At 70.3% G+C, this 50,738-nt stretch carries 55 protein-coding genes and 3 pseudogenes; 23 read left to right on the top strand and 35 right to left on the bottom strand.

Annotated elements, in window-relative coordinates; all coding sequences use genetic code 11:
• Positions 1–370, top strand: a pseudogene (locus AB0D04_RS26085) (hypothetical protein); the annotation flags it as partial.
• On the opposite strand, the gene AB0D04_RS26080 reads toward AB0D04_RS26085, so the two are convergent.
• Both AB0D04_RS26080 and AB0D04_RS26075 read right to left on the bottom strand, forming a co-directional pair.
• Complete coding sequence (locus AB0D04_RS26080; RefSeq protein WP_362707769.1) at positions 315–500, bottom strand: DUF397 domain-containing protein; 186 nt, start codon at positions 498–500, stop codon at positions 315–317. The pseudogene AB0D04_RS26085 and the gene AB0D04_RS26080 sit on opposite strands and share 56 nt — an antisense overlap.
• Positions 501–550: 50 nt before the next feature.
• Positions 551–1,149 (bottom strand): annotated as a pseudogene (locus AB0D04_RS26075) (DUF5753 domain-containing protein).
• On the opposite strand from AB0D04_RS26075, the gene AB0D04_RS26070 reads away from it, so the two are divergent.
• Complete coding sequence (locus AB0D04_RS26070; RefSeq protein ID WP_362707782.1) at positions 1,084–1,323, top strand: hypothetical protein; 240 nt, start codon at positions 1,084–1,086, stop codon at positions 1,321–1,323. The pseudogene AB0D04_RS26075 and the gene AB0D04_RS26070 overlap by 66 nt on opposite strands.
• On the opposite strand, the gene AB0D04_RS26065 is transcribed toward AB0D04_RS26070, so the two are convergent.
• Entirely contained in the window at positions 1,320–2,543 is a 1,224-nt protein-coding gene (locus tag AB0D04_RS26065) for an MFS transporter (RefSeq protein ID WP_362707766.1), read from the bottom strand. The two genes, AB0D04_RS26070 and AB0D04_RS26065, sit on opposite strands and share 4 nt — an antisense overlap.
• A 226-nt stretch (positions 2,544–2,769) precedes the next feature.
• On the opposite strand from AB0D04_RS26065, the gene AB0D04_RS26060 reads away from it, so the two are divergent.
• Together AB0D04_RS26060 and AB0D04_RS26055 are read left to right on the top strand one after the other, a co-directional pair.
• The gene (locus tag AB0D04_RS26060) at positions 2,770–3,042 is read left to right on the top strand and encodes a DUF1876 domain-containing protein (RefSeq protein WP_362707764.1); all 273 of its coding nucleotides are present in this window, start codon (positions 2,770–2,772) and stop codon (positions 3,040–3,042) included.
• Between the two features lie 84 nt (positions 3,043–3,126).
• Positions 3,127–3,645, top strand: a complete 519-nt coding sequence (locus AB0D04_RS26055; protein ID WP_362707761.1) for a VanZ family protein — start codon at positions 3,127–3,129, stop codon at positions 3,643–3,645.
• A 21-nt stretch (positions 3,646–3,666) separates the two neighbouring features.
• Here the strand turns inward: AB0D04_RS26055 and AB0D04_RS26050 are convergent, their stop codons facing one another.
• The 5 genes from AB0D04_RS26050 to AB0D04_RS26030 all read right to left on the bottom strand — a co-directional run bounded on the left by AB0D04_RS26050 (position 3,667) and on the right by AB0D04_RS26030 (position 7,567).
• The gene (locus AB0D04_RS26050) at positions 3,667–5,001 is read right to left on the bottom strand and encodes an LCP family protein (protein WP_362707777.1); all 1,335 of its coding nucleotides are present in this window, start codon (positions 4,999–5,001) and stop codon (positions 3,667–3,669) included.
• A 189-nt stretch (positions 5,002–5,190) separates the two neighbouring features.
• Entirely contained in the window at positions 5,191–5,439 is a 249-nt protein-coding gene (locus tag AB0D04_RS26045) for a hypothetical protein (protein WP_362707758.1), read from the bottom strand.
• 165 nt (positions 5,440–5,604) lie between these two features.
• Positions 5,605–6,552 (bottom strand): M56 family metallopeptidase, encoded by a 948-nt coding sequence (locus tag AB0D04_RS26040; RefSeq protein ID WP_362707755.1) that lies wholly within the window; start codon positions 6,550–6,552, stop codon positions 5,605–5,607.
• 3 nt (positions 6,553–6,555) lie between these two features.
• Entirely contained in the window at positions 6,556–6,984 is a 429-nt protein-coding gene (locus tag AB0D04_RS26035; protein ID WP_362707753.1) for a BlaI/MecI/CopY family transcriptional regulator, read from the bottom strand.
• Positions 6,985–7,111: 127 nt separating this feature from the next.
• Complete coding sequence (locus tag AB0D04_RS26030) at positions 7,112–7,567, bottom strand: tellurite resistance TerB family protein (RefSeq protein WP_362707751.1); 456 nt, start codon at positions 7,565–7,567, stop codon at positions 7,112–7,114.
• A 209-nt stretch (positions 7,568–7,776) separates the two neighbouring features.
• Here AB0D04_RS26030 and AB0D04_RS26025 point away from each other — a divergent pair, with 209 nt between their 5' ends.
• From AB0D04_RS26025 to AB0D04_RS26010, 4 genes are all read left to right on the top strand, one after another.
• Entirely contained in the window at positions 7,777–8,013 is a 237-nt protein-coding gene (locus AB0D04_RS26025; protein ID WP_362707749.1) for a hypothetical protein, read from the top strand.
• Complete coding sequence (locus AB0D04_RS26020) at positions 8,010–8,996, top strand: acyl-CoA desaturase (protein ID WP_362707747.1); 987 nt, start codon at positions 8,010–8,012, stop codon at positions 8,994–8,996. The genes AB0D04_RS26025 and AB0D04_RS26020 overlap by 4 nt, the downstream gene beginning before the upstream one ends.
• Positions 8,997–9,056: 60 nt before the next feature.
• Positions 9,057–9,482 carry a DUF5994 family protein gene (locus AB0D04_RS26015; protein ID WP_362707746.1) on the top strand — a complete coding sequence of 142 codons (426 nt, stop codon included), beginning with the start codon at positions 9,057–9,059 and terminating at the stop codon, positions 9,480–9,482.
• A 286-nt stretch (positions 9,483–9,768) separates the two neighbouring features.
• Positions 9,769–10,233: a DUF6344 domain-containing protein gene (locus AB0D04_RS26010; protein ID WP_362707743.1), complete on the top strand. Its 465-nt coding sequence runs from the start codon at positions 9,769–9,771 to the stop codon at positions 10,231–10,233.
• Between the two features lie 157 nt (positions 10,234–10,390).
• On the opposite strand, the gene AB0D04_RS26005 is transcribed toward AB0D04_RS26010, so the two are convergent.
• The 3 genes from AB0D04_RS26005 to AB0D04_RS25995 form a co-directional block, all read right to left on the bottom strand.
• A complete protein-coding gene (locus AB0D04_RS26005) occupies positions 10,391–10,993 on the bottom strand; it encodes a DUF1707 domain-containing protein (protein WP_362707740.1) in 603 nt (200 codons plus the stop codon).
• Between the two features lie 86 nt (positions 10,994–11,079).
• Complete coding sequence (locus AB0D04_RS26000; RefSeq protein ID WP_362707738.1) at positions 11,080–11,250, bottom strand: DUF5708 family protein; 171 nt, start codon at positions 11,248–11,250, stop codon at positions 11,080–11,082.
• 222 nt (positions 11,251–11,472) lie between these two features.
• Positions 11,473–12,177, bottom strand: coding sequence for a DUF4232 domain-containing protein (locus AB0D04_RS25995; protein ID WP_362707736.1), 705 nt, complete (start codon positions 12,175–12,177; stop codon positions 11,473–11,475).
• Between the two features lie 142 nt (positions 12,178–12,319).
• Here AB0D04_RS25995 and AB0D04_RS25990 point away from each other — a divergent pair, with 142 nt between their 5' ends.
• Positions 12,320–13,099 (top strand): aminotransferase class IV, encoded by a 780-nt coding sequence (locus AB0D04_RS25990; protein WP_362707734.1) that lies wholly within the window; start codon positions 12,320–12,322, stop codon positions 13,097–13,099.
• A gap of 87 nt (positions 13,100–13,186) precedes the next feature.
• On the opposite strand, the gene AB0D04_RS25985 is transcribed toward AB0D04_RS25990, so the two are convergent.
• On the bottom strand, positions 13,187–13,474 hold the full coding sequence (locus AB0D04_RS25985) for a hypothetical protein (RefSeq protein ID WP_362707731.1): 288 nt from the start codon (positions 13,472–13,474) through the stop codon (positions 13,187–13,189).
• 174 nt (positions 13,475–13,648) lie between these two features.
• Between AB0D04_RS25985 and AB0D04_RS25980 the strand changes: the two genes are divergently transcribed.
• Together AB0D04_RS25980 and AB0D04_RS25975 are read left to right on the top strand one after the other, a co-directional pair.
• Complete coding sequence (locus AB0D04_RS25980) at positions 13,649–14,782, top strand: site-2 protease family protein (RefSeq protein WP_362707776.1); 1,134 nt, start codon at positions 13,649–13,651, stop codon at positions 14,780–14,782.
• A 7-nt stretch (positions 14,783–14,789) separates the two neighbouring features.
• The gene (locus AB0D04_RS25975; RefSeq protein WP_362707728.1) at positions 14,790–15,536 is read left to right on the top strand and encodes a PP2C family serine/threonine-protein phosphatase; all 747 of its coding nucleotides are present in this window, start codon (positions 14,790–14,792) and stop codon (positions 15,534–15,536) included.
• A gap of 87 nt (positions 15,537–15,623) precedes the next feature.
• Here AB0D04_RS25975 and AB0D04_RS25970 read toward each other — a convergent pair whose 3' ends face one another.
• Positions 15,624–16,517 carry a D-alanyl-D-alanine carboxypeptidase gene (locus AB0D04_RS25970; protein ID WP_362707726.1) on the bottom strand — a complete coding sequence of 298 codons (894 nt, stop codon included), beginning with the start codon at positions 16,515–16,517 and terminating at the stop codon, positions 15,624–15,626.
• 202 nt (positions 16,518–16,719) lie between these two features.
• On the opposite strand from AB0D04_RS25970, the gene AB0D04_RS25965 reads away from it, so the two are divergent.
• Positions 16,720–18,198 carry a protein kinase gene (locus AB0D04_RS25965; protein ID WP_362707723.1) on the top strand — a complete coding sequence of 493 codons (1,479 nt, stop codon included), beginning with the start codon at positions 16,720–16,722 and terminating at the stop codon, positions 18,196–18,198.
• Positions 18,199–18,451: 253 nt separating this feature from the next.
• On the opposite strand, the gene AB0D04_RS25960 is transcribed toward AB0D04_RS25965, so the two are convergent.
• Complete coding sequence (locus AB0D04_RS25960) at positions 18,452–18,646, bottom strand: hypothetical protein (RefSeq protein ID WP_362707720.1); 195 nt, start codon at positions 18,644–18,646, stop codon at positions 18,452–18,454.
• Between the two features lie 84 nt (positions 18,647–18,730).
• Here AB0D04_RS25960 and AB0D04_RS25955 point away from each other — a divergent pair, with 84 nt between their 5' ends.
• Positions 18,731–20,737 (top strand): transposase, encoded by a 2,007-nt coding sequence (locus AB0D04_RS25955; RefSeq protein ID WP_362707717.1) that lies wholly within the window; start codon positions 18,731–18,733, stop codon positions 20,735–20,737.
• A 28-nt stretch (positions 20,738–20,765) separates the two neighbouring features.
• Positions 20,766–21,881, top strand: coding sequence for a CapA family protein (locus tag AB0D04_RS25950; protein WP_362707715.1), 1,116 nt, complete (start codon positions 20,766–20,768; stop codon positions 21,879–21,881).
• An 8-nt stretch (positions 21,882–21,889) separates the two neighbouring features.
• Here AB0D04_RS25950 and AB0D04_RS25945 read toward each other — a convergent pair whose 3' ends face one another.
• The 8 genes from AB0D04_RS25945 to AB0D04_RS25910 form a co-directional block, all read right to left on the bottom strand.
• Positions 21,890–22,762: a CoA ester lyase gene (locus AB0D04_RS25945; protein WP_362707712.1), complete on the bottom strand. Its 873-nt coding sequence runs from the start codon at positions 22,760–22,762 to the stop codon at positions 21,890–21,892.
• A gap of 5 nt (positions 22,763–22,767) precedes the next feature.
• A complete protein-coding gene (locus tag AB0D04_RS25940; protein ID WP_362707710.1) occupies positions 22,768–23,829 on the bottom strand; it encodes a CoA ester lyase in 1,062 nt (353 codons plus the stop codon).
• Between the two features lie 293 nt (positions 23,830–24,122).
• Positions 24,123–24,830 carry a 1,4-alpha-glucan branching protein gene (locus tag AB0D04_RS25935; protein WP_362707707.1) on the bottom strand — a complete coding sequence of 236 codons (708 nt, stop codon included), beginning with the start codon at positions 24,828–24,830 and terminating at the stop codon, positions 24,123–24,125.
• A gap of 69 nt (positions 24,831–24,899) precedes the next feature.
• Positions 24,900–26,393, bottom strand: coding sequence for a serine/threonine-protein kinase (locus tag AB0D04_RS25930; RefSeq protein ID WP_362707773.1), 1,494 nt, complete (start codon positions 26,391–26,393; stop codon positions 24,900–24,902).
• On the bottom strand, positions 26,302–27,354 hold the full coding sequence (locus AB0D04_RS25925; RefSeq protein ID WP_362707704.1) for a polysaccharide deacetylase family protein: 1,053 nt from the start codon (positions 27,352–27,354) through the stop codon (positions 26,302–26,304). Before AB0D04_RS25925 ends, AB0D04_RS25930 begins: the two co-directional genes overlap by 92 nt.
• Positions 27,355–27,447: 93 nt before the next feature.
• Complete coding sequence (locus AB0D04_RS25920) at positions 27,448–28,101, bottom strand: response regulator transcription factor (protein ID WP_362707702.1); 654 nt, start codon at positions 28,099–28,101, stop codon at positions 27,448–27,450.
• Positions 28,102–28,204: 103 nt separating this feature from the next.
• The gene (locus tag AB0D04_RS25915; RefSeq protein ID WP_362707771.1) at positions 28,205–29,911 is read right to left on the bottom strand and encodes a histidine kinase; all 1,707 of its coding nucleotides are present in this window, start codon (positions 29,909–29,911) and stop codon (positions 28,205–28,207) included.
• Positions 29,912–30,129: 218 nt separating this feature from the next.
• Complete coding sequence (locus tag AB0D04_RS25910; protein ID WP_362707699.1) at positions 30,130–30,786, bottom strand: response regulator transcription factor; 657 nt, start codon at positions 30,784–30,786, stop codon at positions 30,130–30,132.
• A gap of 267 nt (positions 30,787–31,053) precedes the next feature.
• Here AB0D04_RS25910 and AB0D04_RS25905 point away from each other — a divergent pair, with 267 nt between their 5' ends.
• From AB0D04_RS25905 to AB0D04_RS25895, 3 genes are all read left to right on the top strand, one after another.
• The gene (locus tag AB0D04_RS25905; protein ID WP_362707697.1) at positions 31,054–32,667 is read left to right on the top strand and encodes an alpha/beta hydrolase; all 1,614 of its coding nucleotides are present in this window, start codon (positions 31,054–31,056) and stop codon (positions 32,665–32,667) included.
• Positions 32,668–32,934: 267 nt separating this feature from the next.
• A complete protein-coding gene (locus tag AB0D04_RS25900; RefSeq protein ID WP_362707694.1) occupies positions 32,935–34,689 on the top strand; it encodes a hypothetical protein in 1,755 nt (584 codons plus the stop codon).
• A gap of 64 nt (positions 34,690–34,753) precedes the next feature.
• Complete coding sequence (locus AB0D04_RS25895; protein ID WP_362707692.1) at positions 34,754–36,727, top strand: HEAT repeat domain-containing protein; 1,974 nt, start codon at positions 34,754–34,756, stop codon at positions 36,725–36,727.
• A 145-nt stretch (positions 36,728–36,872) separates the two neighbouring features.
• On the opposite strand, the gene AB0D04_RS25890 is transcribed toward AB0D04_RS25895, so the two are convergent.
• From AB0D04_RS25890 to AB0D04_RS25875, 4 genes are all read right to left on the bottom strand, one after another.
• Positions 36,873–37,832 (bottom strand): LysR family transcriptional regulator, encoded by a 960-nt coding sequence (locus AB0D04_RS25890; RefSeq protein WP_362707689.1) that lies wholly within the window; start codon positions 37,830–37,832, stop codon positions 36,873–36,875.
• A gap of 242 nt (positions 37,833–38,074) precedes the next feature.
• The gene (locus tag AB0D04_RS25885; RefSeq protein WP_362707686.1) at positions 38,075–38,380 is read right to left on the bottom strand and encodes a hypothetical protein; all 306 of its coding nucleotides are present in this window, start codon (positions 38,378–38,380) and stop codon (positions 38,075–38,077) included.
• Between the two features lie 302 nt (positions 38,381–38,682).
• A complete protein-coding gene (locus AB0D04_RS25880) occupies positions 38,683–39,885 on the bottom strand; it encodes a hypothetical protein (protein WP_362707683.1) in 1,203 nt (400 codons plus the stop codon).
• A gap of 517 nt (positions 39,886–40,402) precedes the next feature.
• Positions 40,403–40,774 (bottom strand): hypothetical protein, encoded by a 372-nt coding sequence (locus AB0D04_RS25875; protein ID WP_362707682.1) that lies wholly within the window; start codon positions 40,772–40,774, stop codon positions 40,403–40,405.
• 174 nt (positions 40,775–40,948) lie between these two features.
• Here AB0D04_RS25875 and AB0D04_RS25870 point away from each other — a divergent pair, with 174 nt between their 5' ends.
• A complete protein-coding gene (locus tag AB0D04_RS25870) occupies positions 40,949–41,134 on the top strand; it encodes a hypothetical protein (protein WP_362707679.1) in 186 nt (61 codons plus the stop codon).
• A gap of 169 nt (positions 41,135–41,303) precedes the next feature.
• On the opposite strand, the gene AB0D04_RS25865 is transcribed toward AB0D04_RS25870, so the two are convergent.
• Together AB0D04_RS25865 and AB0D04_RS25860 are read right to left on the bottom strand one after the other, a co-directional pair.
• Positions 41,304–41,945: a hypothetical protein gene (locus AB0D04_RS25865; RefSeq protein WP_362707676.1), complete on the bottom strand. Its 642-nt coding sequence runs from the start codon at positions 41,943–41,945 to the stop codon at positions 41,304–41,306.
• 69 nt (positions 41,946–42,014) lie between these two features.
• On the bottom strand, positions 42,015–42,236 hold the full coding sequence (locus tag AB0D04_RS25860; protein WP_362707673.1) for a hypothetical protein: 222 nt from the start codon (positions 42,234–42,236) through the stop codon (positions 42,015–42,017).
• A gap of 137 nt (positions 42,237–42,373) precedes the next feature.
• Here AB0D04_RS25860 and AB0D04_RS25855 point away from each other — a divergent pair, with 137 nt between their 5' ends.
• The 3 genes from AB0D04_RS25855 to AB0D04_RS25845 are packed head-to-tail and all read left to right on the top strand — an operon-like array spanning position 42,374 to position 44,951.
• Positions 42,374–42,892: a hypothetical protein gene (locus tag AB0D04_RS25855; RefSeq protein WP_362707671.1), complete on the top strand. Its 519-nt coding sequence runs from the start codon at positions 42,374–42,376 to the stop codon at positions 42,890–42,892.
• Positions 42,889–44,217 (top strand): histidine kinase, encoded by a 1,329-nt coding sequence (locus AB0D04_RS25850; RefSeq protein ID WP_362707668.1) that lies wholly within the window; start codon positions 42,889–42,891, stop codon positions 44,215–44,217. Before AB0D04_RS25855 ends, AB0D04_RS25850 begins: the two co-directional genes overlap by 4 nt.
• Entirely contained in the window at positions 44,214–44,951 is a 738-nt protein-coding gene (locus AB0D04_RS25845; RefSeq protein ID WP_362707665.1) for a response regulator transcription factor, read from the top strand. The genes AB0D04_RS25850 and AB0D04_RS25845 overlap by 4 nt, the downstream gene beginning before the upstream one ends.
• 134 nt (positions 44,952–45,085) lie before the next feature.
• On the opposite strand, the gene AB0D04_RS25840 is transcribed toward AB0D04_RS25845, so the two are convergent.
• The 3 genes from AB0D04_RS25840 to AB0D04_RS25830 form a co-directional block, all read right to left on the bottom strand.
• Entirely contained in the window at positions 45,086–45,571 is a 486-nt protein-coding gene (locus tag AB0D04_RS25840) for a hypothetical protein (RefSeq protein WP_362707662.1), read from the bottom strand.
• Positions 45,572–45,870: 299 nt separating this feature from the next.
• Entirely contained in the window at positions 45,871–46,263 is a 393-nt protein-coding gene (locus tag AB0D04_RS25835; RefSeq protein ID WP_362707660.1) for a hypothetical protein, read from the bottom strand.
• Between the two features lie 109 nt (positions 46,264–46,372).
• Positions 46,373–47,014: a hypothetical protein gene (locus tag AB0D04_RS25830; protein WP_362707780.1), complete on the bottom strand. Its 642-nt coding sequence runs from the start codon at positions 47,012–47,014 to the stop codon at positions 46,373–46,375.
• On the opposite strand from AB0D04_RS25830, the pseudogene AB0D04_RS25825 reads away from it, so the two are divergent.
• Positions 46,917–47,397, top strand: a pseudogene (locus tag AB0D04_RS25825) (methyltransferase domain-containing protein); the annotation flags it as partial. The gene AB0D04_RS25830 and the pseudogene AB0D04_RS25825 sit on opposite strands and share 98 nt — an antisense overlap.
• Positions 47,398–47,594: 197 nt before the next feature.
• Here the strand turns inward: AB0D04_RS25825 and AB0D04_RS25820 are convergent.
• From AB0D04_RS25820 to AB0D04_RS25805, 4 genes are all read right to left on the bottom strand, one after another.
• Positions 47,595–47,777: a hypothetical protein gene (locus tag AB0D04_RS25820; RefSeq protein ID WP_362707657.1), complete on the bottom strand. Its 183-nt coding sequence runs from the start codon at positions 47,775–47,777 to the stop codon at positions 47,595–47,597.
• Between the two features lie 32 nt (positions 47,778–47,809).
• On the bottom strand, positions 47,810–48,001 hold the full coding sequence (locus tag AB0D04_RS25815) for a hypothetical protein (protein ID WP_362707654.1): 192 nt from the start codon (positions 47,999–48,001) through the stop codon (positions 47,810–47,812).
• 171 nt (positions 48,002–48,172) lie between these two features.
• The gene (locus tag AB0D04_RS25810; protein ID WP_362707651.1) at positions 48,173–49,414 is read right to left on the bottom strand and encodes a serine hydrolase domain-containing protein; all 1,242 of its coding nucleotides are present in this window, start codon (positions 49,412–49,414) and stop codon (positions 48,173–48,175) included.
• A gap of 205 nt (positions 49,415–49,619) precedes the next feature.
• Positions 49,620–50,282 carry a DUF4097 family beta strand repeat-containing protein gene (locus AB0D04_RS25805; protein ID WP_362707649.1) on the bottom strand — a complete coding sequence of 221 codons (663 nt, stop codon included), beginning with the start codon at positions 50,280–50,282 and terminating at the stop codon, positions 49,620–49,622.
• 266 nt (positions 50,283–50,548) lie between these two features.
• On the opposite strand from AB0D04_RS25805, the gene AB0D04_RS25800 reads away from it, so the two are divergent.
• The coding region (locus AB0D04_RS25800) for a helix-turn-helix domain-containing protein (RefSeq protein ID WP_362707646.1) at positions 50,549–50,738 on the top strand (190 nt) is incomplete at its 3' end.

Below are 50,738 nucleotides of genomic sequence, written 5' to 3'. Positions count from 1 at the left end.
CGCCGCCCGCCAGACGGGCACCGCACTGGGCATCGCCGTACTGGGCTCGCTCCTCAGCGCCCGCGCCGCGGCCGGGGTGGCGGCCGACATCAAGAACACGACGGGCACCGACGCCCCCACCCTCGCCACCGCGATCGTCGCCCACCACGGCCAGGCCCCGGCCTCCCTGCCTCTCCCGGCCACTACCGTGCACCGCTACTTCACCGAAGCCTTCGCCGACGGCCTGCGCCTGAGCCTGCTGGTCGCCGGCGCCGCGACGCTGGCGGTGACCGCCGCGGTCGCCCGCTTCCTCCGCTCCCGCTCCGCGCCTGCGGTCAGTACGCCGCCGCCCGCCGGTTCGGAGACGCCTGATCGAACTCGCCGCCTTTGATGCCGTGTACGAGTGCCCGGAGGGCGCGCGCCGAGGTGGCGGTGATGACGTCCGGTGCGTCGCTTTCCCTTATGAGGAGGCCGTTGGAGAGGGCAGCGAGCTCAATACATTCCTGACCGCCGTCGCCCACCCGAAAACGACGACTTCTGCCAGTGAATCAGTTGATTGGCCATTGTGCGATCACAGCTCCTTCGCGATGGTGTGAATCAGCTTCATGGAATCGTCGATGCCGAGCGCGAACGTTTCGACAGATTCGAGCAGTGCGCGATATTTCCCGACCTGCGCCTCGGCATCCAGTAGTGCGCCATCGAAGGCATTGTCAACCTGGACCGTATCCAATTGCGGTACGGGGCCGCCGGCGTAGCGGAGCGATTGAATTGACGACGTCATCTCTCTGACACTGAAGGGGATGACCCTGATGGTGGTTGTCGGCCATTCGGCAGCCTCCTGCAGGAAGCCGAGTTGCTCACGCATCACCTGGCGGGACCCGTAATGGATGCGGAGGGCGACTCATGGATGTACGCATCGAACCTGGGAGGCGATGGCCGCTCAAAAATGGTACGCCGCGTCATGCAGTGTCGAACCGCTGCCTCGACTTCTCTCGCTGGACGTTGCGTTATTGATCCGTCGAATACAGTGCGAGCGTAGTTCTCGGTCTGCAGCAACCCGGGAATGGTGGGGAGTGCTCTCTCGTATCGGATGGAACGGGCCTGGTGTCCCAGTTGGCGGATGGCGTGGAGGAAGTGCAGCTCGCCATAGGGCGGGAGCTTCTCGATCACGCGGCGTACTTACTGGTTGATCGCACGGTCGGGGATGGCGAAATGCGGTATCTGGCAGGCCGGTTGGTCGAATCGTTGGGGGATGCGTTGCGGATTGCGGAGGGCCGCGGTGACCGGTTGTCGTTGACCGGCGAGGGGGAGGGCGAGGGTGGTGGTGGCGAGGCTTCGTCCTAGCTGCGCTCCGGCCACTCGAGCCTCCTGGCGAAGTGCAGCCACACGGCCACCGCCATCAGGGCCGCGGCAGGCCCGCCCAGTGTCATGACGGTCGAGGGCGAGGTGTGGTCCACGACGACACCGCCGGCCAGCGCGCCCAGAGAAATGGTCGCCTGGAAGGACGCGGTGAAGAGCACAGAGGCCGCCTCCGGGGTGTGCGGGGCGGACTTGGCGAACCAGGTCTGGGACGAGACGGGAATGGCGCCGTACGCGATGCCCCAGATGATGAGGAGGGCGAGCGCGGCGATGGGCCGGCGGCCGAGTACGGGGAGCAGCGCGGTCGCCGCGGCGAGCAGGCAGGCGGCGGTGGCGAAGGTGGCGTGCGGGTGGCGGGCGACGGCCGCGCCGCCGAGAAAGTTGCCGAGGATGCCGGCGGCGCCGTAGGCGAGCAGGAATGCGGTGACCGATCCCGGGCTCACCCGGGTGACCTGCGCGAGGAACGGCGTCACATACGTGTACGCGCCGAAATGGGCCAGCACGATCAGAAAGGTCGTGAGCAGCGCGAAGCGGGTGTGGACGCTGCGGAGCATGGTGCGGAGCACGGCGAGGCGGGTGGGCCGGACGGCGGGCAGGGCGGGGACCAGCAGCATCAGCATGAAGAAGACCGCTGTGGTGAGCGCCCCCATGGCCAGGAATGCCGTCCGCCAGCCGGCGAGGTCGCCGAGGAAGGTGCCTGCGGGCACGCCGAGGACGGACCCCAGGGGGACGGCGGAGAAGATCACCGCGGTGGCCCGGCCGGCCGATTCCGGTGGGACGAGGCGGTCGGCCAGTCCGGCACCGATGGACCAGAAGCCGCCGATGGTGATGCCGACCATGACGCGGGAGAGCAGCACGAGCCAGTAGAACGGGGCGGCCGCGGCCAGGAAGTTGGCCAGTGCCAGGAGGAGGATGAGGGCGCAGAGCATCAGGCGGCGGTCGATGCGGGCGGTGGCCACGGTGACGGTGGGCGCGGCGACCGCGGCCAGGATGCCGGGGAGGGTCATCATTAGGCCGGCCGTGCCGTCCGAGATGCGGAAGTCGGCCCCGATGGACGTCAGAAGACCTATCGGCAGGATTTCGGTCGTGACGATGGCGAAGATGCCCAGGGTTACGGCGATGACGGCGAGCCGGCCGAGGACGGGGGAACGGGAGGGGACAGGGGCGGTGGGTGTGGTGAGGGGGGATGGGGGTGCGGCGGGCATGGCGGTGTCCTGGTGAGCGGGAGGGGGCGGGGGAAACGGTGCTCACCAGTTCAGCAGGGGGGTGGGGGGAGATCCGGCAGGTTTGCGACCTGGCAGTCGTGGCGGTGGTGCCCGTGCCTGTGGCGGCCCCATGTGCGGTCGACGCGCGGCGGTGCGAGGATTTTTGTGGGGGGAGTGTTGCGGGGGCGGAACCAGCGGTGCTCGGGGGCGTACGAGGAGGCTTCCGGTGACCGAGAAGAAGATGTGGGACGCGGAGATCAGCATCACCGAATCCGGCAGCGAGGTCCGGGCCGAGGCCCGGCTGCGCGGCAAGGAAGGCGGGCAGATGGTCGGCCAGGGAGAGGCCAGGCGTAATCCGGCGGACGAGGATGTGCCCGCCATCGGGGACGAATTGTCGGCGGCGCGGGCGCTGTCGGACCTCAGCCATCAGCTGCTGCAGCGGGCGGCGCACGACATCGAGGTGCACACCTCCAAGCCGGTGGAGCGGCTGCGTTCCTGAGCGGTGGGCCGTTCATGGAGTTTTCCCGCCCGGCAGCCCGTGCCTGTATGGCATGACGTGCCATGCGCGGCATAGGTTGGCCGTATGCCCTCCACAACGCACGGCGCCGTGATGGCGGCGCTCACGCTGGTCCTTGTCGTCGGTGCGGTGATGACCCACCGGTCGGTGGCGCGCAGAACGGGCCGGCCGGCGAAGGCCACGCTGGGGGTACTGCTCGCGGTGGCGGTGTGTCTGGGGATCACGCTGCCCGACCAGATCGTCGGCGGGGCGGCCGAGCGACTCGGGGCGTGTGTGGCCGGTGCGTCGGTCCGCACGCTGACCGGCGGCTTCGCGCACCACGCCGTCAACGTGGTGCTGTGGGTGCCGATGGGGCTGCTCGCTACGTTGGCGTCGCGGCGGCCGGTCGCCGTGACGCTGGCGGGGTCCGGCGCGTGGGCGCTGGTCGAGCTGCTGCAGACGCTGGATCCGGTGCGGTCCTGCCAGCCGGTCGACTGGGCGAACAACACGCTGGGTGTCGCGGTGGGCGCGCTGGTGGGGTGGCTCGTCGGCCGGAGGCGCCGTGATCCCCGGCCGGCCGGGGACGTCCGTACGAGCCAGACCTGACCCTCCGGACAGGCTCTGCTCCTACTCCCCCACCGCCTTCGCGAAGTCCGGCCCCACCGTCAGCGTCACCTCGCCCGGTGTCGCCCCGGCCGACTGGGTGGCCTTGGTGCCGTGCAGGTGGCCGGAGAGGACCGCGGCCTGGGTCTTGAGGGCGGCGGGGTAGGTGATCGTGGTCTTGTCGGCGGCGGGGGCGTTGCCGGTGGTGGTGACCGTGAAGCCGAGTTTGCGGAGCTGCTCGGCGGCGGTGGCGGCCTGGCCGGACGTCCCCGTGCCGTTGAGGACGCGGACGCGGACGGAGCGGGCGGTCACCGGGCTCTTGGCGGCCTCGGCGAGCTTCTTCTTCCCGGCGGCGCCGAGTTCGCGGTCGTGGGCGATATCGCTGAACAGGTCGGCGGTCTGCGGGTACTGCCAGACCACATTGGCGTGGTCGGTCGGGACATCGGCCTCGCGGTAGTAGTTCGGGACGGTCACGAACGTGAGGCGGTCGCTGGGGATGTCCTTGACCGTCGAGGCGAGGCTGGAGAGCGGCTTGAGGCCCCTGAGGTCGTTGTCGGCGATGACGGACTTGGTGGCCGACTTGAGGAATGCGTAGAGGGCGGTGGGGCTGGTCAGCTTGTCCTGGGCCTTCTTGCCCAGCGCCTTCAGGAACTCCTGCTGGCGGCCGATGCGGCCGAGGTCGGAGCCGTCGCCGACGCTGTAGCGGGTACGGACGTAACCGAGCGCCTTCTCGTCCCGTACGGTCTGGCAGCCCGCCTCCAGATCGAGGTGGGCCTTCTTGTCGTGGATGGCGTGCTTGGGGCAGACCTCGATGCCGTCCAGGGCATTGACCATGCCCTTGAAGCCCTGGAAGTCGATCGAGGCGAAGTTGTCGATCCGCAGCCCGGTGTTCTTCTCGACGGTCTTGATGGTGCAGCTGGCGGCCTTCTCGACGCTGCCGCTGTCGCCGCCGATGGAGAACGCCTCGTTGATCTTGAAGTGGTGCGGGGTGGACTTCGAGCCGTTGCCGCGGGTGCAGGCGGGGATCTGCACCCAGGAGTCGCGGGGGAAGGAGAGCGCGGTGGCCCACTTACGGTTGGCGGCGATGTGCAGCACCATCAGCGTGTCCGACTGCATGGTGGTCAGGTTCTTGCCGTACTTGGCGTTGGCGCCCGCGCGGCTGTCGGAGCCGACGAGCAGGATGTTCTTGGAGCCGGGGCTGAGGTTGGCGGGGCGGTCGCCCTGGTCGGAGAAGGGGTCCACGCCACGGATGTTGCCGTCCAGCTCGATGTACGCCCAGACCCCCACGCCACCCGCGGCGAGCAGCACGACGCCGATCACGCCGCCGGTCCAGGCGAGGATCCGGCCGCGGCGGGTCATGCGGACCTTGCCGCCGCGGCGGGAGCGGCCGGAAGGGGCCGAACGGCCACCCTTGCCGGCGCGGCGGGAGCCGCCGGCGCGGCGGGAGGGGGACGGCTCGTCCGCCGTTCCTGATCCGCCGTCGGCCGGCCGGACCTCCCTCAGCTGTTGGGTCTGCCTGTCATCCACGCCGGTGGCCCTTCTGGTCCTTCAGATTCCGGTGCTGGGGAGCAGCCGCACGGTCTCGGGGTCGTAGCGCAGCCACTGCGCCGGAGCGCCGCCGGGCACGGTGCGCAGCCGGCACCACTCCTCGCCCGCCGCGTCCGTCCACCAGCCGCTGATCCGGCCCAACGCCCAGTTCCCGTCGGGGTGGTGGACCTCCACGGGCTGATAGACCCATCGCACCTCCCCGTCCGGAGGCGGGCTGTCCCAGGTCAGGAGTCCGCACCTCGTCGCCATCTCCCCCTCCGGCCGCGCCTGTTGCGCATGTGTGGGTCGCCACCCTACCGGCAAGTTCTACACCTCTGTAGAACGTGCCGGAGAGGCCGACGGCCGGTGTGCGGTGGATCACAGCGCGCGGTGTGCGGCCGGGACGTACGGGGAGTACTTGCGCCAAGTGTGCACTCACAGGGGCGTTGCCGCCTTGAGAACGACGAAGAGGGCTACCGCCGCGTTGAGCGCGGACAGCGCGGAGGCGGCCGTACCGGCGGCGGCGACGAGGGCGGCCAGGCCCGCCGGGGTCAGCGCGGGCGGCCAGCTGCGGGCCGGCGGTACGGGCGCCAGCAGCGCCGCCACCCGGCGTGGCACCGGCCCTGGTTCGGGCGCCGCGAAGTGCGCCAGCTCCGGATCCGGTGCGGGGCGCCCGACCAGCGCCGCCTTGCCCACGGCGCGGGCGGTCAGCCGCCGGTCGCCGACCACCCGCGCGGCCTCCTCGTCCGCCCAGCGCTCGGTGCTGAAGGCGACCGCCGAACGCAGCGGAAGGAGGAGGGGGTTGACGCAGCCGGCGAGGCGTACGGCGAGCAGATAGCGGTGGTGACGGCAGTGCAGATGGGCCCGCTCGTGGGCGAACAGGGCGCGCCGCTCGCCGTCGTCCAGGCTGCGCAGCATGCCCCGCGAGACCGCGATCCGGCCGGGGCGGCCGCGGGTGCCGGGCACGGCGTAGGCGTACGGATCGTCGTCCGGCAGCACCGCGGTGTCCGAGCCGCCCGGCAGCACGTCGAGGGCGCGGTGCGTACGGGCGCGGATCCGGCGGTGGCGGCGCAGCGCGGCGGCGCCCGCGGTGAGGGCGGCGGCCAGCAGGGGGATCGCGGCGACGCCGGCGACCTCGGCGTACGGCACCGCGGCCCGTACCTCCGGGTCGGACCAGCCGTCGGGCAGCGGATTGCCGGGCAGTTGGGCCGTGCCGACGACCATCAGGAGGCCGAGGCAGAGCGTGCTGCACAGGCCGAGTACGGCGGCGAGCAGGCTCAGCAGGCGGGTGCTGCCGCGCGGGTGCAGATGCTGCTCCGCGAGCCGGGCGATCGGCAGGGCCGTGAGCGGCAGGACGAGCGGCAGGAACACGAAGACGCCCACCGGTCAGCCTCCGTGCGCTTCCGGGTCCGTACCGGGGGCCGGGTCCTCGCCGGTCGCGCGGTCCAGGAGGGTGCGCAGCAGCTCCTCGTCGTGCGCGGAGAGCGCGGAGACAAAGCTGGTCAGGACGGCGTCGCGGTCGGGTTCGCCGTCCAGGACGCGGCGCATCCGCAGCGCGGCGAGCCCGGCCTCGTCGGCGGCCGGGGTCCAGACGTAGGCGCGGCCGGCCCGTTCGCGGGTGACCGCCCCCTTGGCGTGCAGCCGGGACAGGATCGTCATCACGGTCGTGTACGCGAGGTCGCCGCCGAGCTGTTCCTGCACCTGGGCGGCGGTGGCAGGACCGGACAGGCCGTGCAGCGCGGCGAGCACCTGGGCCTCCAGCTGGCCCTGTCCGCGCCTCCGGGAGCGCTCCTTGCCGAAGGGCTTGCCGCCCATGCCGCTGCCTCCCCAGTGCGCCAGATGTCCCGCCGGCCGGGACGTCGGGGCATTTTACGGGGGGCCGGGGGCGGGCGGCCGGATGCCGGGTGGGCCGGTGCCGCCCCCGCTCCCTCCGGTGCCGTCCTCAGAGATCGAACTCCGCCGGCGCGATGTCCAGCGCAAAGCACACCTCGCGCACCACACCCTGCTCCGTCTTGTCGAAGTCGCCGTCCGCGCCGCCGATGACGATCCCGATCTGGAGGACGGCCCGCGCCTCGACCGGCTTCTTCTTCACCTTGCCGATCTCCTGCATCACCCCGACCTTGCCGAAGTCGAAGTCGGCGGTGAGCTTGTCGAGATAGCCGTCGAAGCGGCGCTGCAGATCCTCCGCGGCGAAGTTCTGCAGTACCTCGTTGGTGGCGATGAGCTGGGCCACCCGCCGCCGCTCCGCCGGGTCGATGGAACCGTCCGCGGCCGCCACCAGGGCGCACATCGCCATGCTTGCGTCCCGGAAGGCGCCGCTCTTGAGGTCGTTCTTCTTCGCGACGAGCTGGCTCTGCATCGTCTGGGCGGAATCCTTGATGCGGTCCCACAGGGCCATCGTTCTCTCCTTCGGTCGTGCGGGCATATCGGTGCGGGCCATCCGAAATGGTCACGCGGAAGCAAAATCTACAGTGCTGTAGAAGTAATGATGAGAGGGGGTCTCGCCGCATCAGGCCCGCAATCAACCGCTATGGGGGAATTTAGGCGAGTGGTACGGGTACGGTGGAATCACCGACGGGATGGGAATGGGATGCCGAGGTGACTTCCATGGCGATTCTGTTGACGGTGATCGTGCTGCTGGCGCTGATCGCGCTCGGCGTGCTGTTCATCGGCCGGCTCAACGCCCAGTCGGCGGGACGGATGGCCATGCACCACCACGCCGACCTGCACCCGCCGTTCCTGCACCGGACCCCGAGGCGGCCGCAGGACGAGCCCCTCGCCGCGCCACCGGAATCCCCACCGTCCAGCCGCGGAGAACCGCCCTGGAGGAGCGACACCCGGTGACCTCCAGGACCCGACCCCCCACCCCCTCGCCGGCCGAGTACGACGGGACGTCGCCGTTCCCCACCGGCGGCCCCGACGCCCCGCCGGGCAGCGGCCGCCGGATGTACGTCACGATCACCGGCATCATCGTCCTCGCACCCTTCGTCGGCCTGGCGCTCGCCATCCCCCTCCTCTGGGGCAGCGTCGTCGGCCTCCTCGACCTCGCCCTCCTGGCCGTCTTCTACGCCGTCTCGGGCCTGGGCGTCACCGTCGGCTTCCACCGCGGCCTCACCCACGGCAGCTACACCGCGGCCCCCTGGCTGCGCATCGTGCTCGCCGTCGCCGGATCGCTCAGCTTCCAGGGCGACGTCATCGACTGGGTCGCCACCCACCGCCGCCACCACGCCTTCACCGACCGCCCCGGCGATCCGCACTCCCCGTACCGCTACGGCACCAGCCTGCGCGGACAGCTGCGCGGCCTGGTCCACTCGCACATCGGCTGGCTGTTCGGCAACGACCCCACCTCACACGAGCGCTTCGCCCCCGACCTGCTCGCCGACCGCGGCATCCGCGCCGTCGACCGGGCCTTTCCCGCCCTCTGCCTGGTCACCCTCGCCCTGCCCTTCGCGCTGGGCTGGGCGATCGGCGGCTCCTGGGTCACGGGCCTGACCGCTCTCCTCTGGGCAGGCTTCATCCGGATCGCCCTCCTCCACCACGTCACCTGGAGCGTGAATTCCCTCTGCCATGTCATCGGCGAACGGCCCTTCCGCACCCGCCGCCACGACCGGGCGACCAACCTGTGGCCGCTGGCCCTGCTCTCCTTCGGCGAGAGCTGGCACAACCTGCACCACGCCGATCCGACCTGCGCCCGGCACGGCGTCGACCGCGGTCAGATCGACGTCTCCGCCGCCGTCATCCGGCTCTTCGAACGCGCCGGCTGGGTGCGGAACGTGCGCTGGCCGGATCCCGCCCGCGTCGCGGCCCGCCGTATCGAAGCGGGCTGAGATCCGGGTACGACCAGGACCGCTCCCCCTCCATCCCCTGTGCACCGCCAGGAGCACACCATGACCACCGCCCCCCTCGGGCCGCCCCTCCACGAACACCCCGAACCCCCGCCCGTGTCCCGGCTGACCATCGCCCCGCCCGGCCCCGTCCTGCGCCGGATCGACGGCGCCTGGTGGCCCCACTCCACCGACCTGCTGGCCGAACTCCCCGAGCTGCTCCAGGCATTGCCCTTCGACTGGCCCCGCATCACCCACGCCACGGTGAACGGCTCGTCCTGGTGCGCCCTCCCCACCCGGATCCTCGTCGCCGGCCATGTCGTGCGCCTGCGCCGCACCAGGACGACCCGGCCGGGCCCGGACACGGTCTGCCTGGTGGCGCCCGGCCACGGCCGCTGGGACCTGCTGATCATCCCTCCGGACACACCGGAGGCGGAGGCCGTGGAGACCATGGCCAGGATGGCGGGGGAGGCGACGGAGCCGGGCTGAATCCGTCCGGGCGGCCCTACACCGAGGATCCGCGCGCCGCACCCCGGGCCCCTCGCCCCTCGCGCTCGCAACGGCATCGGCCGACCGGTTGACCGGGCTCTGCGACCGGCGGTTCCGGGGGGCGGTTACGCCAACCGGATGGTGTTCATCCGAAGAACGCCGACTTGGGGGCGTCGGTCCTCCGATCCTCGCATTGCGTACTCATCATAAGAAAACGCAACAGATCTCCGGCGGTTGTGCCACCACCCGTACCCCCCCGCCGAGATCCCGACGAAAGTGAGGGGCCATGGCTGCGACCAAGGTCATGAAGTTCTGGGCGGTATGCCTTGCCGTACTCGGCAAGCTGCTCGCGTCCCTGGGCGTCTCCGCCCACGCCTCGGCGGCCCGCCGGGAGGCCGCCCTGGACCGCCCCGCCCCGCGCCCCGCGCCCCCCACCATCGCCCGGCCGCGCACCGAGCCCTCACTGCCGCCGGCGCCCTCCGCACCTGCCGGCTCCGGTGTGCCGCTCTACGGGCAACCCGGCTACGCGCAGCGGAAGTTCGCGTCGGCGCAGCTGCCCCCGACGATCAAGCAGCGCATTCGCGCCGAGGCCCACGGTGCCTCCCCCACCTCCCGCAGCCGCCTGGCCACCAGCGCGGAGCCCCTGTGCACGGTCCCCGTCGCGGCCGCCCTGCACACCGCCGCCACGCACGAGACCCCGGCCGCCATCCCGGCGGCCCGCCGCCGCGAACACGCTGCCTTCGCGGCCTGATGCCCTGGCCCGGTCAGGAGACCGGGAGGCCGGGGAGACCGGGGAGGCCGGCGCCTCCCCCAGTGACCTTGATCGCCGCGTCGCGCGGAGAGCTGTTGCGCAGCCGTCCAGCAATGGGCGGCTTTTTGGTGTGCGCCGTGGGGGATGCCGCGCCCCCTCACACGCGGTCGCGGCGCTCGTCGAGCCATCTCTGCCAGTACGTGCGGCGGTCGGTGCCGGGGTGGTCCAGGACGATGTCGCCGAAGAGGCCGAAGCCGGTGACGCGGATGCGCGGGGTGGCGGCCTCCGGGCCGGAGTGCGGGCGGGTCAGATCGCGGATGTCGCCGAAGAGGTTGTGGCAGTCGACCTCGACCCGGACACCCTCGGGGAGCAGCAGATGCACATCGCCCAGGACCGCACGGGCCGCGACGACCAGTTCGCCGCTCGACGGCGCCAGGGACGCGCACAGGTCGAGGGTCACATCGCCGAGGACCGCGTTCGCCTCCAGGCCTTCCTCCAGTCCGGGGCTGCGGTGCGTGACGTCACCGAAGACGGCCCAGAAGGTGCGCCGGCCGGAGGAGGCGCGGGGCGAGCTGCCGGACGCGGGAGCGTCCGCTGCGGCGGGCAGATCCTCGCCGATGCTCGCCAACTCCTCGCGGGTACGGGCCAGATAGGCGGCCTCGCAGCGTTCGGCCAGCTCCTCCAGGGTCAGCCGGCCCTCCGCGGTGGACTCCCTGAGCCGTTCGACCATGTCCTCGCGCTCGGCGTCCGAGGCGAGCACGGAGGCCGGGGGACAGGCCGGCGCAGGTGAGCCCAACTGCTTGTGAACATCGGGGCGTTGAGGGTGGTCGCACTGTTGGGGCCGGGTCACTTACTCGTCTTCTTTCCCAGCCCCACCAGCGCGAACAGGGCCTCCGCGGCGCCCACGACCGCCATGATCAGTCCCACCTTGTGCAGCGAGACATACGGCAGCTCCACCTGCTGTGTGGTCAGCCAGAGGATCACGCCGACGATCACCAGGACAATGCCGATCGCCATACCCTTCATGGGGTCCCCGTCCCTTGCGGTGAAGTCCGACGCTGCCGGATACGGCGGATGGCGTCGGAGGTGGTTGCAGGGACCAGCCTCCCGCCCCGCCCGGCGCATGCGGATCGACCGCAGGTAGGTAATTCCCGGCCGCCGCCTGCAACTTTCTGTGTAGGACGATCCGGGGAGGGATGACGCCTTTGCCGGACGTCAGGCCGGGGGCCGGGCCGGAGATCAGGGAACGTTGACCGGGTTGACGAACGTGCCCGGGTGGGTGGCGCCCGACTGGTCCAGGATGGCGCCGCCGTACGGCCACTGGAGCTGGAAGGACTTCTTCGCGTTCGGCGGGGTGATCGCGACCGCGCCCGGCTCGATCTTCTTGCCGTCGCCGCCGGCGGAGGGGAGGAGCTGAAAGGTGAACGAGGTGCGCTCACCCGGCTTCAGCTTCACGACGACCGGCTTCTTGGCGGAGCGGGTCAGGTCGAAGGAGCCGCCGTTGGTGCCCTTGATCTGGACGCCCGGGAAGCCGCCGATGGAGCAGGTGCTGCTGCCGGTGTTCTTCAGCCACACGGCGGCGGTCTGCTGGGCGTCGCTGTGCATGTCCGGGCGGCCGCCCCCGTCGGAGCCCCAGCCGGCCTTCAGGTGGTCGGTGGTGCAGCGGGCGCCGGAGCCGCTCGCGGGGGACCCGCCGCCCTGGGCGCCGGCGGTGGAGGCGTTGCCGCCGTTGGCGTTCTTGCCCGAGTCCGACGAGCCGCCGCCGGTGGAGCCCGCGCCCGAGGCCGAGCCCGAGCCCGAGGCGTTCTCCTGCGAGGAGGCCGCGGGGGACACACTGTCCGCGGCGCCGTCCTTGCTGTCCTGGCACGCGGTGAGTGCGATCGCGGCGGCGGCGATCAGCGTGGCGACAGTGGCCTTGCGCCGGAGCGTGGTGTGGTGCGACATGGTGTCCCCTCGAGGTCGTGGAAGTCCGTGGAATTCTGCGGAAGTCCGTGGGAACAAGACTGTTCGCCGGCGTTGGTGATCTACTAACACGTCGCTAACGTCCCGCGACCACCGTCCCGCGCCCGGCTGCCAGACTCGCCCCATGGCGCTCTTGAACGGACACCCGGCGGACCCCGACGTCCTGCGCACCCTCGCGCTCACCAACTACGGCCACTTCACCACGATGCGGGTGGACGACCGGCGCGTGCCCGGCCTCGCCCGGCATCTGGCGCGGCTGGTGCGCGACTGCCGGACGGTCTTCGGCGCGGAGCTCGATCCGGAAGCGGTCCGCCGGTACGTCCGCGAGGCCGTCGGCGAGCGGGCCGGGGCCCTCGTCGTACGGGTCACCGTCCTCGACCCCGGGCTGGACATCGGGCGCCCGGCCGCCGCGCACGACCCCCAGGTACTGGTGACGCTCCGGCCCGCGGGCGCGCTGCCGCTGCCCCCGCTGCGCGTGGGGACCGTCCGCCATCAGCGGGAGGTGCCCCAGGTGAAGCACACCGGCCTGTTCGGGGCCCTGCACCAGCGGCGCGCGGCGCAGGAGGCCGGGTTCGACGATGCGCTGTTCGTGGGGGCGGACGGGCTGGTCTCCGAGGGCCCCACCTGGAATGTGGGCTTCGTCGAGGCGAGCGGCGCGGTGGTGTGGCCGCGGGCCGAGGTGCTGCCCGGTGTGACCATGGCGCTGCTCCAGGAACTGCACGGCCACGCCGTCGCGCCCGTCGCCGCCGAGCAACTCCCCCGTATGCGCGCCGCGTTCGCGACCAACACCGCCATCGGTGTACGCCCGATCGACACCGTCGACGGCACCCGGCTGGACGCGGCGCACCCCGTACTCGTCGCGCTGCGGGAGTCCTACGCCGCGGTGAGGGGCGAGGAGCTGTAGGGACCGAGCGGGGCCGCGCGGTCAGGCGCAGGCCGTTGCCGGGTCGCCGGTGCCGTCGGCCCAGCAGTGCCGGCCGCTCCCACCCGCTCAGATGACCAGCCGCTCCGGCATCGGCTGCTCCACCCCGTCCAGCTCCAGCGTGCAGCGGGGCGGGGTCGGCACCAGGTGCGGCTCCCGCAGCAGGATCCGGAACGGATGGGCGGGCTCGCCGGGCAGCTCGCCGCTCAGCACGTTCATTCCCCGGTCGTGCTCCTTGCGGTAGGCGACCACCTTGCCATTGACCAGCAGCTCCAGCTCGCCCTCCCGGCCGGGACCCACGTTCACGGTGATCGAGTGGCCCCTTTGATCCACATGGAAGTGGTGGCTCTGGCTCATGACGCACCTCCGACGACGCCGCGCGTACATCCAGCGTAAGACCGGTGCCCATAAACCGGCACAAACCCGGCATAGCCGTATCTAGTGGACGGTCCGCGAGTGACAATTGCAGGGAAGGGGGTGTGCGGGGAGATGGCGATGGACGGCTCGAGGAATGGCGCGAAGGGCGGCTCGCTGGGCGGCTCGATCCGTCTCGGGAGCGTGTTCGGAGTGCCGCTGCGGATGCACTGGAGCGTGCCGCTGCTGGTGGTCCTGTTCGCCTACGGCCTCGGCCGCCGCACCCTGCCCGTAGGGGCGCCGGGACACTCGCCCGCCGTCTACGCCGTCGCCGGCGTGGCCGGGGCCGCGCTGCTCATGGGCAGCCTGGTGCTGCACGAGACGGCACACGCCGCCACCGCCCGGCGCAAGCAGATCTCGGTGGAGGACGTGACGCTGTGGGCGCTGGGCGGGATGACGCGGATGGGGCGGCCCAAGACCGCCGCGGCGGCGTTCCTGGTGGCGGTCAGTGGGCCGCTGACCAGCCTGGTCATCGGCGGCGTCGCCCTCGGTGCGGGCCTCGGGCTGCATGCGCTCGCCCGCTGGGCGGCCGTCCCCGCCGTCGTCCTGCTCTGGCTCGGCTGGGCCAACCTCTTCCTCGGCGTGTTCAACCTCCTGCCCGCCGTACCGCTCGACGGCGGACGGGTGGTGCAGGCGCTGCTGTGGTGGCGGACGGGAGACCGGGAGCGCGCCGATCTGGCCGCCTCCCGGGGTGGCCAGGTGACCGGAGTGCTGATGGCGGGCGCCGGCTGGGTCCTCCTGCTGCGCGGGGCGCCGATCGGCCTCTGGATCGTCTTCATCGGCCTCTTCGTCATGGTCGTCGCCGGGGCGGAACGCCGGCACGCCGCCCTGCACACCGCGCTGCGCGGCATCCGCGTGGCCGACGCCATGACCAGCCCCGTGACCACCGGCGCCGACTGGCTCACCGTCCAGCACTTCATCGACGAGGTGGCCGTGCACTCCCACCACTCCGCCGTCCCGCTGCTCGACTTCGAGGGCCGCCCGAGCGGCATTGTGCAGATCCGCAGGCTGGCCGGGGTCCCGGCGCCCAGCCGCGAGACCCTGCGAGTGCGCGAGGTGGCCGTGCCGATCTCCCAGTGCGCGGTCGCCGCCCCGGACGAGCAGCTGACCGAGGCCCTCGACCGGGTCAGCCTGCGCACCGGGATGCGGATCCTCGTCGCCGACGGGGGACATCTGGTGGGCATCGTCACCGGCAAGGACCTCGCCCGGATGATGCAGCGGCACACGCTCCGCGGCGGGGCACAGGGGTGATGTGGTGATGCGGTACGTGACGGTGACCGCCCTCAGCCACACCGGGCTGGTCCGCGACCACAACGAGGACAGCCTGGTGGCCGGCCCCTGGACGCTGTGCGGCACGGTGACGCAGAACCCCCAGACCCTGGTCTTCCCGCTCGGCCATCCCCTCGTCGTCGCGGTCGCCGACGGCATCGGCGGCCAGCCCGGCGGCGAGGTGGCCAGTGAACTGACGGTACGTCAACTCTCTACGGTCGGCCCCGCCCTGAACTCCGAGGAAGCGCTGCGGGACGCGCTGGACGTCTGCAACCAGGCGGTGTACGCGGCCGCCGACCGCAACCCGGCCCTCGCCACCATGGGCACCACCGTCGCCGGTGTCGTGGTCCTCCCGGAGACGCTCTTCACCTTCAACGTCGGCGACAGCAAAGTGCTCAACCACACCCCGGACGGCCTGCGCCAACTGAGCGTCGACGACAGCCCGCCGCTCTCCCCGGGCCGCCGCACCACCTCCCTCATCACCCAGTCCCTGGGCGGCTCCCGCCACTTCACCCCCGTCGTCCCGCACATCGCCGCAACCCCCGTGTCCGTCTCCGGCCGCTACCTGGCCTGCACGGACGGCCTGACCGACCCCGTACCGGAGGACGCACTCGACGACCTGCTGCAGACCCACGGCCATGACAACGGCAAGGCCGCATTCGAGCTGTGGAGGGCCGCCATCGAGGCGGGCGGGCCGGACAACATCACGCTGGCTCTGATCGAGATCGGGGAGTGACCAGGCAGACGGGCACCGCAGGCAAAGGGGCCTGTGCGCGACCACCGGCCGCGCACAGGCCCCTCACCTCTTGCCGTCGGCTGCGGGCTACTTCTTGAACCCGTAATCCATCAGCTTCTTCGCGGACGCCGTGCGGGCGGCCACCGAGGAATCGGCGAGGACCGTGCCGATGACCGTCTTGCCGCTGCGGGTGGCGGCGAAGACCAGGCAGTACTTGGCCTCCGGGCCCGAGCCCGTCTTGACGCCGATGGCGCCGGAGTAGCTGCCGAGCAGGCTGTTGGTGTTGGTCCACTCCATGTAGCGGTAGCCACCGCTCTTGGTCGTGACCTTCTGCTTCGTCGACTTCGTCTTCACGACCGTACGGAACGTGGAGTACTTCATCGCGCTGCCGGCGAGCTTCGTCAGATCGCGCGGCGTCGAGTAGTTCGAGCCCTTCCCGATGCCGTCGAACGAGTCGAAGTGCGTGTTCGTCAGGCCGAGGCCCTTGGCGGTGGAGTTCATCTTGCCGATGAACGACTTCACACGGGCATCCCGCGTGGTCCCGCTGCCGAACTTGTCGGCCAGCGCGTACGCCGCGTCGCAGCCGGACGGCAGCATCAGCCCGTACAGGAGCTGGCGGACGGAGACCTTGTCGCCGACGATCAGGCGGGCCGACGAGGCCCAGTCGTTGTCGACGATGTAGTCGCTGTACGCCTTCTGGACCGTGACCTTGGCATCAAGGTCGAGGTTCTTCTGGGCCAGCACCACCCGCGCCGTCATGATCTTGGTGGTGGAGCCGGTGGAGCGACGGGTGTCGGCGGCCTTGGTGAACAGGCTCTTGCCCGTGCCGTTGTTCATCACGAACCCGCCCTTGGCGGTGATCGTGGGCGCCGCGAGCGTGGCGGCCTGCGCCGGAGCGACGAACGCCCCGGCCGTGAGGACGGCTCCCGTGGTGACGGCTACCGCGGAAGCGCGACGAATGCCCTTAATGCCGATTTTCAATCGAATACTCCAAATACCCCTGCAGTACGGTCACCTGCAGTGCGGTCACAGGCGGGTGTGCGGCCACAGAGAGAATGCCGCTTGCTGGTGAGACGCCCGAGGCGGACCGATGGATGCGCGCGCTACGGAGTTTTTTCGGAACCCGTCCCCCCTCTCACACGTCTTCCGGCGTGTTGGCGTTGACGGTCCGTGGAGGAATCCGGTGAAGCACAGGATATTGGGGGAGCGCTACGAGCTGGTGGAGCAGCTCGGGCACGGCGGAATGGGCACGGTCTACCGGGCCGTCGACCACCGGCTGCGCCGTACCGTCGCGGTCAAGACCCTCTCCGCCGATCTCGCGCTGCAGCCGGAATTCCTCACCCGCTTCCAGCGCGAGGCGCATGCCGCCGCCGCGCTCAATCACCCCGGCGTGGCCACCGTTCACGACGTGGGCGAGGACGACGCCGGCGGCGGGGGCGAGCCGTACCTGGTGATGGAGTATGTGGAGGGCCAAACGCTCAGTCAGGTGCTGCACGGCGGCGCGATGGCGGTGGCGCAGGCCGTCGACATCGCCTGCCAGGTCCTGGAGGCGCTGGAGCACAGCCACCGGCACGCCATCGTGCACCGCGACATCAAGCCCGCGAACGTCATGCTCACCGCCACGGGCAAGGTCAAGGTCGTCGACTTCGGCATCGCCAAGGCGCTCAGCGAGGTGGCCACCCGGCTGACCGGCACGGGCGTGGCGGTCGGCACCCCCGCCTATCTGGCCCCGGAGCAGATCAACGGCCACGAGACCGATCACCGCACCGACCTGTACGCCGTGGGCTGCCTGCTCCACGAGCTCCTCACGGGGCGTCCCCCGTACACCGGGGACTCACCCTTCTCCGTCATGCACCAGCACCTGGCCGCGGAACCCGTGCCGCCCTCCCAGCTCCGCCCGGAGCTGCCGGCCGCCCTGGACGCGGTGATCGTCAAGGCGCTGCACAAGGACCGGGGGGACCGTTTCGCGGACGCGTCCGCGATGAAGGCGGCGGTCGCCGAGGCCGCCCGGGGAAGAGCGGCGGCTGCGCCGCGGACCCCGACCACCGTGGATCCCGCGGCGGGCGCGCCCGAGGCCGCCGCACCCACCGCCGCCCCCGCGCCGGAAGCACCCGTCGCGGCCCCGGCGGCCCCCGCACCGCAGCCCGCCCGCCGGCGGATGGCCCGGGTCGTCTTCCGTCCCACGGCCGAGGGAGCGGTCGCCCTGCTCGGCTGCGTCCTGTCCGTGGCGATCTCCCGTACCGACATGATCGAGGTCGGCCAGTTCCACCGCGTCGCGCTGCTCGCCGCCGTAGCCGGGGCGGTCCTCCTGCTGTGGTCCGCGCGGCTCGCGTGCGCGGTGGCCTGGGGCCCGGTGGCGGAGGCCGTCGCGGCCTGGTCCGAACTCGCCCGCGGCTACGTCGGCTGGGACACCCACTACGTCATGATCGCCCTGCTCCTGGGCGTTGTCGCCGCGCTGTGCCTCGCCGCCGGGTACCGCGACGAGCGCTCGGGCGGCTTCGCACTGGTGGCGTTCTGGTTCACCGGCCTGACAGCCGTCTGGTTCTTCCTCGACGACCTGAACAAGATCGGTGTGTTCTACGTGCTGTTGCTGGGGGTGACGCTCGCGGTGGGCGCGCAGGTGCTCAAGGCGCGTACGGCAGCGGCGTCGAGCGCCCGCTGAGCGGCTCGGTCCGCCGGCGGTCGCCGGATCCCCCGATGTGCCACCGACACCGTTTCACCGTGCGGTGCGCACCGCGCTTCGGCACCACTCCAGCACGGCTTGATGGGGCTCTAAGGGGTGCTCCGTGATTCATGCGTAGTTGATCTTGAGGTTGTGGAGTACGGAGACTGCGCGGGTGGTGTCGTTGATCGTGTTGCTGCGTCGGCGGTGTCGGCGTAGGGCGCGGTGACCCCGGGCGACCATGGCTGACCTACTACGCCCCCGGCTTGGGGTGAGCTTCCCGCCAGGCGTCCAGCTTCTCTTCGGGCCACAGGGGCGTGCGCCCGACGTAGATGGGGGCAGGGAAGTCGGCACGGCTGCTGTTGAGGTTGGAGACGTGCTGGACGGTGACCTTGAGTCGTTCTGCCGCCTGTCGGGCGCCTGCGTATCCGGGAATCATGGCTGCCATAAACCGATTCCATTTCGATCGCCATAGCTGAACTCATCGCATAGCGTGTCGTAAGTCAACTAATTTTGAAGGGAGGTGACGGTCATGCAGCATGCTCAGCTGCAGCGGAAGTTCCGGGGAAGAAACAAGGCTCAGAAGTGGACCAAGCCTGACGACGGGATGGTGTCGGTGATGGTGCTGCCACTGGCCGTCACCAAACCCGCCGACCTGATGCGGCTGGAGAAGCTGTTCGGCGCAATGTGGTCGATCAAGCGGGCCGTCCAACGTGACGCCCGCGCCAAGGTCGATGCGTACTGGGCGGCGAAGCACGAGCGGGACCGGAAGGGGGCGAAGTCCGTACGACAGCGCCTCGGCCTGTCCCGTGAGGCCCTGGAACGCTGCGCGTACAGGCACCTGGAAGACGCCGGGCACCTCAAGCACCACGCCTCAAAGGCTCTGGCAATGCACATCGCTGACGAGGTATGGAACGGCGTGCAACGGCACCTGTTCGCCGACAACACGGGCAAGCGCTTCGGGCGGCCGAAGGTGGGCCAGTGGCACAACTTCACCCGGATTCCGGGCCGCGCCCGCTCGCATACCACCGTCAACAAGTGGGAGACCTTCCGCCTCGTCGGTTCTCTCCACGGCCACGCCATGGCCTACACCTGCGGTGGCCGGCACGATCTGATGCAACCGCGCCGGATGCCCAAGCCGACCGTGCCGGACGGCAAGGTGCCCACTGGCAAGACCACCGCATCCGGCAAGCCCGCGACGCGCAAGGCCACCTGGTGGGACCACATCGGCCCCCTCGCCGTCGTGTTCGCGTCAGGGCCCGACAGCCAGCGCGGTGACCTCGTGCTGCCCGTCCGCATCCCCCAGGGACCAAAGCAGTGGGCCAGGATCGAGCATTTCCTCAACAGCCCCGGCAGCTGGCACAAGGTGGACCTCGTACGCCGTCGCAAGGCCGGTGCGCCGGGCGGCTGGGCCTATGAGGCGCATCTGATGGTCCTCGGCCCCGGATACGCCTCACCGGCCGTCCAGATGATGCGCCAACAGGCCGCTGAGCTGGACCGTATCGGCGGGGTGGGCGGCAACGTATCCAACCTGTCGATTGTCTCCTTCCCCGCTGGCCTGGGCCCCGCCGACGGTGCGCCTGCATCCACGGAGATCACGCTCACGGACGAGGAGCGGGCACGGATGGAGAAGGCCGTGAAGAAGCGGCGGGGCCGTGCGCGGGCACTGGAACGCTCCCGCCGGGCGACGAACACCGCGCAGTACGGGCTGTCGAAGAAGCAGGTCCGACGTGCTGAGCGCCGAGTGGCCAAGGGGCTGCCAGAGAAGGCCGTCACCGTGCCCGGCGGTGCCCGCGATGCCCGTACGGACGGAGTACCGAAGCAGGCATTCCGACGCGACCGGCTCTCCGCCAACTACCGAGAGCAGCGCGCCCGGCAGGCCGAAGCCGCCGCCTCGATGGCGGAGCACCGCCGACACCGCGCCCGCACCGTGGCCCGGCAGATCATCGCCTCCCACGGCCCGAACCTGACAGTCGAGGACTGCGATATCCGCACCTGGTACCGGCTGTGGGGCAAGCGCCTCTCGCAGACCACACCCGGCATGCTGATCTCGGCCCTCGACCGCGAATGCCGGGCAGCGGGCGGCAGGCTCGTACGGGCCTCCACCTGGTCAACAGCCCTGTCACAGCACTGTCTGTGCGGCGAACGCGTCACCAAGACCCTGCGGGACCGTGAGCACAAGTGCATTGCCTGCGGCATTGTCGGCAAGCGCGACCTCGTATCCGCCGCCCTGGCCACCTTCGTCCGACTCACCGATGCGGACGACCCCAAAACCGCGCATCTGGACAGCAGCCTGTCCCGGCACGCACAGATCATTTTCGGAGAAGGGCTGGAAGAAGCCCTGAGTGAGTCAACCACACCGTGCCAGAACACCTCTCGGGGTGCTGGTCGCGTGGCAGTTCCGCGTCAGCGCGGGACCTCTGCTCACCGGACCGCCGCCCGGCGGGACCGAGCAACCCCAGCTGAGACGCCATTCGGTGACCACGCTGGAGCGCCCGGCCCCCGCCACGGCTGCAACCCGCAGCTCACCCTCTGGTGAATTGCGGATCAAGTCTTAGCCTGGAGGAATGGGCCCCGATGTGGTCACGCTGTTCCTCTGCGGCGATGTGATGCTCGGCCGCGGCGTGGACCAGATCCTGCCGCATCCGGGGGATCCGGCCCTGCGGGAGGGGTTCGTCCGCGACGCCCGCGACTATGTGGCGCTCGCGGAGGAGGCGACCCGCCCCATTCCCCGGCCGGTCGATTTCACCTGGCCGTGGGGGGACGCGCTGTCGGTGCTCGAGGACGCCGCCCCCGCCGCCCGGGTGATCAATCTGGAAACCAGCGTCACGCAGAGCGACACCTACGCGCCCGGCCAGGGCATCCACTACCGGATGCACCCCGCGAACCTGCCCTGCCTGGCCGCCGGCCGCCCCGACGTCTGCGTACTGGCCAACAACCACGTCCTGGACTTCGGCCGCCCCGGACTGACGGAGACGCTCGGCACCCTGGCGGACGGGGGGCTACGGACGGCGGGGGCGGGTGAGGACCTCGCGGCGGCGCAGCGGCCGGCGGTCGTTCCGCTGGGAGGCGGGCGCCGGGTGCTGGTCTTCTCCTTCGGGATGCCGTCCAGCGGGATCCCGCGCCTGTGGGCCGCGACCGCGGAGCGCAGCGGGGTCGTCTTCGTGGCCGGGCCGTCGGAGGCCGCCGCGGCCGAGGTGACCGGGCGGGTACGGCAGGAGAAACGGCCGGGCGATGTGGTGGTGGCCTCCGTGCACTGGGGCTCCAACTGGGGCTACCCCGTCTGCCGCGAGCAGGTCGCCTTCGCCCATGCGCTCATCCACGGCGGCGTGGACGTCGTCCACGGGCACTCCTCGCACCACCCCCGCCCCCTGGAGCTCTACCGGGGAAAGCTCATCCTCCACGGGTGCGGCGACTTCATCGACGACTACGAGGGCATCACCGGCTTCGAGCGCTACCGCGACGACCTGCGCCCCCTCTACCTCGCCTCGCTGGAGCCGGACACCGGCAGGCTGCACGAGCTGCGGATCGCGCCCCTGCAGGCCTGGCGGATGCGCCTGCGCCACGCCACGCCCGAGGACACCCAGTGGCTGCGGGCACTCCTCGACCGGATCGCCGGCGGCTTTGGCCCGTGTGCCGTCGACGGGGCGGAGGGCATGCTCACCCTCCGCCCGGCGTCATAGGACACGTCCTAACGCCCCGCGATCGCCTCGGCGAGGGCGAGGATCCGGCGGGCGTCCTCGACGTGCAGGTTCTCGATCAACCGGCCGTCCACGGTGACGACGCCGCGCCCTTCGCGGGTGGCGAGGTCGAACGCCTCGATGATCCGTCGTGCATGGTCGATCTGGGCGTCCGACGGAGCGAAGACCCGGTTGCACGGCTCGACCTGCGAGGGGTGGATCAGCGTCTTGCCGTCGAAGCCGAACTGCCGCCCCTGGACGCACTCGGCCTCGAACCCCGCCGCATCCCGGACGTCGTTGTAGACCCCGTCCAGGATCACCTTGCCGGACTCGCGGGCCGCCAGCAGCGCCAGCGACAGCCCGGTCAGCAGCGGCGCCCGGCCGGGGACGTGTTCGGCGTGCAGTTCCTTGGCCAGGTCGTTGGTGCCCATCACCAGCACGGTGAGCCGTTCGCTCGCGCCGGCCACCGCACGGGCGTCCAGCATGGCCCGCGGCGTCTCGACCATCGCCCAGATCGCCGTACGGTCCGGGGCGCCGGCCGCCTCCAGGGCCCGCTCCACCTCCCGTACGGTCGCGGCGGACTCCACCTTGGGCACGACGACCGCGTCCGGACCGGCCTCGGCGGCGGCCCGCAGATCGTCGGCGTGCCAGGCGGTGCCGGGCCCGTTGACCCGGATCGTCACCTCGCGGTGGCCGTACTCGCCGGAAGCCGCGGCGGCCGCGACCCGCTTGCGGGCGTCGGCCTTCGCGTCGGGGGCGACCGCGTCCTCCAGGTCGAGGATGAGCGCGTCGGCGGGCAGCGACTTGGCCTTCTCCAGGGCGCGTTCGTTGGCGCCCGGCATGTAGAGCACGGAGCGGCGCGGCCGCAGGGTCGCGTCGGACATCGGAGCTACTCCTTCTCGGCGGCTGCGTAGGCGTCGCGCAGCTCGGGGTCGCGGGCGGCGAGGGCGTCCGCGAGCCGGGCCACCACCTGGCACTGCTTGTACGTGGCGTCGTCCTGCATCTTGCCGTCGATCATCACCGCGCCGGTGCCGTCGCCCATCGCCGCGATGACCTGGCGGGCCCAGGCGACATCGGCGGGCGCGGGTGAGAAGACCTTCTTGGCGATGGGGATCTGCACCGGGTGCAGGCTCCATGCGCCGACACAGCCGAGCAGGAACGCGTTACGGAACTGGTCCTCGCAGGCGGTGGTGTCCTTGATGTCGCCGAACGGCCCGTAGTACGGCAGGATCCCGTGCGCCGCACAGGCATCGACCATCCGCGCGAGGGTGTAGTGCCACAGGTCCTGCTGGTAGGTGGCCCGCGGCGCGCTGCCGTCCGGGCCGTGCGGGTCCTCGCGGACGAGATATCCGGGGTGGCCGCCGCCCACCCGGGTCGTCTTCATCCGGCGGCTGGCCGCCAGGTCGGCGGGGCCGAGGGAGATGCCCTGCATCCGGGGGCTGGCCCCGGCGATCTCCTCCACATTGGCGACGCCGGTGGCGGTCTCCAGGATGGCGTGGACGAGGATCGGCCGCTGGATCTGCGCCTTCGCCTCCAGCTGGGCGAGCAGCCGGTCGACGTAGTGGATGTCCTCGGCGCCCTCCACCTTCGGCACCATGATCACGTCGAGCTTGTCGCCGACCTCGGTGACCAGCGTCAGCAGGTCGTCCAGCGCCCACGGCGAGTCCAGGCTGTTGATCCGCGTCCACAGCTGCGTCTCGCCGAAGTCGGTGGCCCTGGCGATCTCCACCAGGCCGGACCGGGCCGCTTCCTTGCGGTCGGCGGCGACCGCGTCCTCCAGATTGCCGAGCAGTACGTCGACGGTGGGGGCGATGGCCGGCACCTTCGCCGCCATCTTCGCGTTGCCCGGGTCAAAGAAGTGGATCATCCGGGACGGCAGGAACGGCACGTCCCGCACCGGCGTCGGCGCACCGACGGCCAGCGGGCGGAAGAAGTCCTTCGGAGAGCGCATGCAGTCTCCCTGGTCGGATCGAGGGGTGCGGGGCCGCCGACGGGATCCGGCGGCCATCCGGCCCTCACTTTAGGGGCGCGGGGCGGTAACGCTACTGGCCAGTACGTGTGCCGTTGGTCACCGTCTGCAAGCGCAGGCCACCACCTCGGCCCCACCCGCCCCGACACTCCGCGAGGCGGCCGCCGGGGCTCAATTGCGCCCTATTGGCGGTGCGTTGCCCTCACTGCGTCCGGCTGGAGGACCGACGGGCCCGGCGTTTCGGCCGGCACCACCTGGCGCGGCCGCTCGCCCGCTCACCGCACGACGGCGAACGGCCCCCGCCCCTCGGTGCCGTCGGGCAGCCGCCAGCCGGCGGTGACATGTCCCCGGATCCGTGCCGCACCTGTGGCGGAAGCGTCGTGGTGGGCCTCGAGGACGCGGTGCACGCGGACGGCCAGCCGGCCGCCCGGCCGGTCCCCGGGGCCGGATGCGACACCGGTCCCGGTCTCCACGACGAGATCCGTGCCGTCCGGCCCGCTGGCCACCACCGTGGACCCGGCCACCGCCGCATGGCCGGCCGCATCACCGGTCTCCGTGAAGTCCCTGGTGACGGACCGGTCCACGGCATCGCTGACGTTCTGGTCCTGCGGCTCCGCCTCGCCCCTGATCAGCGCGACGAGTTGGGCCACGAGAACCGGGTCGTGGGTGCCGTCAAAGACCCACCGCCGCCCCAGCACCCCGTGCTCGGTGGTGCCGACGAGCGCATGGCCGGCCCCGTCGAGCGGCGCACCCCGGTACGTGAGCGGAACCAGATACGTCACCGGCCGGTCGCCGGACCCGTCGCTGACCACCATGAACTCGATCCCGACCGCGCCCTGTGGGTCATCGAGCCGGAAACCGCCGGCCTTGCTCAACTCCGGTGTGCGGGACTCCCGGCCGAGGTACCAGGGCTGACCGGGAAGCCACGCCGTCAGAAGCTCCAGTTTGCCGGGTGTCAGCGTGACGTGGTGGATGACAGCCATAGCGCGAATTCCTCCCGTAGCCCTGGCCCATGATCCCGGCTCACCTTGCCACCGCCCGGACGGCGGAGCCTATTCGCGGAGGCGGATTCCCTTGACCGCGGTGTCGAACATCGGCCGGTACTCCTGCCATTGCTCGTTCGGTGCGGAGAGATAGACCACGTACTGCGTGTTGTCGGCGCCGCTGAAGGCCAGCTCCACCCCCCGGTACTCCCGCACGTCCCCCATGAACGTGAACTCCCAGTACCCGGCCGGCCGTCCCCGGAACGTCGTGGGGCCCATCCTGACCCGCTCATAGTCCCGGTTGTCGCGACGCGTCTGGGCCTCTTCGGTCTCGCGCCAGTGCCGGAGCGGATCGGACCCCGCGAACTCGACGACATTGACGCGCAGGCCCACCAGCTGGGTCGGGTCGATGTAGCCGAGCTCACCGCCGGGCAACTTCTTGAAGGTCCAGCCGTCCCGTACGGGGACGGAGAAGCCCTGGGCCGCCTTCTTGAGGTGGTATCCGGCGGGAAGCGGTGGCGGCGGGGAAGGGCTGGGCTGCGGAGGGCGGGAGGAGGCGCGGGCCTTGGGCGGAGGGGCGTCCGTCGAAGCGGCACTGTCCCCGGGCCACAGCACCACGCCGCCCGTCACGGTGGCGGCGGCCACCACCGCTGCGACGCACCACAGTGCCGCGCGGCGGCCGCGCCCGCGCCGCCCTGGCGCAGGGGCCACGGAGTCGCCCACCCGCTCCGGCCGCGTGGGCGGCTCGAGGGAGGCGGTTCCGGGGGCGGCGATCCCGACGGAGGCGATCCCGAGGGCGTCGGTCCCCGTCCCGGTCGCGCGGCTCAGGAGACGTTCGGCCTCGTGGGCGTCCATGCGCCGGCCGGGATCCTTCACCAGCAGGCCCTCGATCACCGGGGTCAGGTCTCCGGCGCCGCGCGGGGGTTCGTGCGCGTCCACGGCGATGGCGTACGCCGTCTCGATCGCGGTGTCCCGCTGGAACGGGTGACGCCCTTCGACCGCCTGGTACAGCGTCGCTCCGAGGGACCACAGGTCACAGGCGGGGCCGGGCTCGGCGATCCCGGGCCGCAGGCGTTCGGGCGCGAGGTACTGGACCGACCCGACGAGCTCGCCGGTCCGGGTCAGCGACGGCGTTCCGGACTCCACGGCGATCCCGAAGTCGGTGAGGACGATGCGCCCGTCGTGTCCGAGCAGAACGTTGGCGGGCTTGACGTCCCGGTGCAGCACCCCGGCGTCGTGCGCGGCGCGCAGCGCGGCGGCCATGCCGCGTCCGATCCGGGCCGCTTCGCCGGGCTCCAGCGCACCCTGCCGCTTCACCACGTCGCTCAGCGTGACCGAGGGGATGTACTCCATCACGATGCACGGCAGGCCCTCGTCATCGACGACGTCGTGCACCACGATCACGTTGGGGTGGGTGATCCGGGCGGCGCTGCGGGCCTCGCGGCGGGTGCGCTCGTACAGCCGCTGGATCTCATCGTCCTGCAGGTGCGGCGGAAGGTGCAGTTTCTTCACGGCGACGTGCCGGCCGAGCAGTTCGTCCTCCGCCCGCCACACCGTGCCCATACCGCCGCGGCCCACACGCTCCACCAGCCGATAACGGTTGGCTATGAGCCGTCCCAGATCGGACACTGTGTGACCTACTTTTCCCCGCACGCCCGAACAGATTGCGGAAGCACCATAAGCGCGTGCCGGTTGCATGGCCATGGCAGCCGATTTCCCGGGCGCCGAGAAGGTCCCGCAGGTCGGTGATCTCGTAGCCGCGGGCGCGGACGGCGTCGATGATCCCGGGCAGGGCCTGTGCGTCGAGTACGGAGTCCCGCCCGTCCCGCGAGCCGACGTGCATCTGAAGGATCGCGCCGGCTTCCAGGGCGCCGACTGCGCGGCGGACGGCCCTGCGCACGGACATGCCGCCCGGCGTACCGAGGTAGCCGTTGGTGTCGGTGGTGAACTCGATATCGGCGAATCCGAGGGCATTGACCTCGGCGATCTCCTGCGGGGAGGTTTCGCTGTAGGGGAAGCGGAAGAACGGCAACGGCGCCGCCCCGGTGGCGGCGCGAAGGGCCCGGTCCGCCTTCAGCACGTCCGCCGCCCGCTCCGAGGGGCGCAGCGCCGCGAAGTGGGGGTGGCTGTAGGAGTGGTTGCCGATTCCGTGTCCGGCCGCCGCGAGGGTACGGGCCTGTGCGGGGTAGCGGTGGGCGAAGTCACCGGTCAGGAAGAAGGTGGCCGGGGCGTGCCGGCGCCGCAGCACGCCGAGAACCGTGGCGATGCCCTTCTCGTTCCATGCCGCGTTGAACGTCAGCGCCATCACGCGCCGCCGCGTGCGCATCGTGCGGTTCTCGGACCCGTACAGCTTCCGCACCGCATCCGGGGCGGGGCAGCCCCCGGTCACCGCCCGCGGACGGTCGCCCGGCGGCGACGCGGCCACGCCGCTCTGCCCGCCGGCGGGGACGGCAGCCGCGCCCAGCATCGCCACGGCCAGCAGCCCCCGGGCGGCCCGTCCCACGGCCTTCGAGAAAGGAGTCACACGCAAGCCATCGGCGCCCGAAGCACCGGAGTTGAGCCGACTGCGCGCGCACCGGTCGCATGCGGACCTCGGGACCGGCGTGCCCCTGGACGGTCAGCCCTCCAGGCCCGCGTCCCGTGCCAGCAGTGCCGCCTGTACCCGGTTCTCGCAGCCCAGCTTGGCCAGGATGCGGCTCACATAGGTCTTGACCGTCGCCTCGCTCATGTGGAGCCGCCGGCCGGCGTCCGCGTTGGAGCGGCCCTCGCCCAGGAGGGCCAGGACCTCCAGCTCGCGGTGCGTCAGTGTCTCCAGCCGGCGGCGGGCCTGCTCGGCGCGGAGCGCGGCCCGGCCGGACGCCAGCGAGTCCACGACATGGCGGGTGGCGCCCGGCGACAGGTACGCGTCTCCGGCCGCCGCGGCGCGCACCGCGCGGATGAGTTCCGCGGGCGCCGAGTCCTTGAGGAGAAAGCCCGCACTGCCCTCGGTCAGCGCGCGCAGCACGTTCTGCTGCGCACCGAAGGTGGTGAGGATCAGTACCCGGGTGTCGGGCACGGTCCGGCGCAGTTCGGCCAGGGCCGTCAGCCCGTCCATGACCGGCATCTGGATGTCGAGCAGCGCCACATCCACCCGCTGGGCGCGGGCCAGTTCGATCGCTTCGCGGCCATTGGCCGCCTCCGCGACCACGTCGATGTCGTCGGCCGAGGTGAGAATCATCCTGATGCCGGCCCGTATGAGCGGCTCGTCATCCGTGACGAGAACCCTGATCACGACTCTCGCCTCTCCTGCGCTGTTCTGGGCGGTCGTCCCCGCGGCCACCCCGACATCATCCCCGGACGGGCCGCCCGCCCGGACGTCAGGGGCCCGGTCCCCTTCAGTTCTGGGCCTCGAAGGACTTCTTCTCGATCAGCTTGCCGTCCTTGAAGCAGAACCGGAACACCGGCTCCTTGTCCCAGCTGCTGCTGGTCTCGGAGGACATCAGCGTGAGGCACTCGGCCCCCTTGGGCTCGGGCGGCGCGCCCTTGTCCAGATCGTCGGTCAGGAACGTGTTCCCGTGCGGCAGCTTCTCGCGGACCTCCGCCTCGGACCGGCCCACCTGCATCGCGTCGTACTGCTTCGGCTCGATCATGCCCTTGTCCATCTCACTGATGAGGAAGGCCACCCCGATCACGACGGCGATCACCACCAGCAGACCGATCAGTGCCGCCAGCCCGCAGCCAATGGCTATGCCGCTTCGCCTCTTGTCCCTGCTCATTGCCTTGGCCAGCTCCTTCGGCAGACCGTCCCGGTCGATGACCGGATCACCCTCGCCGAGGGCGCCCGCCGGGTTCTGCCGCCGAACGTCGTCCGGGGGACCGACGAAGGGTGTCGCCGCGTTCGGGGACGGATGCCTCGGGGCCCCGCCCTCCGGCGAGGTGTACGGCAGCACGCCCGCCAGCCGGAAGCCGCCGTCCGCCGTCGGGCCCGCGTGCACCATGCCGCCGATGAGCCGGGTCCGCTCCCCGAGCCCGGTCAGCCCCTGACCGCCGCTCACCACACTCCGGCCGGTGTCCGTCGTCTCGGGGGCGGGGCCGTTCGCGACTTCGACGACCAGCGCGTCCGGCTCGTACCGCAGCTCGATGGTGATCGAGGCGCCCGGGGCGTGCTTGTGGGCGTTGGTCAGGCCCTCCTGCGCGACGCGGTACGCCGCGTGATCGGCGGTCGGGGCGAGCGGGCGCGGTTCACCGGAGCGCCGCAGCTCCACGGCCGCACCCGCGCCCCGGGACGCCTCCACCAGGCCCTCGATGCCTGCCACCCCGCGCGACGGCGCCGTGGCCTCCTCCTCCCCCATGGCCTTGAGGGCATGCGGGGCGCCGTCCTGGCCAGGGGCCTCCGTGCCGTCCCGCAGCAGCCCCACCACCTCGCGCAGCTCGTGCATCGCGGCCACCGACGCCTCCCGCAGCACCCCCACGGCCTCCCGCTGCCGACCGGTCAGCTCCCGGTCCACCTCCAGCGCGCCGGTGTGCACCGCGATGAGGGTGAGCTGATGGCCGAGGCTGTCGTGCATGTCCTGCGCGATGCGCTGGCGCTCCCGCATCCGGGCCTGTCCGGCGATCATCGCGCGCTCGCGCAGCAGCTGGGCGTTGTACTCGCGCAGGGTGCCCTCCAGTGCGCGGCGCTGCGACCAGTAGCGGCTGATCAGGCCGGGTACGACCATCATGACCAGCGGCAACGGGGCGGCGACGGCAAAGGCCGCCGGGGAGCCGGGCGCCTCGTACAGGACGGTCAGGCCGAGGGTGAGGACGTACGCGACGGTGAAAGTGCCGGCCGCCTTGCCGACCCCGTCGATCCGTCGCCCGGCCGACCAGGCGGCGACGAGGACCAGCGGGCTGAGGCCGGCGAACACGGGCATGCCCACGGCGGCGAGCAGGAGGACGGTCGCGGGAAGCACCCGGCGCAGCAGGGTCAGCAGCTTGGCGGCGACGGCCACCGCGCCGATCTGCAGGGGGCCGCTGTCGGCCAGGGCCTCGGCGCCCGCCGCCAGCAGCCCGATCACCGTGCTCAGCAGCAGTTCGCCCACGATGCGCCAGGGGGTCCACATCCCGGGGGCGAACAGTGCCCGGCCCGGATCGGTCAGCCGCCGGGGCGCCGAGCGCAGCCCGGCCGTCAGCGCGTGGCGAGCCGATGCCACAAGGTCCCTACGTTCCGTACGAGTCACGCGGCCACGGTAGGCAGCGACAGCCGGGCAGCGCACCCGCCGTCGGTCTCGATGGCCAACGACGAAAGTCGCACCGGGGCAGCGGAACGGCATCGGGCCGACTACGTGAGGGGCACGATCCGCGCGTCGATGGCCGCGATGGCCAGTTGGACCCGGTTGTCGCAGCCGAGCTTGGCCAGCAGCCCGCTCACCCGTCTCTTCACGGTCGGCTCGGTCAGTTTCAGCCGGGCCGCGATCGCCGCGTTGGACAGACCGCCGCCCACCAGGGCAAGGACCTCCCGCTCCCCCTCGGTCAGACGGTCCAGGCGTGCCGCGGCGGCCGCGGAGGCGGCGGGCACCGCCGCGCTCGCCAGCCTGAGGACGCGTCGGGTCACGGACGGGGAGAGCATCGCGTCTCCCCGGTGCACGGCCCGTACCGCTGCCAGCAGATCCTCATGGTGCGTGTTCTTGAGCAGGAACCCCGAGGCGCCGGCCTCCACCGCCGCGTCCACATGCGCGTCGAGGTCGAACGTGGTGAGCAGCAGGACGGCGGGAGGATCCGGCAGCGCGGTGATCCGCCGGGTCGCTGCCAGGCCGTCCAGACGAGGCATCTGGATGTCCATGATCACGACATCGGGCCGGTGTTCCCGTACGGCGTCGATCGCGGTCGCGCCGTCCCCCGCCTCCGCGACGACGGTGATGTCCGCACCGCTGTCCACGATCATGCGCAGCCCGGTACGGATCAGGTCCTCGTCCTCGACGAGAAGTACTCGGATCACCGCCTCACCGTACCGGGGGAGACTTTCGTTCGGCGGGTCCTCCTGCGGGGTGAGGGCCGATCGGCCCCTGAGGCTGATCACCGGGCGACGATCCGCTGCCAGGCTGGTGGCATCGGTTCCGCACCGGCGAGAAGCGCCGCGCACCGTGATCAACATGATCAGCCGGAGGGTGCGGACGGCCGATTTCCCGCCAGCCGTCACCGCTCGCCCGAGGCGTCCGTGCTCTCCGCCGTCCTCGCGCCCGGTGCGAAAGATCGGAATTGCCTCATGTCCATAGCCGCCAAGAAGGCCGTACGGGCCGGCGCGCTGAGCGCAGCCGCCGTCGTGATCGCCACCGCAGTCGTCGGATGCGACGGCAACAGCCCCTCGAAGTCGTCACGCCCTTCGAACGACGCGTCCTCGTCCTCCTCGGCGCGTTCCGGCCCGGCCACCAGCGCGCTGCCGGCTTCGCTGACCGGGCAGAAGCTCCGCTGGACCACGTGCGCGGCACCGACTCCCGCGCAGGGCGGTGGCAAGGCACCGGGCGGCGCCTGGGAGTGCGCCACGCTCAAGGCACCCCTCGACTACGCCAAGCCAGGCGGCGAGACGATCGACCTCGCGCTGATCCGCGCCAAGGCCAAGGACCAGGGCACCCGCATCGGCTCGCTGATCTTCAACTTCGGCGGTCCCGGCGGCTCCGGCATCACCGGGCTCCCCGGCCTCGCCAAGGACTACGACACCCTGCGCTCGCGCTACGACCTGGTCAGCTTCGACCCGCGCGGCGTCGGCGGAAGCGCGGGCGTGACGTGCCTGAGCGACAAGGAGACCGACGCCTCGGCCGCGATCGACGGCTCGCCGGACGACGCGTCCGAGCTCAAGGCCGCGGCCGACGCCAACAAGAGGTACATCGAGAGCTGCAAACGGAACTCCGGCACCACACTTCCGCATGTGGACACCGTGAGCGCCGCCCGCGACATGGACCTCATGCGTGCGGTCCTCGGCGACAGGAAACTGAACTACTTCGGCATCTCGTACGGCACCAAGCTCGGCGGCGTCTACGCCCACCTCTTCCCCAAGAACGTCGGACGCGCGGTGCTGGACGCCGTGGTCGACCCGACCGAGGATCCGCTCCAGGGCGCCATCGGCCAGGCGAAGGGCTTCCAGCTCGCGCTGAACAACTACATGAAGGACTGCGCCGCCACGAAGGGCTCCGCGTGTCCGACCGGCGGGGGCGGGGACGAGGGCAGCCAGAAGCTCGCCGCGCTGCTGAAGAAACTCGACCAGCACCCGCTGCCCACCGAGGGCGGCCGCAAGCTCACCCAGGACCTGGCGCTCACCGGCGTCGTGGCCGCGCTCTACGACAAGGAGAGCTGGGAGCCGCTGACGATGGCGCTGACCGAGGCGACGACGCGCGGCCAGGGCAATGTGCTGCTGGCGCTCGCCGACAGCTACAACGGCCGTGACGAGCAGGGCCGTTACCACAACACCGCCGCCGCGAACCGTGCCATCAGCTGCGTGGACGACAAGCGGCGCTACACCGTCGCCGATGTGAAGGCGAAGATGCCGGAGTTCCGCAAGGCGTCGCCGGTCTTCGGCGAGTCCATGGCCTGGGGCATGACCGGCTGCACCGGCTGGCCGGTCGCCGGCAAGACCGACCGGACCGAGGTCGGCGCCAAGGGGTCGGCCCCGATCGTCGTCATCGGCAACACCGGCGACCCGGCCACCCCGTACGAAGGTGCCAGGAAGATGGCCGGGGAGCTGGGCGACGGCGTGGGCATCGAGCTCACCCTCAAGGGCGAGGGCCACGGCGGCTACAACAGCGGCAACCCCTGCCTGAAGAAGGCCGTGGACGGCTACCTGCTGGACGGCAAGGTCCCGGCAGCCGGCACCACCTGCGCATAACGCCGGCCGCGTACGACGCAACTCGGGCGCCACGGGCTGCCTTCCGGCGGACACCGCAGAAGGCAGTGCCCGCTCCCGAGTTGCGAGATGCGGGACCCCACCACCGGCAGTAGCGTGGATCTACCGGCCGCATTGCCACTGGCTCCCCTTTCGCGGAGAAAGAGCCAGGGCTGGAGCCCTTCATCACAGCAATGTCATGTGCCCGGTAAGCCGGTGGCCAAGTGCCTCTCCTTTTCCGGGGCCTGAGGTTGCGGGAAAGGGGAGACCGTGGGTCAGACGGACACCCTCATTGCCATTGAGAAGGCCGAGGTGGGGTACCGCGAAGGTTTCTCAAACGGCCATTACAACAACAACCAGAAGTATTCGCCGACCGTTCCCGGACTGGAGTGGTCACAGAACCAGGCATGGTGTCAGACCTTTCAGTCCTGGGCCTTCCAGCAGGCCGACGTGAAGAGCCTGGCACCGGTCACCGCCTCGTGCGCGGCCGGTGTCAACTGGTACAAGAGCCGCGGCAGGTTCTCGTACTATCCCGCGATCGGCGCGATGGTGTTTTTCGGCCACACGGGAGGAACGCACGTCGGGCTCGTCTACAAATACGACGCCGACACCGTGTACACCATCGAAGGAAACACCAACGCCAACGGTTCGGCCGAGGGCAACGGCGTATACCTGAAGAAGCGGGCCCGCAGGGATAATTACGTCTACGGTTACGGGCTGCCGGATTTCGCGGACGGCATTGTCACGGCCGACCCGGGTCTGAAGAACAAACCCGGGTGTACCTATCTGGCCACCGCCGAGTCCCGTGAGTTCGATGCGTCGCCCGAGACGCCGCTCGAGGCGGCGTTGCCGTGGGTGTCCTCGGAGCAGCTCGTCTGGGCGGCCACCCACGCCATGGCCGAGGAACAGGCCATGGGGGAGGGCAACGGCAACCCGGCGGACGATGTGGCCCTGGTGCAGGACGCGTTGGAGAAGGTCATGGGCGTCACCCCGGGCGACCCGCACTCCGTGTTCGAGGCGGAGACGCAGCAGCTTTTCGAGAGGTTCTGCCGAGAGAAGCTGGGCTACTCCGAGGCGGACGGCGATGGCGTCCCCCGCACGCAGGAGCTGGTCGAACTGGGCAAGCGGTCAGGGCTGTTCAACGTACGGGCGGGCTCGTCGCCGGCCCTGGAGCTGCCCTCGGTCAGCCTGAACCAGGTGATCTGGGCCTCGACGCACACTGCCGAGGAGGAGCAGGCGCAGCCGGCCGGGTCCGCCAACGCGCGGGCCGATGTTGCTCTGGTGCAGGACGGGCTCGAGAAAGTCATGCATACGGCCGTCACCGACGAGCGGGGGCTCTTCGAGACCGCCACCCAGGCGCTCTACGACGAATTCCGCCGTACGATGCTGCACTTCGCCGGCAGTGACGCCGCCGGGGCACCCGGCGGGCAGTCGCTGACGGAGCTCGGGCAGCGCGCCGGACTGTTCCGGGTGAGTGCCGGTTCCCCGTCGGCGGGCGGGGCGCCGGGCGCCGACGGCACGGGGAAGATCGACCCGAAGCAGGTGACGTTCGAGCGGTACACGGGCCAGAGCCAGGGCATGCTGGAGACCTGGATCAGGGCGGCGTGTGCGGCGGCCGGAGCCCAAGCGAGCCTCCACTGGATCAAGGGGATCCAGCTGGCCGTCTCGCGCGAGTCGTCCGGCAACCCCAACGTCTGCAATCTGTGGGACAGCAACGCCATCACGCCGCCCGGCTTCAGCAAGGTCAAGGACTTCGGGGACGGCTATCGGCCCGAAGAGCCGCTACGAAGGCTGAACGGCGAGCTCACTCCGTTCCAGTGCTCCCGGGGCATCCTGCAGTGCATCCCGCAGACGTTCGCTCAGCGCCATGCCCCCAATACCTCGATGAGCATCTACGACCCTGTGGCATCGATCGCCGCCGCGATCCGGTACGTACGCACCAAGTACGGCGTCGCCATCGACGGTTCCAATCTCGCCGCGAGGGTCCAGCAGTTCGACCCCAACCGCCCCCCTCACGGCTACTGACGTTCGCCGGCGCGCGACCCTACCGCCAGGCCCGCTTACGGACCGCACCGGTAGGGTCGCGCGCATGGGTGAGGGGCTGGACGCGATCGATTGGGCGGGGCTGCGGCACAATCACGGGTCCGCCGAGGATGTGCCCGGGCTGCTGCGCCGGTGCGCGGGCCCGGATCCGGCGGACTCCCAGCACGCGGCGGACGATCTGCTCGAGCTCCTGTTCCACCAGGGCGGATGGATCTGCTCCGCCGCCGCGGCCGCACTTCCGTTTCTGCTGCGCCTGGCCTCCGAGCCGGATGTGCCGAGCCGGAGCACGGTGCTGGATCTGCTGGCCACGCTCGTGGCGGAGGCCGGGGAGGTCCGTGAACGGTTCCTGGCCGCCGGCTGGGCCCCGGCCTGGGAACGGGGCCTGCCCGACATGCTGGCCCTGCTGGACGATCCCGATCCGGAGATCCGGGGGGCCGCGGCAGGCGTGATCGGTGACTGCACGAGCCCCGGCGAGCGCACCCTGCCCGCGCTCCTGCGGTGCTGGCACGCGGAGAGCGAGCCGGCGACCCGTCTCGACCTGGCTCTGGCACTCGGCCGGGCGGTCCGGCGCGCGCCGGCCGGCGACCGGGCCGACGAGGTCCGTGCGGTCCTTCGTGGGCTGCTCGCCGCCGCGGAACCGCAGCTCCGGCTGGCGGCGGTGCACGCCCTCGCGCCGAGCGACCCCGATCTGCCGGCGCGATGCCTTGACCACGTACTGGACGCGCTCCGGGATCCGGGCGTCGAGCTGTGGCGGCACACCGGCTCGGCGGGGCGCGGGGTGCGGGGTGTCCAGGTCTGGACGGCGAAACTCTTCTCCGGCCCGTCCCCTGCCTTCGCGCTCGGCCTGCTGGCGGACCATCCCGACGACGAGCGGCGCATCGGCGCCTTGGGGCAGGCAGGTCACCTGCTGGCCAGGTGGCGCTCACCGGCGCCCGAGCTGCTGCCGGTGATCGTCGCGCGGCTGGACGACCCGGTCGCCGAGGTGCGTTTCCGCGCGGTCGAGCTGCTGGCCTGCCTTGGCCCGTCGGCCGCCGCTCCTGCCGACGGGGTCGCCGATCTGCTGGCCGACAGCGCCGCCCGGCCGACACGCGGGGGCGAGACCGTGGGCGAGGCGGCCTTGTGGGCGTTGGCGCGGCGGAACGATCCGCGGTGCGTGCCGGGCCTGGTCGAGCTGCTGGCCGGCACCCCGTCCGGCTTCGCGTCCGTCACGTCCTTCTACCCCGCCGACCCGTTCCACTTCGTGGTCCTCCCTTCGCTCCACGAGGCACTGGCCTGCCTGCCGGACCACGTCGAGGCGCTCCTGCCGGCGATCTGCGAGCGCCTCGGCACCGACACGGACGTCCGCCTGCTCGAGCAGCTCTGCCGGACGCTCGCCGACTGGGGACCCAGCGCGCAGGCGGCCGTACCGCAGCTTCGCCGCCTGCTGACGAACGACCGCACCTGGATCCCGGCCGCGCAGGCCTTGGCCGGCATCGGGGCAGCGGACGACACGGCCCGCGATCTGCTGCTGGCACGGTCGACCGCCGACGGTGCGGACGCCGAACTTGCGGCATGGGCGTACTGGAGGACCGGCGGCGACCCCGGCCCGGCCCTGAAGGTGCTGGGTCCCGCCGCTACCGCGGACCGCTTCCCGCACCTCGCCCTGCGCAAGCTGGCCGACCTCGGCCCGCACGCCGTCGGCCACGCGGACCGGCTCCGGACGTTGACCACCGCCACCGATACCTGGACCAGCGTCGAAGCCGCGCACGCCCTGTGGGCCGCGACCGGAGACACCGAGCACGCCGTCCCCGCCCTGCTCGCGGCCGTCGAGGAGCTGGCCGACGGCACATACGTGCCGGTCCGGCTCGCCGCGGTGCGCTACCTGACCCGCATCGGCCCCGCTGCCCGGCCCGCCGCCCGTCTCCTGCGCGGCGTCCCGCTCCTCGACCGGCGTCTTCGCTTCAGCGGCGGCTGGCGCGGCTTCGCCGAAGACGAAACCCTCCGCACCGCCGTCGACGAGCTGCTCGCGGCGACCGGCTGACCTGGGCAGTTGACACCGATCGGCCCCTCCGAACGCCGCACGGCTCGCGGCGCGCCGCGGCAGCGCGCTCCGGGCCGGCATCGGTGCCGGGCTCCCCGAGCAGGTCGCCATCGCGGCCGTCCTCGGCCTGCCGTGCGGGGTCCGGTCACCCCGCGCATCCCCGCAGGTCCTGGGTGAGTGTGCGCGTCGGGTCGGTGATCGTCCGCAGGATATGGGGCTTGGTGCGGCAGACCTGTCGGACCGCCTTGGCGAAGGCCGCCACCGCCGGATTCGTGGCGCTGTGCGACCAGGCGAGCGCGACGGTACTGGGGCTCACGCCCTCCACCGGTACGTAGACGATGCCGGAGCGCGGATAGAAGCGGGCGGCGGCGGCCGGTGTGATGCTGATCGCCCGGCCGGTCGCGACCGCCTGCAACTCATCGTCCGCACTGGAGACCTCGACCAGCCGCGGCATGTCCAGCCGCCGCCGGTATTCGGCACACATCCAGAAGTCCGCCCAGATCCGGTCGGGGCTGCGGCGCAGGACGAAGGGCTCGTTGAGCAGTTCGGTGATATGGACGTGCGGGCGGGTCGCGAAACGGTGGCGATGCGGCAGCACCGCGACCCGGGGCTCCGCGAAGAGCGGCTCCATCTTCAGGTCGCCGGCCTGGAACGGCGGGCGTACGAACGCCGCGTCGACCTCTTGGCTGTTGACGCCCGCCGACGGGTCGTCCCAGTCGTAGCGGCACATTTCGACTTCCACGCCGGGACATCGGCCCTCGAAGGCCTCGAGTATCAAGGGTGTCAGCTCCAGCGCCGCCACACCTTGGAACCCGACCTTGAGTCTGGCTCTTGTGCTGCTCGCCGCCTCGCGGGCCTGCCGCAGCGCCTCTTCGTGGTGGTGCAGGGCGTGTTCGGCCTCCGTGACGAATCTCCTGCCGGCCTCCGTCAGCTCCACCCGGCGAGTGGTCCGGTGGAAGAGCGCGACACCGAGCTCCGCCTCCATTTCCTTGATGCGTGCCGACAGTGCCGACTGGGCGACATGCAGGCGTTGGGCGGCGCGGGTGAAACTGAGTTCTTCGGCGACGGCTATGGCGTAACGGAAGTGACGCAATTCGATATTCATGTGTCCACCACAGGTGAGGAAGGGAAGGCCGGCCGCCCATGGACGGGCGTCCGAGCTTCAGCGGCCCCTGTTTTCCAGGTGGAGAGTTTCGTTGCCACCAGCCCCCCGTACAGCTCAAGCGACGCCCACACTGTAAACCACCGCAGAAATCGAGCGATGGTTCAACTCTGCAGGAAAGAAAGGGCGTTGACCGGAGTGGACGGAGGGTCTGGAGTGCGGTGATTCCCCGTCTCGGTGTCGATTCAGCCGGTGAGCCTCGATCGCGGCGCCGCCGGCCTCATCAGGGGGCCGGCCAGCTTGGTCAGGGCCGGGAAGACGACGTACGTGGCGAGCGGCGCAATGACCGCGACGATGACCAGGACGCGGACCGGAAGGGAAAGGGCGGCCAGATCCTCCCCCCAGATCAGCTGGAAGACCGTCAGCATCGGATAGATACCGACGAAGGTGAGAAGGGTCTGCTTCCAGCGCGGGGGTCGCCCGGGCGGTGCCGGGCGGGCCGGTTCGGCGCGATGCCGCGTGATCTGCTGTTCTTCCGGTGTGGCCGTCACGAATGCTCCCAGGTGTTTCCGCGCGGCCTGGTGCCCACCCCTACGGAAAACACCGAGCCGACTCGACGGATCGACGATAATCGCGCCGCACACCAGAAGAGAAAGACTAATTGCGGGCCGATTTATCGCAGCACCGTGCATAATCGGCCGTCTGCCCGATGTCTCGACTCCAGAGCCGGTTCACGGGCGCAGCAAAAGACCGGAACAGGAAGGATTAATTACCGGACGCGCAGGAATCCAGTACCGGGTTCGGCCCGGACGACCGGACGGGACACCGGCGGGGGTTCTTTGCCCCCGACGCCTCAGCCGCGTCCGGTGAACTGCTGACCGACCCCAAGTCCGCGCAGGCCGGCGAGGACCTGCGGGTCCTGGACGTCCAGCCAGTCGCAGAGCTGGCGGAAGGAGACCAGCCGGACGTCCTTGTGCTTCTCGTCGGCGATGTGCTTGACCGCCTCCTCGACGGCGTCCATGTAGATGCCGCCGTTCCACTGCTCGAAGTGGTTGCCGATGAAGAACGGTGCGCGGTTGGTCTCGTAGGCCCGCTTGAAGCCCCCGATGTACGCCCCCGCGGCCTGCTTGCGCCAGCCGGGGTAGTTGGCCGGCGGGGCCTTGGTGGAGTTCTTCGACTGGTTGGCCAGGATGTTGTAGTCCATCGAGAGGACCGGGAAGCTGTGGCCGGGGAACGGTATCCCCTGGAGCGGGAAGTCCCACAGGCCCTGCTTCTTGCCGGGCCAGACCTGGAGGCCGCCGGGCGAGCTGGCGTCGTACCGCCAGCCGCGCTTGCGCGCCGTGGGCAGCAGGTTGTCCTGGCCGAGCAGGCACGGCGTACGGCCGCCGACCAGCTCCTTGCTGTAGTCGAAGGGCAGCGGGTCGAGGTCGGTGAAGCCGGTGTTGGTCCGCCACTTGGTGACGAAGGACATGGCCTGCGTGATCTCGTCGTCCCACTGGGCGGGGGTCCAGTGCTTCACCGAACCCGGGCCCTCGCCGCAGAAGTGGCCGTTGAAGTGGGTGCCTATCTCGTGGCCCTCCAGCCACGCCGCGCGCACGTTCTTCAGCGTCTCCCTGATGTGGTCATCGGTGAGGTAGCCGATGTCGGAGGCGCCGACGGGGTTGTTCGGCGGGCGGTATATGCGCTTCTTCGACTCGGGCAGCAGATACAGCCCGGAAAGGAAGAAGGTCATCGAGGCGTTGTGGTCCTCGGCGAGCTTGCGGAACCGCGGGAAGAGGCCATTGCCCACCTCGCCCGCCCCGTCCCAGGAGAAGACGACGAACTGTGGTGGCTTCTGGCCCGGCTCCAGCTTCTCCGGCGCGGGCGGCTGGTTGGGCTGCTTACCGGTGTACGCGGTCGAGCCGTCCCCTATCGGCTTGGTCTTCCCCGTCTGGCCGGGCTTGGTTCCGACCTTGCCGGAGTCCGACGGCCCGGAGGATGAGCAGCCTGCGACGGAGAGCGCGGCCGCCGCTCCTATCCCGAGCCCGAATATCCCCCGGCGGCTGAATTCACGCATAACGGTCCCCGTCGCATTCGTTCGAAGTTCTGGTGGGTGAGGCGCCCAGAGAAGTGGGACGCCTAGAAAGAGGGAGAGGCGGATGTTGAGGTTCCGCTTCGACCCCGAGAAGAAGAATTCTCCACGGAGGGTCGCGGGCAACTCACGCTCCGAAGCCAGGAAAGCGGCCCCAGGAGCCCTTGGCGGCCCGTCGCGCAGACATCGGTCATCTGCGGCGTCGCCCTAATGCCGCAGCCTTTCCGGCGCGACCGTCGTCGTCCGACGTCATCTTCCGCATCGCCTGCTCCCCGGTTCGATGGGCGGGGCAGGAAGCCGAATGCCGCAGCGACCCTCAACCAACGCCCTTGGACACCCATCACTCTCACGGAGATCGCTAGCGCACCGATAACGCCTCACTAACGAGCTGGTGCACGGTGGCGAATGAGGCGTCCGGGACTTCGGTGGCGGTGGGCTCGGTGCTCCCCTCTGCCGGGAGGGCACGTCGGCCGCCGACACGGGTCGTCACTCCGGCCAGGTGTCAGCCGGCGAGTTGCCGGATGAATGGCTCGGGGTCGGGGGACAGATCGATCGGCTCGAGCGTCGCGTCGAATTCGGTCCACCAGACAGCGGGAATGCCGGGGGCCAGTTCTCGAAGGAGCCGGTGCACGATCTGCGCGGGTTCGGAGAGCGGATCCTGGTCGGGGAAGATGAGGACCTGGTATTCGACCTGCCAGGAAAACGGCAAGGAACGGTCGTCAGCTTGGATGTCCAGTTCGAGGAAATCGTCGAGTGCGCCTGCGACGTCACTGCCGGGCCAGAGCCGGGTCACGGCTTCGATGAGCTGCTCGGTCGAGAACGGCCAGGAGGCGCCGTGCTGCTGATCGGCGCTGACGAAGAAGCTGGACCCCACCGTGTGTCCTTCCTGGGATGGCGCAGCTGCGGCTGTTTGACGATTCGGGTTTCGCCGGGAACACCCTTGGCCGCCCTCATCGCGTCGTCGTAGGCACGGCACCTTGATCTCCTTGGCGGGCTCACCTTCCTCTTGCAGGGCAATGCGCCGGCCAATCTGTACGAGGAGGGCCTGATGGTGCGCGTCGGGCCTGACGGCATGGCTGATGCTCCCGCCCGTCCCGGCACCAAGCCTTTGGTGTTCGGTGGCATGGAGCAGAAGAGCTGGGTGGTGCCGGCGGAGGAGACCCTCGATGACGACGTCCTGGACGACTGGCTGAAGTGGGCCATGGAGGTCACCGCGGAGCTGCCGCCCAAGTAATCAGGCCCGGCCGATTGCCTGCGGCGCCCAGGACCAGCGCTCACTGGTGCTCGGCGCTGTTCTCGTGGGTCCCGCCTTCTGTCCCGTACTTGCCGCCGTCGTTCTCGCGGATGGTGTGGCTGGTGGAGGTCAGACGACCAAGCGCGACAGGGCGGGGCCGGCCGGCGGGTCACCGCTCCCAGTACTTCGCCACCGCCTGCGCGTACGCCACCCGATGGTCGAGCCTGTCGTCCCGGACCCGGAACCGGCCGCGCACGGACTCGGTCAGGGCCGCCTGGCCAAAGAGCTCACCGGGCCGCTTCCAGGCCGTCCGCAGCGGGGCGGTGGTGGCGCCGGCGGGGGAGTCGGAGAGTGCCAGGGCAACCAGGTACAGCAGGACGAACGGCAGCAGCACCGGGCACAGGAGCAGCGACGGCACCGTCCCCTCCCGCCCGCGCAGCACCGTCCCGTCGGGCAGGTGGATCTCGTACGCGGGCCGCCACCGCTTCTTCCGCGGCGGCAGGCGCAGTTCGGCCAACTGCTCGTGGTCCGGGGTGAGCACGGCGAGGCGACCGCCGTCCTTCCGGACGACCACGGCGAGCGGGGAGGCACCGGCAGGGTCAGCGGCGAGGGCGAAGCGGGGCTTGCACCCTTCGGGAAGGGGGTGGCCGTCGGGGGCGCCACGGCGCACGTGGACGGGGGCGGAGCCTCGAGGGCGCAGTTCGTGGCGCTTGGCGTCGCGGTGGCGGGTGAAGGCGAGTGTCCTGGAGCGTCCCGTCTCGTCTCGGTTCTGGGCGCCGTTGCCGGCGGCGGAGTTCCGCAGGCGAGACAACCCTCGGGGCCACCCGTCCTCCAGAAGAGCGTAGGTGGTCGAAGAACACCACCGCCATCCACAGTGTGCTCAGGGGGAACGCCCCGACGCGGCGAACTGGAGCGAGGGGACCGACGAGCGGGCGCGCGGCGTGCGGCCGTCCGGGAGGATCACGTCGCACGAGGGCAGTCGGCTCCGCCGGCGCTCGCGGGACTCCGGGCGCGCGAGTTTTCGGCCGTGCGGGTCCGAGACGGTGAAACCCCGCTTCCGGCGAGCGATGACGAAGAGCGGCTCGGCGCCCGGCGAATTCACGGCCCTTTCCTACCGAATGACGCCAGGGCGTCCGGTCCGGTCACACCCCGTCAACCTGTGGGTGGAGGCCCCTGTCCACCCGCTGCTCAACCCAGGGGCTGGCGATTGGCGTGCACAGTCGAAGCAGTGTTGCGGCCATGAACATCACCGATTACTTCGTCAACGGGATCCTCATCCTGCTCGTCGTGCGCCAGGTTCGGGGCAGTCGACTGGACCTGATCAACCTGGTGCTTCCGGTCGTACTGATCAGCGCCACCGCCCTGTACTACCTGCGGTCGGTGCCGACAGCCGGCAACGATCTCGTCCTTGAACTGGTGCTGACCGGCTCGGGAGCCGCTCTCGGGGTGCTCTGCGGGCTCACCACGCACCTTCGGCGCAAGGCCGACGGCGTCCATGCCAAGGCGGGGTTCGCCGCCGCGGCTTTGTGGGTCTTCGGCATGGCGTTCCGGATGGGCTTCGCCTTCGCCGACGATCATGGCGCCGGTGACGCCATCGCCGACTTCAGCCGTACCCACGGGATCACCTCGTCCCAGGCGTGGGTGGCGGCCTTCGTGCTGATGGCGCTGGCCGAGGTGGTGGCTCGGCTGGTGGCGATCCGGTACCGCGCCCACAGGTTGACCTCTTCCACAGCCGCCACTCTCCCGGCGGCGGCGTGAACATCGTGCGTCAGCAGCCGGGCCCGGCTTTCCCGGGGCCGGCCGCTCCTATGCTGTCCGGCATGAGCTCAACGCCGCCGGGCGGTTGTCAGGGGGACAGTCCGAGAGTGGCTCAGGCCCGGTCGCGTGCGGCCGAGCGTGCCGCGCGTCAGGCTGCGCGGATGCACTTGGCGCTGTGGGGGGTCATGATCCTTACCGCCGCCTCAGTTCTGCAGGGTCGGCCGTACCCGGGGGTGACCGGCGAGCGTCTCGTCGTCAGTCTGGCGCTGGCCGGGTGCCTGCTGGCACTGGCCATCGCGGCCCTGGCCCGGCACACGGGGAAGTCAGAGGCGGCCACCGCTGCGATACCGCTGATCCTGGGCGCCGGCGGAAACGTGCTGGCGTTGCTCCAGTCGACCTCGATGATGATGGTCCCCGTCGCCACCGCTGTGGCGATGCTCTTCGCGCGCCTGCGGCCGCGTCTGGCCGTCCTGCTGGCCGCACCACTGACCGTGGCGATCGCGGTCATCACCGCCTACGTCGGCCCCTCACGCGACGCGGTCCAGAATGCCGGGGCCAGTGCGTTGCTGTGCGTCGTACTCGGTGTCGCCTACGTCTTCGCCCGCCAGGCCCGCCTGCGTCACGACCACGCCGAACTGCTGCTCGCCGAGCTGGAGGACTCGCGTGAGGCACAGGCACGTGCCGCCGCCGTCGCTGAACGCACCCGCATCGCCCGGGAACTGCATGACATCCTGGCGCAGTCCCTGTCGGCGCTTTCCGTGCAACTGGAGGGCGCCCGCAAGCTCGCCGAGCGCGGCGAAGTCGACCCGGCCCTGCGCCGGCTGATCGTACGCAGTGGCGAACTGACCCGGGAGGGTCTGGCCGACGCGCGGCGGGCCGTTGCCGCCTTGCGCGGGGACGACGTGCCCATGGGCGACCAGCTCACCACCCTGGTCGGCCGGTGCCGCCGCGACCTCGCGCTGCCGATCACGCTGTCGGTGACCGGGCAGCCAAGAGCGCTGACGCCGGAGGCGAACCTCGCGCTCTATCGGGGCACCCAGGAGGCGCTCACCAACGCCGCCCGATACGCTGCCGGTTCGCCCACCACCGTGGTGCTGCGTTACACACCACAGTCCACCACGCTGACCATCTCGGACCACGGCCGCGCAGCGGGAGCGGACCACAACGGCGCCGAAACCGGCGTTCCCGTTCCGCCCGTCGAAGCGTGGACGGGCGGCGGAAACGGATTGCGGGGCATGCGCGAGCGCATCGAACGGGTCGGCGGCCGAATCCATTCCGGCCCCGCCGAGCAGGGCTGGACCGTGGAGATGGAGATACCGGCGTGAGCGATTCCTCGTCCCCTGTCAGGGTGCTGGTCGTTGATGACCAGCGGGTGACCCGCGAGGGCCTGATGCTGCTGGTCGGCCTGAATGCGGGCATGGAGGTCGTGGGGGGTGCGGCCGACGGCGCCGAGGCGGTGGAAGCGGCCCTCGAACACCGCCCGAGTGTCGTGCTGATGGACCTGGCGATGCCCGGCACGGACGGCCTCGCCGCAACCCGGACCCTGCGCGAGGAAGCCCCGGGGATCGCTGTACTGGTGCTGACGACCTACGCGGACGACGCGTCGGTCTTTCCCGCACTGCGAGCGGGTGCGAAGGGATATCTCACCAAGGATGCGGGCGCGGACGAGATCGAACGGGCGATCCGTGCCGTGCACGAGGGCCTCACGTGGATGGATCCGGTGGTGCAGGAACGTCTGGTCGCGACCGTCACATCGGGCCTGCTGCCACAGTCCACGACAGTTCCGGACCGCGAGGCGTCGGCTGTCCCGACCGCAACTCCCCAACCGGCTCAGTCGAGGCGGGACGTCCCCGCCCCCCTGCCAGAGCCGTTGACCGCCCGTGAGGCGGAGGTCCTGGCACTCATTGCGCAGGGGCTGTCCAACGCCGAGATCGGCGAACGCCTCTACCTCGGCCGCGCCACGGTCAAGACACACATCAACCGCATCTTCGCGAAGACCGGCGTACGCGATCGCGCACAGGCCGTCCGCTACGCCTACCGCACCGGACTGGCGGACTGAGCGGTGCACCGGGCTCGCCAATTGCTGGGCCCCACTGCCTCTCACGCCGACCGGTCCGAGGCGGCCGTGCCACGCTCAAGGACACGATGGTGCGAGCTTGGCGGTCCTCAAAGCGGCCCTTGCCTGTAGCCGATTCAGCCGGTGCACACAGTTCCAGCGATCGGAGGCGTCCCATCGAGATACCAGCGACTTTCCTTCGCCGTTACTGCCCATGGGGTGCAGATCACACCGTGACTTCCGTGTCCCTTGATGACGACGTAGCGATCACCGTGCAACTGCTCCACTACCGGCCGGAGTCCACGTGCCTTCGCGGCCTTGAGTTGCTCGACATACCGTTCCGCGTAAGTGTCCGCCAGATTGTCAGGCTCGAAAAGAAGCTGCAAGCGGTCGGCATCTTGTTCCTGCACCGCCTTGCCCAAGTCATCACGCAGAGAATTAAGTGACGAAGATCCATTGGGCGGTTCGTTATTGATCGATATGCAGAGGAATGCCAACCATCCACAGAATATCGCTGCCCCGCCAAACTGCGCCCACCGCGCACCCGTCATCTTCTTCGTCTTGGGCCCTGTCATTGGCTTCCTTCCTGCGGCACGCGAGCCGGACGCGAGCTGATCCGGCATCAGACCCCAGCTTGATAGGGCAAGGCTGGCGGCATGTCCTCCACGAAGACTAGTCGTAAATCATGAGCGCCATGTCTGGTTGGCGGCTAGTGACTGGTCTGGGAGCGTACTTGGCGGCAGCGCCGTCAGTGAGACCGGCCGAGTCGGTGGGACACGCCGTGCGGAGGTCGGATGACGAGCGTGGTGAACGGACGCTGCTGTGCGCCGGCAGGCCGCACAGATGGCTCCTGTGCGGCCTGCCGAGTGCAGTTTCCGATGCTACGACTGGTGGATTCCCCTAAACGGTGGGATTCTGCGGGTCACTTGTGGATCGTGATGCAGGCCCTACTGTCGGGATAGTTGCTCCACGAGGCGCAGGCCTTGGTTCCGTCGGGGAAGCTCAGGCCGACCGTGTCCGTGAATTCGAATTCACTGGCTGCACAGATCTTGCCGCTGGTCGTGACGTAGTTCCGGCCGATCGATATGGTCGCGCGGCCGCAATTGTCGGCGTGGTTCTTGGTCAGCGTGGCCGTTACGGATTTAACGTGCAGTCCAGTGCCGGTTACGTCAATACACTTACTGCCGTTGCCGCCGGCATTCCCTGTGCAGCCGCTGGCGGACATCGTTGTGAGGTCCGCGGCCGAAGCCTGCGTCGCTGGAATCGCTGCGCCGCCCATGACGAGTACGGCTGCTGCGGCAATACGAGTGAGCATATATCCCCCTGAATCTGTGGCCGAGGTGCATTGATCTTGTGGATCGCGAATATCGGTTGGCGATTTCACGCCCAATTTGATCAATTCCTCGAAGTGGCGGACCTGTCGATCACTTGTGGATCGTGATACAGGCCCTGCCGTCGGGGTAGTTGCTCCACGAGGCGCAAGCCTTAGTTCCGTCGGGGAAGCTCAGGCCGACCTTGTCCGTGAAGGTGAAGTCACGGGCTGCGCAGATCTTGCCGCTGGTCGTGACGTAGTTCCGGCCGATCGATATCGTCGCGCGGCCGCAATTGTCGGCGTGGTTCTTGGTCAGCGTGGTCGTTATGGATTTAACGTGCAGTCCAGTGCCGGTTACGTCAATGCACTTACTGCCATTGCCGCCGGCATTCCCTGTGCAGCCGCTGGCGGACATCGTTGTGAGGTCCGCGGCCGAAGCCTGCGTCGCTGGAATCGCTGCGCCGCCCATGACGAGTACGGCTGCTGCGGCAATACGAGTGAGCATATATCCCCCTAAATTTGCGGTCGGGACATCTTGATCTCGTGGATCGCCACAACTCAAGGTGATTAGCGATTTCACGCCTGATTTGGCTGGTTCAAGATCATCTAGAGAACTCATCTCGGGCATTCTCGACAATTCCCAGATAGGTGATGAGTTGCTCGGCCTCGCGAGCGGATTGGGCGAGATGCTGTGCACCTGGGCACGCGCCCACTGGATCACCGGGTTCGGGGTGGACATCAGCACGGTGTCCACCGAACGGGCTCGTGCATGCGCCGCCCGGTTGGGGGCACCCGGCAAGTGGACTGCGTTCCCGGCAATACGTCCGGTGACGTTGGCGACGAGTCGGTCGATCTCGCTGCGTGTATCGGCGCTACCCGGATCGGCGACGGTCTGGCAGGCACGTTCGAGCTGCTGGAACGTAGCCTGCGATCAGGCGGCACGATGCTGATCGGCGAGCTGTACTGGCGTCATGAACCCCCGGACCAGGACACCGTCGAAGCCTGCCACACGAGTAGGAGAGGTGATCTCCTGCTGCTACCGGATCTGATCGAGCAGTTCGATGAACTCGGCTACAACGGGTGGGAAAAATGGCGCTTGCCGATCAGGGCAGCTGGGGCCGGTACAGGGCGGCGCGCAAGCCGTTCAACGACGACCGGTACGTCCATCCCTACGCGGCGGATGAGCCCCTTGTTGGGGAAGGTTGATGCAGAGGACGGGGGCCGGCGTGGCCGCCCTGGCGGGGCTCGGCCCCTCCCTCGCCCGCAACGCCGCCGTGTCACGGGGGCCAGTGAGGCCCCCGTGACAAGTTGCAGCTGCGCAGGTTGACATCCCATCAAGCGGCGTCGAGGGCTCCGGTGATCTTGCGGGTCATCTCCGCCAGGGTGGGGCTGGGCTCGCCCTTGTGGGCCCGGGTGGCTGCTTCGATGGCGACGATGACGGTGCTGCGGAAGTTGTAGGCCTCTGCGGGATCCTGCTTCTTGAGCAGGCTCATCGCTGTGGTCAGGGCCGGCAGCACCTGGTCGGCGATTCCGGCTACGGACTTGCTGTTCAGCGTCGCGCCCTTCGTCTTCTCGGCCAGTACGTGCCCGACCGGGCCGGTCGCGGAGGACAGGCGATGGAGCCCTCGGTGGCGATCTTGCCGGGCGAGCGGGTGGCACCGGCGGCGGACAGCAGAGCGACGGCGCCGTACGCGGCGGTCCGCAGGGTGAGCTTGTCCTGGTCGGTAAGGGTGATGGACATGGTCGTGTGTTCCCTTGAATCTGTGACGAAAGCCGATTGAACGGACCTGGTGGCCCGCGGTCCTGGTGGAACGTGGACCTGGTGGCCCGCGGTCCTGGTGGCCCGCGGTCCTGGTGGTGCCCGGGTATCCGGATTGCTCAGGAAAGGGCGTGGCGGGACGCGGGCTCGGTGTCAGTCGTCGATCGCCTGGTAGAGCGTGGTCCAGAAGTCGTGCATGAGGTGCACCGGGTCCGGGACGGACGCCCCGACCTGGGTGAGCAGGATTCCGGTGATCCCGTTGACCGGGTCGGCGTACGTCGAGGTGCCGCTTCCGCCGTCCCAGCCGAACTGGCCGATGGGCGCGTAGTCACCGCGGTAGGTGCGCACCGCCATCCCGAAGCCCCAGCCGCCGTGCTGCCCTTGGCCGAAGGACACATGGACGTTGTTGACGGCCAATTCGTGCCGGGCAGCCTGCTGTTCGGGCGAGAGGCGGTTGGTTGTCATCAGCTCGACGGCGGGCCGGGACAGGATCCGCTTCCCCTCGTGCATCCCGTGATTCAGCAGCATGCGGAAGTAGGCGTGGTAGTCGTCCGCGGTGGAGTTCAGTCCACCGCCGCCACCCTGGAACGCCGGAGGCGTGCTGTGGCGCCCCGTCGCAGCCTCGTCCCACACCTGGAACTCTCCGGTCCTCGGGTCGGGGGCGTACAGGGGCGGCAGCCGGTCGAGCTGGTCGGCGGGCACATGGAACCCGGTGTCCTTCATGCCCAGCGGCTCGAAGATCCGCTCGCGCAGGAACGACTCGAACGACTGGCCCGTGACCCTGGAGACGAGCACGCCGACCAGATCGCTGCTGATCTGGTACTGCCAGCGCTCCCCCGGCTGGTACATCAGCGGAAGCGTGCCCAGGCGGCGCATCCACTCGTCCTGCTCGGGCATCGGCTCCGGCAGATTGGGGGTGATCCCTTGCTCGAAGACCGCGTTCATGATCGGCGTGCCCAGCACCGTCATATCCATGCCGAGCCCGAACGTGGAGGTCAGCACGTCCCGTACGGTGATCGGCCGCCGCGCCGGCGCGGTGTCGTCCAGCGGGCCGTCGAGCCGCTTCAGCACCTGCCGGTCGGCCAGTTCCGGCAGCCACTGCTCCACCGAGTCGTCGAGGCGCAGCCTGCACTCGTCGAGCAGCACCATCGCCCCGGCGATCGAGACCGGCTTGGACGTGGACGCCATTCGGAAGAGCGTGTCCCGGCGCATCGGCGCGCCACCGTCGTGGCGCATCATCCCGACCGTTTCGACGTGCGTCTCGTCGCCCCGGCTGACCAGGGCGACGAGTCCGGGAATCTTCCCGGACTCCACATGCCGCGCCAGCACGTCGCGGAATCTGCGCAGCCCCGCTTCGGAGAAGCCGCTGTGCCGGCCGGTGAGGTTGAGGGACATGGCTATGTGCTCCTTGTGGGTTGCGTGGGTGGGTGGTTGTCGCGGTGAGGTGTGGTGGCCGCAGGGCGCGTCCTGGGCGGTGGCTGCACGCAGACAGGGCGGTCGCCGTGCGGGACGCCTCCCCGGCGCGGCGTTCATGGCGTTCGCGAGTTCGCGTTCGCCCCGATGGCCGGAGGCGTTGCGGGTGCTCCTTGGAGGGAGCGGGTCAGAGGCTGCGGGCGGTGATGTCGCCGTGGGGGGTGGTGGCGCGGATGTCGAGCTCGGCGGTGCCGTCGTTCTTGAGGGCGTTGCTGATGCGGCCGTGGCCGGTGCCGGCGTCCAGGGCGGCCGAGACGCCGGCGGCGGCGCCGACCGTGATGTCGCCGGACTGGGTGCTGAGCACGACCGTGCCGCCCATGGCCTCGGTGATGCGGATGTCGCCCCGTGCGGTGCTGATCTCCGCGGCGCCGCCCAGCCGGCCGACCTCGACGTCGCCGTCGACGGCAGTGAGGCGGAGGCTCGCGGCCTCGTCCAGCTTGATCTGGCGGTACGCGCCGTCGAAAGCGACGTCGCCGAGGCGGCCGAGGGTCCGGAGTTCGGCACTGGCTGCCTTGGCCTCGATGCGGGAACCGGCGGGCAGCTTGACCGTCACCTCGATGGATCCGGAGGGGCCGAAGTACTGGTCCTTCGCCTGATTCTCGACCCGCAGGACTCCGTCGGCGTATTCGACCGTGGTCTGCTCCGCTGCCTTCACGTCGCGGCCCTTCGAGGCGTTCGCAGGCCGGACCTCGACTGCGGTGTCGGTCCGGTCCGCGGCGATGAGCTGGACGCGTCCGGCGGGGATGTCCAGGACGGCGGAGATCGGGGTGGGGGTGTCGAACTTCTGCATGGCTCTCTCCCTTGTACTTGCGGTGCGTTGTTTCGAACGATGGAAAAGCTACGTTGCTTTCTATATTTAGGCAACGAAATCTTTGCATGAGAGCACTGTTCATGCAGGTCAGAGCGAGGAAATCGTTGCAACACTCTCTCGTCTAACGCAACGTTGGACGGTCGACCGTTGCAATGTGTTGAAGGTGAACGCTATGGTGAAGGCGTCAAGGAACACCGAGCAGCACCATGGAGCCCCCGTGGGGCAGAAGCATGAAGGGGGCCGTGATGCCGGGAGCCAGGCTCACCCAGGCCGAGCGCCAGCAGATCGCGGTGGGGCTGGCCGACGGCCTGGCCTACGCCGAGATCGCCCGCCGTCTGGCCCGTCCGACCTCCACGATCACGCGTGAGGTGACACGGAACGGCGGCCCCACCGGCTACCGCGCCGACCTGGCCCACCGCGCCACCCAGCAGCGCA

The sequence above is a fragment of the Streptomyces sp. NPDC048483 genome (genome assembly GCF_040651455.1).
Classification (GTDB): Bacteria; Actinomycetota; Actinomycetes; order Streptomycetales; family Streptomycetaceae; genus Streptomyces.
Note: the sequence above shows the minus strand (reverse complement) of the source record. Positions and strands in the feature narration are given on the sequence as shown.

Coding starts and splice junctions, on each gene's coding strand:
- AB0D04_RS26000 (WP_362707738.1), bottom strand. CDS start 11,250: ATGGCGATCGGCATTGTCCTGGTGATCGTCGGCGTGATCCTCTGGCTG.
- AB0D04_RS25940 (WP_362707710.1), bottom strand. CDS start 23,829: ATGCGCTCTCCGAAGGACTTCTTCCGCCCGCTGGCCGTCGGTGCGCCG.
- AB0D04_RS25945 (WP_362707712.1), bottom strand. CDS start 22,762: ATGTCCGACGCGACCCTGCGGCCGCGCCGCTCCGTGCTCTACATGCCG.
- AB0D04_RS25895 (WP_362707692.1), top strand. CDS start 34,754: ATGGGTGAGGGGCTGGACGCGATCGATTGGGCGGGGCTGCGGCACAAT.
- AB0D04_RS26030 (WP_362707751.1), bottom strand. CDS start 7,567: ATGGCCCTGTGGGACCGCATCAAGGATTCCGCCCAGACGATGCAGAGC.
- AB0D04_RS26045 (WP_362707758.1), bottom strand. CDS start 5,439: ATGGCGACGAGGTGCGGACTCCTGACCTGGGACAGCCCGCCTCCGGAC.
- AB0D04_RS25880 (WP_362707683.1), bottom strand. CDS start 39,885: ATGCGTGAATTCAGCCGCCGGGGGATATTCGGGCTCGGGATAGGAGCG.
- AB0D04_RS25960 (WP_362707720.1), bottom strand. CDS start 18,646: ATGGCAGCCATGATTCCCGGATACGCAGGCGCCCGACAGGCGGCAGAA.
- AB0D04_RS25930 (WP_362707773.1), bottom strand. CDS start 26,393: ATGGGCACGGTGTGGCGGGCGGAGGACGAACTGCTCGGCCGGCACGTC.
- AB0D04_RS26010 (WP_362707743.1), top strand. CDS start 9,769: ATGGCTGCGACCAAGGTCATGAAGTTCTGGGCGGTATGCCTTGCCGTA.
- AB0D04_RS25915 (WP_362707771.1), bottom strand. CDS start 29,911: ATGTGGACCCCCTGGCGCATCGTGGGCGAACTGCTGCTGAGCACGGTG.
- AB0D04_RS26025 (WP_362707749.1), top strand. CDS start 7,777: ATGGCGATTCTGTTGACGGTGATCGTGCTGCTGGCGCTGATCGCGCTC.
- AB0D04_RS25815 (WP_362707654.1), bottom strand. CDS start 48,001: ATGTCCATCACCCTTACCGACCAGGACAAGCTCACCCTGCGGACCGCC.
- AB0D04_RS25955 (WP_362707717.1), top strand. CDS start 18,731: ATGCAGCATGCTCAGCTGCAGCGGAAGTTCCGGGGAAGAAACAAGGCT.
- AB0D04_RS25890 (WP_362707689.1), bottom strand. CDS start 37,832: ATGAATATCGAATTGCGTCACTTCCGTTACGCCATAGCCGTCGCCGAA.
- AB0D04_RS25905 (WP_362707697.1), top strand. CDS start 31,054: ATGTCCATAGCCGCCAAGAAGGCCGTACGGGCCGGCGCGCTGAGCGCA.
- AB0D04_RS26055 (WP_362707761.1), top strand. CDS start 3,127: ATGCCCTCCACAACGCACGGCGCCGTGATGGCGGCGCTCACGCTGGTC.
- AB0D04_RS26050 (WP_362707777.1), bottom strand. CDS start 5,001: ATGACCCGCCGCGGCCGGATCCTCGCCTGGACCGGCGGCGTGATCGGC.
- AB0D04_RS26065 (WP_362707766.1), bottom strand. CDS start 2,543: ATGCCCGCCGCACCCCCATCCCCCCTCACCACACCCACCGCCCCTGTC.
- AB0D04_RS25990 (WP_362707734.1), top strand. CDS start 12,320: ATGGCGCTCTTGAACGGACACCCGGCGGACCCCGACGTCCTGCGCACC.
- AB0D04_RS26015 (WP_362707746.1), top strand. CDS start 9,057: ATGACCACCGCCCCCCTCGGGCCGCCCCTCCACGAACACCCCGAACCC.
- AB0D04_RS25835 (WP_362707660.1), bottom strand. CDS start 46,263: ATGCTCACTCGTATTGCCGCAGCAGCCGTACTCGTCATGGGCGGCGCA.
- AB0D04_RS25975 (WP_362707728.1), top strand. CDS start 14,790: ATGCGGTACGTGACGGTGACCGCCCTCAGCCACACCGGGCTGGTCCGC.
- AB0D04_RS25995 (WP_362707736.1), bottom strand. CDS start 12,177: ATGTCGCACCACACCACGCTCCGGCGCAAGGCCACTGTCGCCACGCTG.
- AB0D04_RS25985 (WP_362707731.1), bottom strand. CDS start 13,474: ATGAGCCAGAGCCACCACTTCCATGTGGATCAAAGGGGCCACTCGATC.
- AB0D04_RS25805 (WP_362707649.1), bottom strand. CDS start 50,282: ATGCAGAAGTTCGACACCCCCACCCCGATCTCCGCCGTCCTGGACATC.
- AB0D04_RS25870 (WP_362707679.1), top strand. CDS start 40,949: ATGGTGCGCGTCGGGCCTGACGGCATGGCTGATGCTCCCGCCCGTCCC.
- AB0D04_RS26035 (WP_362707753.1), bottom strand. CDS start 6,984: ATGGGCGGCAAGCCCTTCGGCAAGGAGCGCTCCCGGAGGCGCGGACAG.
- AB0D04_RS25810 (WP_362707651.1), bottom strand. CDS start 49,414: ATGTCCCTCAACCTCACCGGCCGGCACAGCGGCTTCTCCGAAGCGGGG.
- AB0D04_RS25950 (WP_362707715.1), top strand. CDS start 20,766: ATGGGCCCCGATGTGGTCACGCTGTTCCTCTGCGGCGATGTGATGCTC.
- AB0D04_RS25935 (WP_362707707.1), bottom strand. CDS start 24,830: ATGGCTGTCATCCACCACGTCACGCTGACACCCGGCAAACTGGAGCTT.
- AB0D04_RS25855 (WP_362707671.1), top strand. CDS start 42,374: ATGAACATCACCGATTACTTCGTCAACGGGATCCTCATCCTGCTCGTC.
- AB0D04_RS25840 (WP_362707662.1), bottom strand. CDS start 45,571: ATGCCGGATCAGCTCGCGTCCGGCTCGCGTGCCGCAGGAAGGAAGCCA.